61 protein-coding genes and 1 pseudogene (2 of these 62 cut by a window edge) are annotated in these 56,078 nt (G+C 65.2%); 28 read left to right on the forward strand and 34 right to left on the reverse strand.

Annotated features, from left to right (window positions below; translation table 11 throughout):
- The 3 genes from AWC08_RS16125 to AWC08_RS16135 form a co-directional block, all read right to left on the reverse strand.
- On the reverse strand, positions 1-441 hold the 5' portion of the coding sequence (locus AWC08_RS16125) for an LLM class F420-dependent oxidoreductase (RefSeq protein WP_069433513.1). The gene continues 543 nt to the left of window position 1, outside the view; the window shows 441 of its 984 coding nt (coding positions 1-441); the start codon lies at positions 439-441; its stop codon lies beyond the left edge, outside the window.
- Between the two features lie 89 nt (positions 442-530).
- Entirely contained in the window at positions 531-2,675 is a 2,145-nt protein-coding gene (locus AWC08_RS16130) for a 3-hydroxyacyl-CoA dehydrogenase NAD-binding domain-containing protein (protein ID WP_069433514.1), read from the reverse strand.
- A gap of 4 nt (positions 2,676-2,679) precedes the next feature.
- Positions 2,680-3,891, reverse strand: coding sequence for an acetyl-CoA C-acetyltransferase (locus AWC08_RS16135; protein ID WP_065134641.1), 1,212 nt, complete (start codon positions 3,889-3,891; stop codon positions 2,680-2,682).
- A 223-nt stretch (positions 3,892-4,114) separates the two neighbouring features.
- Here AWC08_RS16135 and AWC08_RS16140 point away from each other — a divergent pair, with 223 nt between their 5' ends.
- Positions 4,115-5,287 carry a pyridoxal phosphate-dependent aminotransferase gene (locus tag AWC08_RS16140; RefSeq protein ID WP_069433515.1) on the forward strand — a complete coding sequence of 391 codons (1,173 nt, stop codon included), beginning with the start codon at positions 4,115-4,117 and terminating at the stop codon, positions 5,285-5,287.
- Here the strand turns inward: AWC08_RS16140 and AWC08_RS16145 are convergent.
- Genes AWC08_RS16145 through AWC08_RS16160 form a run of 4 tightly spaced genes read right to left on the reverse strand, consistent with a single transcriptional unit; the run spans position 5,284 to position 7,907 of the window.
- Entirely contained in the window at positions 5,284-5,718 is a 435-nt protein-coding gene (locus AWC08_RS16145; RefSeq protein WP_065137348.1) for an SRPBCC family protein, read from the reverse strand. The two genes, AWC08_RS16140 and AWC08_RS16145, sit on opposite strands and share 4 nt — an antisense overlap.
- 38 nt (positions 5,719-5,756) lie before the next feature.
- A complete protein-coding gene (locus AWC08_RS16150; RefSeq protein ID WP_082986782.1) occupies positions 5,757-6,212 on the reverse strand; it encodes an SRPBCC family protein in 456 nt (151 codons plus the stop codon).
- A 57-nt stretch (positions 6,213-6,269) separates the two neighbouring features.
- A complete protein-coding gene (locus tag AWC08_RS16155) occupies positions 6,270-7,457 on the reverse strand; it encodes a CaiB/BaiF CoA transferase family protein (RefSeq protein ID WP_142283620.1) in 1,188 nt (395 codons plus the stop codon).
- A 6-nt stretch (positions 7,458-7,463) separates the two neighbouring features.
- Positions 7,464-7,907, reverse strand: a complete 444-nt coding sequence (locus AWC08_RS16160) for an SRPBCC family protein (RefSeq protein WP_065137346.1) — start codon at positions 7,905-7,907, stop codon at positions 7,464-7,466.
- A gap of 66 nt (positions 7,908-7,973) precedes the next feature.
- Here AWC08_RS16160 and AWC08_RS16165 point away from each other — a divergent pair, with 66 nt between their 5' ends.
- The gene (locus AWC08_RS16165; protein ID WP_065137345.1) at positions 7,974-9,641 is read left to right on the forward strand and encodes an alpha-keto acid decarboxylase family protein; all 1,668 of its coding nucleotides are present in this window, start codon (positions 7,974-7,976) and stop codon (positions 9,639-9,641) included.
- A gap of 75 nt (positions 9,642-9,716) precedes the next feature.
- Here the strand turns inward: AWC08_RS16165 and AWC08_RS16170 are convergent, their stop codons facing one another.
- The 7 genes from AWC08_RS16170 to AWC08_RS16200 form a co-directional block, all read right to left on the reverse strand.
- Positions 9,717-9,926 carry a (2Fe-2S)-binding protein gene (locus AWC08_RS16170; protein WP_065137344.1) on the reverse strand — a complete coding sequence of 70 codons (210 nt, stop codon included), beginning with the start codon at positions 9,924-9,926 and terminating at the stop codon, positions 9,717-9,719.
- A gap of 12 nt (positions 9,927-9,938) precedes the next feature.
- Entirely contained in the window at positions 9,939-10,568 is a 630-nt protein-coding gene (locus AWC08_RS16175; protein ID WP_065137343.1) for a fatty-acid--CoA ligase, read from the reverse strand.
- 8 nt (positions 10,569-10,576) lie between these two features.
- On the reverse strand, positions 10,577-11,107 hold the full coding sequence (locus tag AWC08_RS16180) for a twin-arginine translocation pathway signal (RefSeq protein ID WP_069433521.1): 531 nt from the start codon (positions 11,105-11,107) through the stop codon (positions 10,577-10,579).
- A gap of 89 nt (positions 11,108-11,196) precedes the next feature.
- The gene (locus tag AWC08_RS16185) at positions 11,197-12,057 is read right to left on the reverse strand and encodes a hypothetical protein (RefSeq protein WP_142283622.1); all 861 of its coding nucleotides are present in this window, start codon (positions 12,055-12,057) and stop codon (positions 11,197-11,199) included.
- Between the two features lie 293 nt (positions 12,058-12,350).
- Positions 12,351-13,808, reverse strand: coding sequence for a FadD3 family acyl-CoA ligase (locus tag AWC08_RS16190; RefSeq protein ID WP_269456600.1), 1,458 nt, complete (start codon positions 13,806-13,808; stop codon positions 12,351-12,353).
- Positions 13,805-14,995 carry an amidohydrolase family protein gene (locus AWC08_RS16195; protein WP_069433516.1) on the reverse strand — a complete coding sequence of 397 codons (1,191 nt, stop codon included), beginning with the start codon at positions 14,993-14,995 and terminating at the stop codon, positions 13,805-13,807. Before AWC08_RS16195 ends, AWC08_RS16190 begins: the two co-directional genes overlap by 4 nt.
- 175 nt (positions 14,996-15,170) lie before the next feature.
- Positions 15,171-15,593 carry a lipoprotein LpqH gene (locus AWC08_RS16200; RefSeq protein ID WP_065134905.1) on the reverse strand — a complete coding sequence of 141 codons (423 nt, stop codon included), beginning with the start codon at positions 15,591-15,593 and terminating at the stop codon, positions 15,171-15,173.
- A 104-nt stretch (positions 15,594-15,697) separates the two neighbouring features.
- Between AWC08_RS16200 and AWC08_RS16205 the strand changes: the two genes are divergently transcribed.
- Positions 15,698-16,462, forward strand: a complete 765-nt coding sequence (locus AWC08_RS16205) for an enoyl-CoA hydratase/isomerase family protein (protein WP_065134906.1) — start codon at positions 15,698-15,700, stop codon at positions 16,460-16,462.
- Positions 16,463-16,560: 98 nt separating this feature from the next.
- On the forward strand, positions 16,561-16,884 hold the full coding sequence (locus AWC08_RS16210) for a hypothetical protein (RefSeq protein WP_232007845.1): 324 nt from the start codon (positions 16,561-16,563) through the stop codon (positions 16,882-16,884).
- Here the strand turns inward: AWC08_RS16210 and AWC08_RS16215 are convergent.
- Complete coding sequence (locus AWC08_RS16215) at positions 16,800-17,495, reverse strand: TetR/AcrR family transcriptional regulator (RefSeq protein WP_069433517.1); 696 nt, start codon at positions 17,493-17,495, stop codon at positions 16,800-16,802. The two genes, AWC08_RS16210 and AWC08_RS16215, sit on opposite strands and share 85 nt — an antisense overlap.
- A 208-nt stretch (positions 17,496-17,703) precedes the next feature.
- Between AWC08_RS16215 and AWC08_RS16220 the strand changes: the two genes are divergently transcribed.
- The gene (locus tag AWC08_RS16220; protein ID WP_069433524.1) at positions 17,704-18,975 is read left to right on the forward strand and encodes a cytochrome P450; all 1,272 of its coding nucleotides are present in this window, start codon (positions 17,704-17,706) and stop codon (positions 18,973-18,975) included.
- Between the two features lie 4 nt (positions 18,976-18,979).
- Here AWC08_RS16220 and AWC08_RS16225 read toward each other — a convergent pair whose 3' ends face one another.
- From AWC08_RS16225 to AWC08_RS16240, 4 genes are read right to left on the reverse strand one after another with little or no spacing between them, the layout of a single operon-like run.
- Positions 18,980-19,261: a cytochrome C oxidase subunit IV family protein gene (locus tag AWC08_RS16225; RefSeq protein WP_065134910.1), complete on the reverse strand. Its 282-nt coding sequence runs from the start codon at positions 19,259-19,261 to the stop codon at positions 18,980-18,982.
- A gap of 3 nt (positions 19,262-19,264) precedes the next feature.
- On the reverse strand, positions 19,265-19,852 hold the full coding sequence (locus AWC08_RS16230) for a cytochrome c oxidase subunit 3 family protein (protein WP_085087975.1): 588 nt from the start codon (positions 19,850-19,852) through the stop codon (positions 19,265-19,267).
- On the reverse strand, positions 19,849-20,604 hold the full coding sequence (locus tag AWC08_RS16235; protein WP_069435634.1) for a hypothetical protein: 756 nt from the start codon (positions 20,602-20,604) through the stop codon (positions 19,849-19,851). Before AWC08_RS16235 ends, AWC08_RS16230 begins: the two co-directional genes overlap by 4 nt.
- Complete coding sequence (locus tag AWC08_RS16240) at positions 20,601-21,374, reverse strand: hypothetical protein (protein ID WP_069435635.1); 774 nt, start codon at positions 21,372-21,374, stop codon at positions 20,601-20,603. Before AWC08_RS16240 ends, AWC08_RS16235 begins: the two co-directional genes overlap by 4 nt.
- A gap of 165 nt (positions 21,375-21,539) precedes the next feature.
- Here AWC08_RS16240 and AWC08_RS16245 point away from each other — a divergent pair, with 165 nt between their 5' ends.
- Complete coding sequence (locus AWC08_RS16245; RefSeq protein WP_232008178.1) at positions 21,540-22,052, forward strand: TetR/AcrR family transcriptional regulator; 513 nt, start codon at positions 21,540-21,542, stop codon at positions 22,050-22,052.
- 59 nt (positions 22,053-22,111) lie between these two features.
- On the forward strand, positions 22,112-22,396 hold the full coding sequence (locus AWC08_RS16250; RefSeq protein ID WP_065134914.1) for an Mtp family mycobacterial-type pilin: 285 nt from the start codon (positions 22,112-22,114) through the stop codon (positions 22,394-22,396).
- A gap of 13 nt (positions 22,397-22,409) precedes the next feature.
- Here the strand turns inward: AWC08_RS16250 and AWC08_RS16255 are convergent, their stop codons facing one another.
- Positions 22,410-22,814 carry a hypothetical protein gene (locus AWC08_RS16255; protein ID WP_085087978.1) on the reverse strand — a complete coding sequence of 135 codons (405 nt, stop codon included), beginning with the start codon at positions 22,812-22,814 and terminating at the stop codon, positions 22,410-22,412.
- Positions 22,815-22,989: 175 nt separating this feature from the next.
- On the opposite strand from AWC08_RS16255, the gene AWC08_RS16260 reads away from it, so the two are divergent.
- The 3 genes from AWC08_RS16260 to AWC08_RS16270 all read left to right on the forward strand — a co-directional run bounded on the left by AWC08_RS16260 (position 22,990) and on the right by AWC08_RS16270 (position 24,861).
- Complete coding sequence (locus tag AWC08_RS16260; RefSeq protein ID WP_065134916.1) at positions 22,990-23,724, forward strand: hypothetical protein; 735 nt, start codon at positions 22,990-22,992, stop codon at positions 23,722-23,724.
- Between the two features lie 110 nt (positions 23,725-23,834).
- The gene (locus AWC08_RS16265; RefSeq protein ID WP_232007745.1) at positions 23,835-24,278 is read left to right on the forward strand and encodes a twin-arginine translocation pathway signal; all 444 of its coding nucleotides are present in this window, start codon (positions 23,835-23,837) and stop codon (positions 24,276-24,278) included.
- A 76-nt stretch (positions 24,279-24,354) separates the two neighbouring features.
- Positions 24,355-24,861: an Rv2253/PknI dimerization domain-containing protein gene (locus AWC08_RS16270; RefSeq protein WP_069432845.1), complete on the forward strand. Its 507-nt coding sequence runs from the start codon at positions 24,355-24,357 to the stop codon at positions 24,859-24,861.
- 46 nt (positions 24,862-24,907) lie between these two features.
- Here the strand turns inward: AWC08_RS16270 and AWC08_RS16275 are convergent, their stop codons facing one another.
- From AWC08_RS16275 to AWC08_RS16320, 10 genes are all read right to left on the reverse strand, one after another.
- Positions 24,908-26,557 (reverse strand): MCE family protein, encoded by a 1,650-nt coding sequence (locus tag AWC08_RS16275; RefSeq protein WP_069432844.1) that lies wholly within the window; start codon positions 26,555-26,557, stop codon positions 24,908-24,910.
- Positions 26,558-27,817, reverse strand: coding sequence for an MCE family protein (locus AWC08_RS16280; RefSeq protein WP_082986458.1), 1,260 nt, complete (start codon positions 27,815-27,817; stop codon positions 26,558-26,560).
- The gene (locus AWC08_RS16285) at positions 27,814-29,223 is read right to left on the reverse strand and encodes an MCE family protein (protein WP_083271018.1); all 1,410 of its coding nucleotides are present in this window, start codon (positions 29,221-29,223) and stop codon (positions 27,814-27,816) included. Before AWC08_RS16285 ends, AWC08_RS16280 begins: the two co-directional genes overlap by 4 nt.
- Positions 29,220-30,302 carry an MCE family protein gene (locus tag AWC08_RS16290; protein WP_065134920.1) on the reverse strand — a complete coding sequence of 361 codons (1,083 nt, stop codon included), beginning with the start codon at positions 30,300-30,302 and terminating at the stop codon, positions 29,220-29,222. The genes AWC08_RS16285 and AWC08_RS16290 overlap by 4 nt, the downstream gene beginning before the upstream one ends.
- Positions 30,295-31,326 carry an MCE family protein gene (locus tag AWC08_RS16295; protein ID WP_069432843.1) on the reverse strand — a complete coding sequence of 344 codons (1,032 nt, stop codon included), beginning with the start codon at positions 31,324-31,326 and terminating at the stop codon, positions 30,295-30,297. The genes AWC08_RS16290 and AWC08_RS16295 overlap by 8 nt, the downstream gene beginning before the upstream one ends.
- A complete protein-coding gene (locus AWC08_RS16300) occupies positions 31,323-32,582 on the reverse strand; it encodes an MCE family protein (RefSeq protein ID WP_065134922.1) in 1,260 nt (419 codons plus the stop codon). Before AWC08_RS16300 ends, AWC08_RS16295 begins: the two co-directional genes overlap by 4 nt.
- 19 nt (positions 32,583-32,601) lie before the next feature.
- The gene (locus AWC08_RS16305; RefSeq protein WP_065134923.1) at positions 32,602-33,447 is read right to left on the reverse strand and encodes an ABC transporter permease; all 846 of its coding nucleotides are present in this window, start codon (positions 33,445-33,447) and stop codon (positions 32,602-32,604) included.
- Between the two features lie 46 nt (positions 33,448-33,493).
- A complete protein-coding gene (locus tag AWC08_RS16310) occupies positions 33,494-34,300 on the reverse strand; it encodes an MlaE family ABC transporter permease (protein ID WP_065134924.1) in 807 nt (268 codons plus the stop codon).
- Positions 34,301-34,577: 277 nt separating this feature from the next.
- Positions 34,578-35,783 (reverse strand): CaiB/BaiF CoA transferase family protein, encoded by a 1,206-nt coding sequence (locus tag AWC08_RS16315; protein WP_065134925.1) that lies wholly within the window; start codon positions 35,781-35,783, stop codon positions 34,578-34,580.
- Positions 35,780-37,306, reverse strand: a complete 1,527-nt coding sequence (locus tag AWC08_RS16320) for an aldehyde dehydrogenase family protein (RefSeq protein ID WP_069432842.1) — start codon at positions 37,304-37,306, stop codon at positions 35,780-35,782. The genes AWC08_RS16315 and AWC08_RS16320 overlap by 4 nt, the downstream gene beginning before the upstream one ends.
- A gap of 287 nt (positions 37,307-37,593) precedes the next feature.
- On the opposite strand from AWC08_RS16320, the gene AWC08_RS16325 reads away from it, so the two are divergent.
- From AWC08_RS16325 to AWC08_RS16335, 3 genes are read left to right on the forward strand one after another with little or no spacing between them, the layout of a single operon-like run.
- Positions 37,594-38,295: an SDR family NAD(P)-dependent oxidoreductase gene (locus tag AWC08_RS16325; RefSeq protein ID WP_065134927.1), complete on the forward strand. Its 702-nt coding sequence runs from the start codon at positions 37,594-37,596 to the stop codon at positions 38,293-38,295.
- A gap of 15 nt (positions 38,296-38,310) precedes the next feature.
- A complete protein-coding gene (locus AWC08_RS16330; protein ID WP_065134928.1) occupies positions 38,311-38,505 on the forward strand; it encodes a ferredoxin in 195 nt (64 codons plus the stop codon).
- Between the two features lie 20 nt (positions 38,506-38,525).
- The gene (locus tag AWC08_RS16335) at positions 38,526-39,887 is read left to right on the forward strand and encodes a cytochrome P450 (protein WP_065134957.1); all 1,362 of its coding nucleotides are present in this window, start codon (positions 38,526-38,528) and stop codon (positions 39,885-39,887) included.
- A 69-nt stretch (positions 39,888-39,956) separates the two neighbouring features.
- Here the strand turns inward: AWC08_RS16335 and AWC08_RS16340 are convergent, their stop codons facing one another.
- Together AWC08_RS16340 and AWC08_RS16345 are read right to left on the reverse strand one after the other, a co-directional pair.
- A complete protein-coding gene (locus AWC08_RS16340; RefSeq protein ID WP_069432841.1) occupies positions 39,957-41,132 on the reverse strand; it encodes an acyl-CoA dehydrogenase family protein in 1,176 nt (391 codons plus the stop codon).
- The gene (locus AWC08_RS16345) at positions 41,116-42,114 is read right to left on the reverse strand and encodes an acyl-CoA dehydrogenase family protein (RefSeq protein ID WP_065134930.1); all 999 of its coding nucleotides are present in this window, start codon (positions 42,112-42,114) and stop codon (positions 41,116-41,118) included. Before AWC08_RS16345 ends, AWC08_RS16340 begins: the two co-directional genes overlap by 17 nt.
- A gap of 97 nt (positions 42,115-42,211) precedes the next feature.
- On the opposite strand from AWC08_RS16345, the gene AWC08_RS16350 reads away from it, so the two are divergent.
- The 3 genes from AWC08_RS16350 to AWC08_RS16360 are packed head-to-tail and all read left to right on the forward strand — an operon-like array spanning position 42,212 to position 44,789.
- A complete protein-coding gene (locus tag AWC08_RS16350; RefSeq protein ID WP_065134931.1) occupies positions 42,212-42,712 on the forward strand; it encodes a nuclear transport factor 2 family protein in 501 nt (166 codons plus the stop codon).
- Complete coding sequence (locus tag AWC08_RS16355; RefSeq protein WP_065134932.1) at positions 42,709-43,812, forward strand: NAD-dependent epimerase/dehydratase family protein; 1,104 nt, start codon at positions 42,709-42,711, stop codon at positions 43,810-43,812. Before AWC08_RS16350 ends, AWC08_RS16355 begins: the two co-directional genes overlap by 4 nt.
- Positions 43,809-44,789: an NAD-dependent epimerase/dehydratase family protein gene (locus tag AWC08_RS16360; RefSeq protein ID WP_065134933.1), complete on the forward strand. Its 981-nt coding sequence runs from the start codon at positions 43,809-43,811 to the stop codon at positions 44,787-44,789. Before AWC08_RS16355 ends, AWC08_RS16360 begins: the two co-directional genes overlap by 4 nt.
- Before the next feature lie 94 nt (positions 44,790-44,883).
- Here the strand turns inward: AWC08_RS16360 and AWC08_RS16365 are convergent, their stop codons facing one another.
- Entirely contained in the window at positions 44,884-45,519 is a 636-nt protein-coding gene (locus tag AWC08_RS16365; protein ID WP_065134934.1) for a nitroreductase family protein, read from the reverse strand.
- 106 nt (positions 45,520-45,625) lie between these two features.
- On the opposite strand from AWC08_RS16365, the gene AWC08_RS16370 reads away from it, so the two are divergent.
- The 8 genes and pseudogenes from AWC08_RS16370 (at position 45,626) to AWC08_RS16405 (ending at position 51,741) form a co-directional block, all read left to right on the forward strand.
- Complete coding sequence (locus AWC08_RS16370; protein ID WP_065134935.1) at positions 45,626-46,759, forward strand: phosphotransferase; 1,134 nt, start codon at positions 45,626-45,628, stop codon at positions 46,757-46,759.
- Between the two features lie 74 nt (positions 46,760-46,833).
- Positions 46,834-47,226, forward strand: coding sequence for a DUF4189 domain-containing protein (locus AWC08_RS16375; protein ID WP_065134958.1), 393 nt, complete (start codon positions 46,834-46,836; stop codon positions 47,224-47,226).
- Between the two features lie 85 nt (positions 47,227-47,311).
- The gene (locus AWC08_RS16380) at positions 47,312-47,692 is read left to right on the forward strand and encodes a carboxymuconolactone decarboxylase family protein (RefSeq protein ID WP_065134936.1); all 381 of its coding nucleotides are present in this window, start codon (positions 47,312-47,314) and stop codon (positions 47,690-47,692) included.
- A gap of 3 nt (positions 47,693-47,695) precedes the next feature.
- Positions 47,696-48,082: pseudogene (locus AWC08_RS16385) on the forward strand (NAD(P)-binding domain-containing protein); the annotation flags it as partial.
- Between the two features lie 98 nt (positions 48,083-48,180).
- Positions 48,181-49,278, forward strand: coding sequence for an amidohydrolase family protein (locus AWC08_RS16390; protein ID WP_065134938.1), 1,098 nt, complete (start codon positions 48,181-48,183; stop codon positions 49,276-49,278).
- A gap of 46 nt (positions 49,279-49,324) precedes the next feature.
- Positions 49,325-50,470 carry an amidohydrolase family protein gene (locus tag AWC08_RS16395; protein ID WP_065134939.1) on the forward strand — a complete coding sequence of 382 codons (1,146 nt, stop codon included), beginning with the start codon at positions 49,325-49,327 and terminating at the stop codon, positions 50,468-50,470.
- Positions 50,471-50,863 carry a Rieske (2Fe-2S) protein gene (locus AWC08_RS16400; protein ID WP_065134940.1) on the forward strand — a complete coding sequence of 131 codons (393 nt, stop codon included), beginning with the start codon at positions 50,471-50,473 and terminating at the stop codon, positions 50,861-50,863. It abuts the gene before it with no gap.
- A gap of 11 nt (positions 50,864-50,874) precedes the next feature.
- Positions 50,875-51,741 carry an alpha/beta fold hydrolase gene (locus tag AWC08_RS16405; RefSeq protein WP_065134941.1) on the forward strand — a complete coding sequence of 289 codons (867 nt, stop codon included), beginning with the start codon at positions 50,875-50,877 and terminating at the stop codon, positions 51,739-51,741.
- Between the two features lie 5 nt (positions 51,742-51,746).
- On the opposite strand, the gene AWC08_RS16410 is transcribed toward AWC08_RS16405, so the two are convergent.
- Entirely contained in the window at positions 51,747-52,220 is a 474-nt protein-coding gene (locus AWC08_RS16410; protein ID WP_065134942.1) for a hypothetical protein, read from the reverse strand.
- A gap of 27 nt (positions 52,221-52,247) precedes the next feature.
- Between AWC08_RS16410 and AWC08_RS16415 the strand changes: the two genes are divergently transcribed.
- From AWC08_RS16415 to AWC08_RS16430, 4 genes are all read left to right on the forward strand, one after another.
- Positions 52,248-53,522, forward strand: a complete 1,275-nt coding sequence (locus tag AWC08_RS16415; protein WP_069432840.1) for an NADH-ubiquinone oxidoreductase-F iron-sulfur binding region domain-containing protein — start codon at positions 52,248-52,250, stop codon at positions 53,520-53,522.
- Entirely contained in the window at positions 53,519-53,815 is a 297-nt protein-coding gene (locus AWC08_RS16420; RefSeq protein WP_065134944.1) for a ferredoxin, read from the forward strand. The genes AWC08_RS16415 and AWC08_RS16420 overlap by 4 nt, the downstream gene beginning before the upstream one ends.
- 5 nt (positions 53,816-53,820) lie before the next feature.
- The gene (locus AWC08_RS16425; RefSeq protein WP_065134959.1) at positions 53,821-55,476 is read left to right on the forward strand and encodes a thiolase C-terminal domain-containing protein; all 1,656 of its coding nucleotides are present in this window, start codon (positions 53,821-53,823) and stop codon (positions 55,474-55,476) included.
- Positions 55,477-55,630: 154 nt separating this feature from the next.
- Positions 55,631-56,078 carry the 5' portion of an alpha/beta fold hydrolase gene (locus tag AWC08_RS16430; protein ID WP_065134945.1) on the forward strand. 419 nt of this gene lie beyond the right edge of the window, so the window shows 448 of its 867 coding nt (coding positions 1-448); the start codon lies at positions 55,631-55,633; the stop codon falls past the right edge of the window.

Consider the following 56,078-nt stretch of genomic DNA (forward strand, 5'->3'; position numbering starts at 1 on the left):
GTCACGCATTATCCGCACGCCCTCGTCCAACCGTGCCAGCCGCACCCCGGCCGACGGGAATCCGTAACCGTAAGCACGCCATTCGTGTTCGTACCAGCCGCCGCCGATGCCCATCTGGACGCGGCCGCCGGAGATGATGTCGGCGGTAGCCGCCACCTTGGCCAGATATACCGGGTTGCGGTAACTCATCGCGGTGCACATCTGGCCCAACTTGATCCGCGACGTGACGGCGGCGTAAGCCGACATCAACGACCACGCCTCATGCGTGGCTTCGTCACTGGGCAACGGCACGGTGTGGAAGTGGTCGTAGACCCACAACGAATCCCAGGCGCCGCCGTCGGCGTAGGTCGCCAGATCGCGCATCACCGCCCAGTGCCGCTCGGGTTCGATGCCGACGAGATCCATCCGCCAGCCCTGCGGGATGAAGAGACCGAAGCGCATAGCGGTGACTCTAGTAACCCCGCGCGAAGAGACGCAAAAGCCCCCGAAAACACAAGTTTTCGGGGGCTTTTGCGACTGCTCGGCAGAACTTAGGTGAGCGAGTCCGGCGGCAGGAAGCGGTCGCCGTACTTCTCGGCCAGCTCACGGGCGCGGGCCACGAAGGCCTCCTTGCCCCGGCCGAGCGGGCCCTCGTAACCGACGATGTACTGCGCGCTGCCACCGGTCCACGGCGGGAACCCGATGCCCATGATCGAGCCGATATTCGCGTCGGCGGTGGTCATCAGCACGTTCTCGTCAAGACACTTCTGGGTTTCCAGCGCCTCGGCGAACAGCATCCGGTCAATCATGTCCTGCAGCGGCGGCTGCGAGGTACCCGACTGGAACGTGTCCCGCAGGCCCGGCCACAACCCGGAACGCTTGCCCTCGGGGTACTCGTAGAAGCCGGCACCCTTCAGACGCCCGGACCGGCCGAGCTCAATCATCTTCTCCACCACGGCTTCTGCCGGGTGCGGCTCATACTTGCCGCCGGCGTCCTCGACACCCTTGCGGGTGGCGAGAGCGATCTTGTGCATCAGCTCCAGGTTGAGCTCGTCGGACAACTGCAGCGGCGGCGCCGGGTAGCCGGCCTGCGAACCGGCCTGCTCGATGCTGGCCGGCTCGACACCCTCACCCAGCATGGCCAGCGCCTCGTTGACGAAGGTGCCGATGACCCGGGAGGTGAAGAAGCCGCGGCTGTCGTTGACCACGATCGGGGTCTTGCCGATGGCCAGCGTGTAGTCGAACACCCGGGCCAGCGCCTCGTCAGAAGTCTTCTCGCCCTTGATGATCTCCACCAGCGGCATCTTGTCGACCGGCGAGAAGAAGTGGATCCCGATGAAGTCCTCCTGCCGCTTGACGCCGGTCGCCAGACCGGTGATCGGCAGCGTCGAGGTGTTGGAACCCAGCAGTGCGTTGGGCTCGACGATGTCCTCGATCTCCTGGAACACCTTGTGCTTGAGGTCTTGGCTCTCGAACACCGCCTCGATCACGAAGTCGACGCCCTTGAAGTCCGCCGGGTCGGCGGTCGGCGTGATGCGCGCCAGCAGGGCGTCGCTCTTCTCCTGCGTGGTGCGGCCCCGCTCCAGCGCCTTGGCTTCCAGCTTCTGGGAGTAGCCCTTGCCCTTTTCCGCGGCTTCGATGCTGACGTCCTTGAGCACTACGTCATAACCGGCCTTGGCCGAGACGTAGGCGATGCCGGCGCCCATCATGCCGGCCCCGAGCACACCGATCTTGTTGATCTTGACCGGCTCGATGCCGTCCGGACGTGACTTGCCGGCATTGATGGCCTGCAGGTCGAAGAAGAACGCCTGGATCATGTTCTTCGAGACCTGGCCGGTGACCAACGTGGTGAAGTACCGGCTTTCGATGCGGCTCGCGGTGTCGAAGTCCACCTGTGCGCCCTCGACCGCGGCCGACAGGATCGCCTTCGGCGCGGGCATCGGCGCACCCTTGATCTGCTTGCGCAGCAACGCCGGGAACGACGGCAGGATCGACGCCAGCGACGGCGACGACGGAGTGCCGCCGGGCATCTTGTAACCCTTCTTGTCCCACGGCTGCTCATGGCTGTCCGGGTTGGCTTTGATCCATGCCTTAGCGGCCGGCACCAGTTCCTCGACCGTCGGCAACAACTCGTCGATCAGGCCGAGTTCCTTGGCCTTGGCCGGCTTGAACCGGGTGCCCTGCGACAGGATGTTCACGAAGGCGTTCTGGATACCGAACATCCGCACGGTGCGGGTCACACCGCCGGCACCCGGCAGCAGACCCAGCGTTGCCTCGGGGAATCCGAACTGAGATCCCTTGACATCGGCCGCGATTCGATGGTGGCACGCCAGTGCGATTTCCAGGCCACCGCCCAGCGCCGCACCGTTCAGCGCCGCCACCACTGGCTTACCCAGGGTCTCGAGCGTGCGCAGCTGCTTCTTGACGTTCTCGACCAGGTCAAATGCCTCACCGGCGTTCTCCGGCCCGATCTGGATCATGCCTTTGACGTCGCCGCCGGCGAAGAAGGTCTTCTTGCCACTGGTGATCACCACTCCGGTGATCGAATCCTTCTCGGCGACAAGACGATCCACGGCCTTGCCCATCGACTCGATGTAGGCCTCGTTCATCACGTTGGCCGACCCTGACGGGTCGTCCAGCGTCAGCGTGACGATTCCGTCGTCGTCCTTATCCCACTGAATGGTGTTGTCTGCCATGAACTCAAACCCTCTCGATGATTGTCGCGACACCCATGCCGCCGCCGATACACAGCGTCACCAACGCGCGCCGGGCGTTACGCCGCTCCAGCTCGTCGACCATGGTGCCAAGAATCATTGCGCCGGTGGCACCCAGCGGGTGGCCCATGGCGATGGCGCCGCCGTTGACGTTGAGCTTCTCGTCCGGGATGTTCAGGTCCTTCTGGAACTTCAGCACCACCGACGCGAAGGCCTCATTGAGCTCGAACAGGTCGATGTCGTCGACGGTCAGGCCGGCGCGGTCGAGCACCTTGAGGGTGGCCGGGGTCGGGCCGGTGAGCATGATGACCGGGTCGGCGCCGCTGGTCGCGGTGGCGACGATGCGGGCGCGCGGGGTCGCGTTGATGGCCGCCCCTGCCTTCTCGTTGCCGATCATGACGAGCGAGGCGCCGTCGACGATGCCGGAGCTGTTGCCACCGGTGTGGACGTGGTTGATCTTCTCGACGTAGTGGTACTTCTGCAGCGCCACGTCGTCGAAGCCACCCATGGCCGCGAGGGCCTCGAAGGCCGGCTTCAGCTTGCCCAGGCCTTCCTTGGTGGTGTCGGGCCGCATGTGCTCGTCGTGATCGAGGATCAGCAGGCCGTTCTGGTCGCGGACCGGCACCACGGACTTGGCGAAGTAGCCGCCCGACCATGCCTCGGCGGCCTTCTCCTGGCTGCGCAGCGCGTAGTTGTCGACGTCGTCGCGGGAGAAGCCCTCGATGGTGGCGATCAGGTCGGCGCCGATGCCCTGCGGAACGAACATCACGTCGTAGTTGGTGGCCGGGTCCAGGCCCATGGCGCCGCCGTCGGATCCCATCGGCACGCGGCTCATCGACTCCACACCGCCGGCCAGCACCAGGTCGTCCCAACCCGAGCGCACCTTCTGAGCGGCGGTGTTGACGGCCTCGAGGCCCGATGCGCAGAACCGGTTGAGCTGAACGCCGCCCGAGGTGACGGGCATGCCCGAGGCCAGGACCGCGGCGCGGGCGATGTCACCGCCCTGGTCGCCCACGGGTGAGACGCACCCCAGGATGACGTCGCTGATCAGGTTCTCGTCGAGGTCGGGGTTGCGCCTGCGCAGCTCCTCGATGAGGCCCACGACCAGGCTCAGTGGCTTGACTTCGTTCAGCGCGCCGTTGCGTTGCTTGCCGCGCGGCGTGCGGATGGCCTCATAGATGAAGGCTTCTTCGGACATGTCGGTTTCCTGTTCCAAAAAGGGAGGGTTTGGATCCGTCTTAAAGAGTAGGTCCAGTAGAGGAACACTAACAGGGGCCTCGGCCAACCTGTTGGTTGGGAGGGAGTTCGCTGGTCAGGCGTCCTCCTACCACTCGCGAGTGTGAAGCTGGTCGCACGCTCGGCGTCGGACGTGAAGCTGGTCGCACGCTCGGCGACCGAGAAGCGTCCTAAGCTCGACCACCATGACGGTCACGCGGCTGCAGCCCTACGCGACCACGGTGTTCGCCGAGATGTCGGCACTGGCCGCGCGGATCGGCGCGGTGAACCTGGGCCAGGGCTTTCCCGACGAGGACGGGCCCCCGGAAATGCTCAAGGCCGCACAGGACGCCATCGCCGCGGGCGTCAACCAGTACCCGCCCGGGCTGGGCACTGAACCGCTGCGACAGGCCATCGCCGCTCAGCGCCGCAGACATTTCGGCATCGACTACGACCCTGACACCGAGGTGCTGGTCACGGTCGGCGCCACCGAGGCCATCGCGGGCGCGGTGCTGGGCCTGGTAGAGCCCGGCTCGGAGGTGCTGCTGGTCGAGCCGTTCTACGACTCCTACTCACCCGTGGTGGCGATGGCCGGCGCACACCGGGTCGCCGTGCCCCTGGTTGCCCAGGGTCGCGGTTTCGCCCTCGACACCGACGCGCTGCGACGCGCGGTCACCCCCCGGACCAGAGCCCTGATCGTCAACTCACCCCACAACCCCACCGGCGCGGTCCTGAACCACCGGGAGCTGCAGGCCATCGCCGAGCTCGCGGTGACCGCCGACCTGCTGGTCATCACCGACGAGGTCTACGAGCACCTGGCGTATGACGATCGCACCCACATCCCGCTCGCCGGGTTCGACGGCATGGCGCAACGCACCGTCACCATCTCCAGCGCGGCGAAGATGTTCAACTGCACCGGCTGGAAGATCGGCTGGGCATGCGGCCCCGCGCACCTGATCGCGGGTGTGCGCGCGGCCAAGCAATACCTCAGCTACGTAGGCGGGGCGCCGTTTCAGCCGGCGGTGGCTCTGGCGCTCGAGACCCAGGACCACTGGGTGGCGACCCTGCGCCGTTCGCTGCAGGCCCGGCGAGACCGGCTGGCCGCGGGGCTGGCCGATATCGGCTTCGGCGTCCACGACAGCTACGGCACCTACTTCCTGTGCGCCGACCCGCGTCCGCTGGGCTACGACGACAGCGCGGCGTTCTGCGCGGCGCTACCGGAGAAGGTCGGCGTGGCCGCCATCCCGATGTCGGCCTTCTGCGACCCGGCCGCCAGGCATGCCGAGGTGTGGAATCACTTGGTGCGCTTCACGTTCTGCAAACGAGAGGACACCCTCGACGAGGCGATCAGCCGGCTCGCGGCGTTGCGTGCAGGCTAGCTGCCCATCACCCGGCGTCGCAGTCCCTCGGTCGCCGCGTCGAGAATCTTCTTGCGGGCCCGGTTGACCAGGAATTCAGGCAACGGCGCCGAGGGTTCGACGGTGATGGTGAATCGCACCCTCGTCTTGTCGTCGCCCTCGCGGCTCAAGTTGTATTCACCGTGCTGACCATGTTGCTGTTTGGTCTTCTTGGCGTCCCACACCACCCAGTCAGGGCCCCAGTGGTATTCGAGCAATTCGCGGTCCTGGATGCCGACCACCTTGATGGCGACCTTCACATAGCGCGGGCGGCCGTCGGGCCAGGTTTCAACCACCTCGGCCCGCTTGTGCACGGACGACCATGACGGCACCGCCTGCATGTCGGCAAGCGCGTCGATGATGACGTCCGGTGGGGCGTCGATAACGACTTCACTCGATGCTTGGATGGCCATTGTCGTTCAAACTAGCAATCATTGACCGGCTGCAAACGTCACTTCTCGTCCGGATCAGAATTGTCGCCCATGACGCGCTGCTGCAAGCCTTTGGCCGCGGCGTCGAGAATCTGCTCACTCGCCCGCCGGACGATGAACCCCGGGATCGGGCCCGACGGTTCGACGGTGACGTCGAACCGCACCCGTGTCTTGTCCAGACCCTCAGGCGTGAGGTTGTATTCGACGTGTTGACCGTGCTGCTGGAACGTCTTGTCCGCATCCCAACACACCCAGTCCGGACCCCAGTGGTATTCGAGAATCTCTTTGTCCACCAGGCCCAGAATCTTGACAGTCGCCCGCACGTGGTGTGGTCGGCCGTCGGGGTAATAGTCGATCACTTCAACGCTTTTATGCAGGGGTGACCAAGACGTCAGAATGCTGACGTCTGCCAGCGCCTCCATGACCACATCCTGGGGCGCATCAATGATGAATTCTCGCGATGCTTTTACGGCCACCGAGTTCAAGCTAGCAACGCTGTCGACAGCCCGGATGCGGTTCACGCAAATACCTTGTTACCAGCCTATTTCCGCGAGCGCCGTGGTCCGCGCCGGAGGCGGACCCACCGGTGGCGCCGGTGTGCGGGAGAACCGCGGCGCCGGCGCGGCCTGCTCGGCGCCGTGCGCGGTGATGATGGTCGACCTTCCGGTCAGGTGGGCGTCGCGGGCGGCGTCGGCCCAGGTGAGCACCGGCGTGACGCAGGCGTCGGTACCGGCGAACACCTCGGTCCACTCGTCGCGGGTGCGGCTGGCGAACTTCTGCGTGAACAACTCACGCATCCGTGGGAAGGAGGCGGCATCGAGCTGGGCGGGTACCTCGTCGGCCGACAGACCGAGCCCGGCCAGCAGCGCCGCGAAGAACTGCGGCTCGATGGCGCCGACGGCCATGTACTTGCCGTCGGAGGTCTCATAACAACCGTAGAACGGCGCGCCGCCGTCGAGCAGGAACGATTCGCGCTCGTCGCGCAGCGCGCCGGTCGACTTCATCGTCCACATCATCTGGGCGAGCACGCTGACCCCGTCGACCATCGCCGCATCGATCACCTGACCCAGGCCCGAGCGCTCGCGCTCGTACAGCGCCGCCACGATGCCCAGCAGCACCAGCATCGAACCGCCACCGAAGTCGGCGACCAGGTTCAGCGGCGGCATCGGCGGCCGGTCGCGGTAACCCAGCGCCGACATCGCCCCGGTCTGGGACAGGTAATTGATGTCGTGACCCGCCGTCGACGCCAGCGGCCCGTCCTGGCCCCACCCGGTAATCCGGGCGTAGATCATGCGCGGGTTGACGGCCGCGCACGCCTCGGGACCAATACCGAGGCGCTCGCAGGTACCCGGCCGGAAGCAGTCCAGCAGCACGTCGGCCCGGGCCGCCAAGTCGAGCAGCACGCCGGGCTGTGTCTTGACGTCGAGGTCGACGATGCGCTTGCCCCGGTGCAGCAGGTCTCGGTCTTCGGCGGGCATCTGCAGACCCACCCTTCTGTGGTGACCCGCTTCACCCGGCTTCTGGCTGTTGCGGCGCCCCGCTTCGCCCGGCTGCGCCGGGCTCGCGACCGCCGCGGCCGCACTTGGGATCGCTACGCCGGGCCGGCGCACCCTGACGACGTCGGCGCCCAGATCGGCGAGCACCATGCCGGCGTGCGGCCCGGGGCCGATGCCGCCGAGTTCGATGACCTTGACCCCGGCCAATGGCCCCCCGCCATCCACTGCCGGCTACTTCCCCTTCTTCACCTTCAGCACGCGCTCGCGCAGATCCTTCGTCGCGGAGTCGATCGTTCCCTTGACGGCCCGCTTGAGCACGAAGCCCGGCAGCGGCACATTCGGGTCGGCGAGGAGGTCGAACTTGACCAGGGTGGAGTCGCCCTTGGGAACGAGCACATATTTGCCGTCCTGGGCCTTCTGCTGGGCTGAGCTCACCAGCTCCCAGCTCACCTGGTTGTCGCCCCAGGTGTAAGCCACCACTTGTTCGTCGGTGATCCCGGCGACTTTGACTTTCATCTTGACCTTGCTGGGCCGCCCGTCGGCGCCCGTCTCGAGTACTTCAGCGCTCTGGTGCGGCTCCGACCACTCGGGCATCGCCTCAAAATCGGCGATGACATCCAGGATCTCCTCGGGACTGGCTTCGATGACGATCTCGCGGGATTCTTTGATTGCCATGGCCCGCACGATATCGCGGGCAGCGCCCCGCGGGAATAGGGTTTTTCTAGGCGTACCGTCGTCTCCGTGACTGATCCCGCTTACACCGTCGGTGATTATCTTCTCGACCGCCTTGCCGAACTGGGCATTTCGGAGGTCTTCGGCGTTCCGGGCGACTACAACTTGGCCTTCCTCGATCACATCGTGGCCCACCCCAAGCTGCGCTGGGTGGGCAACGCCAACGAGCTCAACGCCGGCTACGCCGCTGACGGCTATGGGCGGCTTCGCGGAATGTCGGCTGTGGTAACGACTTTCGGTGTGGGGGAGCTATCGCTCGCCAATGCCATCGCGGGTAGCTACGCCGAACACGTGCCCGTCGTGCACATCGTCGGCGGGCCGTCGAAAGACGCGCAGGCCACGCGCCGCGCCCTGCACCACTCGCTGGGCGACGGTGACTTCGAGCATTTTTTTCGGATCAGCCGCGAAATCACGTGCGCGCAAACCAATCTGATGCCGGCGACGGCCTGCCGGGAGATCGACCGGGTGTTGTGCGAGGTCCGAGAACAAAAGCGTCCCGGCTACATCCTGATGTCCACCGATGTGGCGCGCTTCCCCACCGAACCCCCGGCCAACCCGCTGCCGAGCAACTGCGCGGGCACCAGCCCCCGCGCGCTGGCCATGTTCACCGAAGCCGCCGCCAAGCTGATCGCAGACCACCAGCTGACCGTGCTCGCTGACCTGTTGGTGCACCGCCTGCGAGCGGTCGACGAGCTCCAATCTCTGCTCGACGCAGACGTGGTGCCGCATGCCACGCTGATGTGGGGTAAGAGCCTGCTCGACGAGAGCTCCCCCAACTTCATGGGCATCTACGCGGGAACGGCCAGCACCGAGCGCGTCCGCACGGCCATCGAGCAGGCGCCCGTGCTGGTGACCGCGGGTGTGGTGTTCACCGACATGGTCAGCGGCTTCTTCAGCCAGCGGATCGACCCGTCGCGCACCATCGACATCGGCCAATACCAGAGCAACGTGGCCGACGAGGTGTTCGCGCCACTGGAGATGAGTGCCGCGCTCAGCGCGTTGACGGCGATCCTCACCGAACGCGGAGTCAAGTCGCCGCCCGTCCCGGCACCGGCTGCCCCGCCACCGGTGCCTACGCCCCCGCGCGACGAGCCGCTCACCCAATCGATGGTGTGGGACCGGCTGTGCGCGGCATTGACTCCCGGGAACGTAGTGCTGGCAGATCAAGGTACGTCGTTCTATGGAATGGCCGACCACGTACTCCCGCAGGGAGTCACCTTTATCGGCCAACCGCTCTGGGGCTCAATCGGTTACACGTTGCCCGCGGCCTTCGGCGCGGCGGTGGCACATCCCGAGCGCAGGACGGTGCTGCTGATCGGCGACGGGGCGGCGCAGTTGACCGTTCAGGAACTGGGCTCCTTCTCCCGCGAAGGACTCTCGCCCGTCATCGTGGTGGTCAACAACGACGGTTACACCGTCGAACGCGCGATCCACGGGGAGACCGCCCCCTACAACGACATTGTCGGCTGGAATTGGACGCAGGTCCCCGGCACACTCGGGGTGGCCAACCACCTCGTCTTTCGTGCGCAAAGCTACGGCGAACTCGACGACGCACTCACCGCGGCCGCCGAGCACAAGGACCGCATGGTGTTCGTCGAGGTGGTGTTGCCGCGGCTCGAAATCCCGCCGCTGCTAGCGCAATTGGTGGGAAACATGCACCCGCCGGGACGCCGCTGAACCGCGGCGCAGCTCACACATCGGCGGTGCGCCTTCGATCTGCTCGAAGATCTTCGAGACCCGCGGGGCGAGGATTCAGGAGTTCCGCCCCCGGCGATACGGCGGTGCCACGGGTTCGGAGCCCACGCTGCCGGACGTGAGGATGGCCCGGACGGTGCGCCGGCAGCGCCCGCAATCGGCACCCGCTCCGCAGGCGGCGGCCACCTGATTTGTCGTGCCCGCCCCGGCCGCAACGGCGTCCGCGACCATCTGGCTGGTGATGCCGTTACACAGGCAGACGAACATCGAGTGGTCCGCTCACTTCGCCTCGATGCGCATCATGTCGAAATAGCGGCCGACGAACAGTGGCGGGTAGGCACCCACACCCCTGCCGCCGTCCATCCATTGGGCGGTGGCATCGGGGTGATCGATCCACTGACGCGCACTTTCCTCGTCGGGAAACTCCTGCAGAATCAACACCTCGTGGCAATCGTCAAAAGCCTGGAAAACCCACGTCTTTCGGACACCCGCGGCCTTGAATCGGTCCATCGCCCGTCCCACCCGCGCGGTCAGGGTCGACACATCATCGACCGATGCGAACGCCGCCAGGACCACGCCTGGAGCCTTCGGCACGGCGGGCGCGGTGGTGATGAATCGTTCGACAATCTCGCCGGCGAACACCGCCGGTATGTCGTCGACGCCGGCCTCGTCGAACCAGTCGAAGAACACCCGGGAGCGCAGCAGTTCCACGATCGGCTCGCGACTGTGCACTCCGATCATTACCAGCACACGGCCGTAGTCGTGCGTCGACACATACACCAGGACATGGTGGGCGCCGATGTCCGCGAGAGCCGCCCTATTGCGTTCGAGCAGCGGCCACACCCGCGTCGGATCCGGGATCCGGTAGTCCGACGCGATCACCATCGAGTGAATGTCGCCGTCGCTCATCGCACCCCCTACGCCGGATTAAATTGCGAAATGAGCCACTTTCCATCGGCTTTCGTCAACGTGACCAGCACGCTGCTGGATGTCGTCGCGGGCTCCGGTCGGTCGCGGCTCTGCGTGCTCTGGTTGATGAACAGCAGAACCGTGGCCGAGTCGGGGTGGAAGTCCGTGAGCGCGCCGCGCAGCACCACGGCAGTCGTCTTCACCGCCTTCTGCTTGGCGGCCGGGGCCACAATCTGCTGGGTGAATTGGTCGTAATACGACAAGAAGTCACCGGTCAGGTGCGAGCGTGCGCTGGAGAAGTCCCGGTCCAGGGTGTCCGGTGAATACGAGAGGATCGCAATCGTTCCGTCGCTGGCAGCCGTGATCGCGGCCTTCGCGGCGTCGGCGTCGACGGCGCGGTCCGGCCGGTAGGAGAACCAGTACAGACCCCCCAGAACGGAAAGCGAGCCAAGCACTATCAGCGCCAACACGGCCGCACCGATCTTGCCCGACCACTTTCCCGGCTTCTTCGAGAACCGTTTCTTCACCCGTTCGGTCAAGCCGCTGAAGCGCCCGGTCCGCGACTCCTGGGATTCGCCAGCGATGTCCGACTCTTCGACCTCCTCGACGGTCGTCGCTTTCTTGGGACTCACGGGACGAACTCGACTTTCGACATCTTGAGCTGCCCGCCATCTCTGGTCATTGTCACGATCAGCCGATACTTGCGTGGATCCTGTTTGGCACCAGCGGCATTGGTGACTTCCGAGGTGCTGGCCACCAGCACCACCGCTGAGTTGTCGGTCATCGAATCCAGGTCGACCGCGGCAGCCTGAACGGAGCCCTGCGAAACGACCTTCGACTGCTCGACGACATTGGTGAAATCGTCGGCCATCTTCAGGAAGTCGTCCTTGAATGTCCCGGTGGAAACCTCGACGATGCGCTGCACTCCTTCCTTGGCGTGCTCGAAGTCCAATGAGGTCAAGGTCACCACGCCCTGACGTGCCGCTGCGGCGTACTCAGCTACCTGTTGCCGCTCGCTGACCGCGTGCTTGTGCAGCACGGCCATCTCCACGCTGGCGCCCACGGCGACGAGCGATATGACGACGGCGAGCACGGCGGCAACCGATGACAGCTTCGGCCGGCGCGGCCAGCGTCGGCCTGACTCGGAGACCGCGGTTTCTCGCGAATCAACCTCGGCCACCTCCGCAATTGCCTGGGTCCCGGCACTTTCGGAGTCGGCCGCAGCTTCGGCGTCCTCCGGTTCCTCGGCACCCTCGGCGTCTCCCGCGTCTGCCTCGAGGGTGTCTTCGCCGTCCGCGGGTTCGTCGCTGATGTCTTTTTCGACAGGCTTTTTGGCCTCGGCGAGTTGAGCCTCGCGGCGCAGTTTGATCGCGCGGGCGCGAGCGCGGGCAGCGGCGGCAAGGGCTTCAGCTTCGGCGGCCTCGGCCTCGGCCTCATCAGCCAGAGACCGAATCTCCGCGGCAGTGTGGGATGTGTCGCCCTTTTTCACCAGACCTGCTCGTCGCTCAATTGAACTCCCTCTACAGCCTGCCCCTCGGTGACGAATCAGCTTTTTGCCGCCGAAACCCGACGGGTGCCGCCGTTGGCCAAACCCTACTCGGCGCCGGTGATGGCGGCGAGCAATCGGGCGGCCTTCCACCACCTTGCGTCGGTAGCCCGCGGAGAGGCAGATTACCACCTTTCACCGGACAGGCTACCGGTCACGGCGCGATCCCAGCCGGCAAATAACCAACAAGCTGTGGAAATAGCGTTCTCAATTTCAGCATACGAGTGCGCTGGTTCTCATCGCAATAGGTCCTTGACCACCTTGCCGGTCGCATTGAGCGGCAGCGCCTCGAGAAATTCCACTGCCCGCGGCACCTTGAACCCCGCCATGCGGTCTCGGCACCAGTCGATCAATTCCGTTGCGCCGACCGGACTTTTCCTGACGACGAACGCCTTGCCGACCTGCCCGAGCCGCTCGTCGGGCACACCGATGACCGCGGCCTGGGCGACGGCTGGATGGCTGATCAGGAACCCCTCAATCTCGGCCGGGTAGGCGTTAAAGCCACCGACGATGAACATGTCCTTCTTGCGGCCAACGATGCGTAATCGCCCCGCGTCGTCGAAGCTGCCCAGGTCTCCGGTGTGCAGCCAGCCGTCGATGTCGATGGCCTGCGCGGTCGCGACGGGATCGTCCAGGTAACCCTGCATGACGCCATAACCGCGGACCAGCACCTCACCGTCAGCTCCGATGCGCACCTGAACACCGGCACAGGGCAGTCCTGCCGTCGTGGCCACATCCTCGAACGAATCACCGGGTCTCGACAGCGTGACATTGCCGGCCTCCGTCAGGCCGTAGCCGGTCATCAGCGTCTGGAACGGCAGTTCGCAGTGAATGCGACGCACCAATTCCACGGGTATGTCCGCGGCCCCGGTCACCGCGGCGCGCAACGTCGAGAGCCGGCTCTTGTCGACGACCGTCAGCAAGGAGTGGTAGAGCGTCGGCGGGCCAGGCAGCATCGTGACACGCTCGCGCTCAACGAGATCCACCACCGAGTCGACATCGAATACTGCCACCGGCAGCATCGTCGCGCCCCGCAGAAACGATGCGACCAGTCCCGCCTTCAAACCGAAGGTGTGGAAGTACGGGTTGATCTGCAGATAGCGATCGCCTTCGCGCAAGTCAGCCAGGGTCGCCCATTCGTCGTACATCCGCAGTGTCTGGCGATGATTCATCATCGCGCCCTTCGGACGGCCGGTCGTACCCGAGGTGAAGATGATGTCGGAGATATCGCTGCCGCTGACCGGACGTTCGAAAGGCTCAGCGGCGGAAAGGAAGTCAGATTTGAGGTCGATGACGGGGATGCCAGCCAGCGCGCGGTATTCCTGCCCCAGAAACCCTTGCTGAACCAGCACGGCCCTGACCCCACTGCGTGCGATGATGTCACCCGCCTCGTCGGCCTTGAACCGGGTATTGACCGGCACCAGCACGCCGCCGGCGGTCAACAACCCGAAGGCGGCGACGATCCACTCCACCGAGTTGGGCGCCCAGATCGCCACCCGGTCACCCTTGTTGAGACCGAGCGCCGCGAAAGCGCCCGCAGCGCAACGAATCCGTTCGACGATCTCAGTGAAGGTGTAGCGCAACGGGCCGTCCACGACCGCTTCGGCGTCGCCGAACCGGTCGGCCGCGCTCAGGACCATCTCGGGGATAGTCTGCCAGGCCGGTTCGGCCGGTTCGGCCGGTTCGCCCGTCACACCGAGACGAGGCGCCCGAGGTTCCCGCCCATGATCTTCGCCTGTGACTCAACGGGCAAGTGCGACAACGCGTTGATGTAATAGGTCGGCTCGGCCAGCCCCTCCGGATGCGGCCAGTCCGAGCCGTACAGCACCTGGTCCACACCGACGAGCTTGATCAGGTCGTCGATGCCCTCCTCGAAGAAGGGGCTGACGTAGATCCGGTTTTTCACCATCTCGACGGGATCGCTGGGGAAGGCTTCCGGGGCCTTGCGGAAGACTTCGGCCAGGCCGTCGAGCAGTGGGTTCATCCACTTCGAACCGGCCTCGACGATGGCGACCTTCAGCTTCGGGTGACGGTAGAGCGCACCGTGAATCACCCAAGAACCGACCGCGTCCTGGATCGGCCGCCACTCGTTGAGGATCCCCATCGCGTTGGTCTGGAAGGGCAGCATCTCCTGGTCGGCGCCGTCCCACTCGGAGGTGTACCGGGAGTAGCCGCTGTCGCTCGAGTGCATGCCGACCAGCACGTCGTGCTCGACGACCCGCTCCCAGAAGGGATCGAACTCGGGCAGCGCGAACGACCGCGGGCCGCGGAATCCGGGGACCGGAGCCGGGCGGATGAGGATGCAGCGCGCACCGCGCTTGACCACCCACTCCAGCTCTTCGATCGCCTTCTCCACGATCGGCAGGGTGATGACCGGTGTGGTGAAGATGCGGTTCTGATAGTTAAAGCCCCAAACCTCGTCGAGCCACTGATTCAGCGCGTGAATCAGGACGTGGATGGCGACCGGGTCGTCGCGCAGCCGCTCCTCGATCAGGCTGGCCAGCGTGGGGAACATCAGGGTGCGGTCCAGGCCCAGCTCGTTCATCTTCTCCAAGCGCGGGCCAGGCTCGAAGAATGCCGGGATGGCGCGCATGGGTTCGCCGAACAGCTCGCGCTTGCTCTTGCCTTCGGGGTTGCCGTACTTGAAGTACTCCTCCCAGGCACCCGGCCGGGCCACGACCTCGAAGGTCGGGTTGGGAATGTAGTTGCTGATCACGCCGCGCAGCGCGATCTTGGTGCGCCCGTTGATCTGCACGTACTGGACGTAGTCCTTGTACTCCTTGGGCAGGAACTTGGTCAGCGCCTCCGGCGGCTCGTAGAGGTGGTTGTCCGCGTCAAAGAGCGGAAACGGGACGTCCTCCCGATGCGACAGCTGCCCCATGAAATCCTCCTTCGCGTTTTGTGAGAATACTATTCTCTCATCCGGGCGCGCGCAATGACGGGGCCCGCACGCAACGCGCGGCAGTGCGGCCAATGCGCGAGCAGACGCATAAACCCCTGTTTCGGGCCGAAATCAGGGGCTTATGCGTCTGCTCGCCCCAGCCGGCGACGCACGCTCAGCAGGTGGCTTTGATCTTGAAGTCCACCGTCGCCGCTTCCGTCGGCTTGGCGGTGGTGGCCCCGTTGGCGGTACCGCTGATGATGAAATTGCCGCCGTCGAAGCGGGTCTCTGCCGCGCCGCCACCGCCGGGTGCGGCTGTGGTGGTGCCGGTGAACCCGCCGAGGTTGTGAAACCGCACGGAGATCGTGGTCACCGGATGCTGACGCTGGTCGAGGACCGCCGTCGCTCCGGACTCGTCGTTTCCGAGCGCGATCGTCCGGTACCACTCCTGCTGATAGCACCTGACCAGATCGGGCCGCACTTCGGTGCCGTTGATGTTCACCGTCGCGGTACTGGCGAGCTGGCCCTGCGACGGCGCACTACAGGCGCCGAGGATGGCCACCGCGCATACCGCTGGTATCACCGTGCGGTTCTGCATCGGGCACCCCCTTCGGGCAACTTCTAGACCTGCGGTGATGATGCTATTCTCCGGACACGAGAATGCCAATATCGCCGTTCTCGCGCCCCGAGGAGTGATCACCCATGGTCGAGCTGGAGTTCGACGAATTCGCCACCGGGGTGGCCGTACTCACCATCGATCGCCCCCATGCCCGCAACGCCATCGCGCTGGAGACCATGGGGCAACTCGAGCGGGCGTTGCAGGCGGCCGCCGGCGCCCGCGCTCTGGTCATCAAGGGTGCCGGCGATCGGGCCTTCGTGTCCGGCGGTGACCTCAAAGAGCTCAGCGCGCTGCGCACCGAACAGGACGCCGCGGCGATGGCGAAGCGGATGCGCGACGTCTGCGATCAGATCGCCGGGTTCCCCGCCCCGGTGATCGCCGCGCTGAACGGTCATGCCTTCGGCGGTGGCGCCGAAGTCGCTGTGGCCGCGGACATCCGGGTTGCCGCCGACGACATCAGGATCGCGTTCAATCAGGTGCAGCTGGAGATCATGCCGGCGTGGGGCGGCGCCGAGCGCCTGGCCGCGCTGGTCGGCAAGAGCCGGGCATTGTTGTTGGCGGGCAGCGGAATTGCGCTGGACGCGACCGACGCCGAACGCATCGGGCTGGTGGACGTGGTGGTGCCGCGCGCATCCTTTGACACGGCCGACAAGGGATGGCGCTCGGTGGCCAACTCGCTGGCTCGCCGTCCTGCCGCCGAGATAAAGCGGGTAATCAGCGGAGTTTCCGCAGATGAGGCGATAGCATCGTTTGCACGCCTGTGGGTAGCAGACGCGCACTGGCAGGCCGCAGAACGGGTCATGAGCCGCACAGCCAATCCGCGCCCAGCAGCCGGAGGAGCGATATGACAATCACCGCAACGAGACTTTGGCGGGTCGGCATCGCAGTGCTGTTCGGCGGCCTCCTGATAGCTCCCGGCCAGGCGACGGCGGACGACGACCAGCCTATGCATCAGGTGGTCTACACCATCTCCGCCAAGAACCCGATTTACGCCGACATCTACTACCAGGATCAAGACCCGACCAAGTTCTCCGACTACAGCCATAACCCCTACACGTTCACTCCGAACATTCAGGCCGACATCGCCCCGGGTAGGCCGTGGACCCAGCAGGTGATGCTCGTCAACCCAGACGCCTGGGCGATGGTCAGCGTCAGCACCGGGCGGCAACCGGGCACGCCCGGATTTCACTGCACGGTGTCAGTTGACGGCAACGTCGTCGTGTCCAAGGACGGGGACCGGGGCGTGCTTTGTTCACTGCGGACCTGGTGATCCACGCCGTCTCCCGACATATCCGCCAGCGGTTCGCCTTCCAGACGGCGCAGGTGACGTTCGACGAAGTCCGTCGTTTCGGCGTGACCGTCCGACATGCCCAGCGCCTGCTCGAGCACCAGCATGCGCGACAGACTGGTCATGAACACGGTCCACACCATCGGCGGCACGTCATCGGTATTGACCGCGTACCGCCGCAAGGCCGCCGACACGGCCTGACGCTGTTCGTCGCGGAAACGTTCAGCATAGTAAGCGATTTCGGCACGCATTTCTTTGCGATGATTCGCCAGCGCCATGAATTCCATCGAGATCCGCGCGAAGCCCGGATCGGAGCCGAACTTCCACAGCGCCCACAACGGCTGCGGCGATTGCAGCAGCCGCGCCTGTGTCTGCAAACCCTCCTCGGCACGGCGGCGAAAGACGGCGAGGAAGAGGTCTTCCATGGTGCGGAAATAGTAGTGCACGAGCTGCGGTTTGAGTCCCGCCTCATTGGCCAGTCGCCGGGAAGTCACTGCGGCGTAGCCCTCTTCGAGCATCAGTCGTTCGGCCGCGTCGAGCAGCAACCCGCGATTCTTCGCGTCGGGCGCCCCGATCCTGCGGGCCGATGTCATGTCACTGCCCCTACTCTCTGCTCTCGGCTGCCGGTTACGCCGATCGTAGCCACCGGCCGCGGCCGGCTCTGGCCGCGCAACCTTGACCCTGACATTACCGCCATGCTAAGCAAGTGCTCAGCAGAGCATCTCATTCGGGCGGCGCCAGCTCTCGTCGCCGACTCAGCATTGGCCCCACATGGCGCCGGCTTCAGGAGGCACGTACCACATGAGCAACTACGACACCATCGACTTTTTCACCGATCCGTCACTGGTCCCCGATCCGCACCCATACTTTGACTACCTGCGCAGCCGCAACCCGGTGCTGCGGCTGCCCCACTACGGGGTGGTCGCCGTAACCGGATACGAAGAGGCCACCGCCGTGTATAAGGACACCGATTCCTTCTCGAATTGCGTTGCGCTGGGCGGGCCGTTCCCCCCACTGCCGTTCACGCCCGAGGGCGACGACATCAACGCCCAGATCGACGCGCACCGGGAGAGCTTCCCGATGTACGAACACATGGTGACCATGGACCCCCCGGACCACAGCCGGGCACGGTCGATTCTGAGCCGGCTACTGACCCCGAGCCGGCTCAAGCAGAACGAGGAGTTCATGTGGCGGCTCGCTGACCGCCAACTCGACGAGTTCCTCGTCAACGGCGAATGCGAGTTCATCGGAGAGTACTCGAAGCCGTTCGCCACGTTGGTGATTGCCGATCTGCTCGGTGTTCCCGAGGAGGACCACAAGGAGTTCCGGGTCGTCCTCGGCGCGGACCGACCCGGCCGGGTGGGTGCCCTCGACCACGAGTCGGTAGGCATCAACCCGCTGGAGTTCCTGGACGACAAATTCTCGGCCTACATCGAGGACCGGCGCGCCCATCCGCGCGAAGATGTCTTGACCGCGCTGGCCACCGCGAAGTATCCGGACGGGTCGACACCCGAGGTCATCGACGTAGTCCGTTCCGCCACTTTCCTTTTCGCCGCCGGGCAGGAAACCACGGCCAAGCTGCTCAGCGCCGCCTTGCAGGTCATCGGTGACAGGCCGGACATCCAGCAGCAGCTTCGCGACGACCGCACCCTGATCCCCGGATTCATCGAGGAATCACTGCGCATGGAAAGCCCGGTCAAGAGTGACTCGCGGCTGGCGCGCCGAGCCACCCAGGTGGGCGGGGTGGACATTCCTGCCGGCACCGTGGTCATGGTGTTGCCCGGTGCCGCCAACCGAGACCCGCGCCGGTTCGACAACCCGCACGAGTTCCAGATCGACCGCAAAAACGTCCGGGAGCATATGGCTTTCGCGCGTGGGGTGCACTCCTGCCCGGGCGGGCCGCTGGCTCGGGTGGAGGGCCGCGTGTCGATCGAGCGCATCCTGGACCGGATGGCCGACATCGGCATCAACGAAGTTCACCACGGCCCGGCCGATGCTCGGCGTTATACCTACGAGCCGACGTACATCCTGCGCGGACTCAACCAGCTGCACCTCACGTTCACCCCGCAGTAGGCCCTCAGCGGACGGCTAATCCCACGAAGTAGCTGCCGAACAATCCCGCGCCGATCAGTAGGATCCAGGCGTCGGTCAACCGGCAGAGCAGGACCGGGGCCTGCCTGACCTCCATGAACTCACGAAAGATGATGCGCACCTTGATCAGTGCGATGACGATGACGCTCGATGTGACCATGACGTTCGATCGCAGCGAACCATCGGCCGCGTGATCGATCCCTAAGTAACTCGCGGTGAGGCCGGCCAGTATCAGCCAGACGACCAGCAGCCTCTTGTTGAATTTCACCGCTCACCTCACCACGTACACCAGCGCGAAGATCAGCACCCACAGGAAGTCGACTGTGTGCCAGTAGGTTGCGCAGGTTTCGACGAGCTCTTGGGACTCCGGCGATCCGCGCCTGGCGCCCCGGAGCCGGTACCCAATGATGCCAAGGGCGACGAACCCGATCAGCAAGTGCACGAAATGGATTCCGGTGAGGAAGAAGTAGTACGTGAAGAAGTCGCTGCTTTCCAAGCCGTGTCCCGTCCGCACCAATCGGGCCCACTCGAACACCTTGAGCCCCAGAAAGACTGCGGCGAACACTGCGGTGGCGACCACGTCCCGAACAGCCGCCCGATAGGCACCGGCGCGGGCGGATTGCACGCATCGCGCCACCGACCAGGAACTGAGCAGCAGCACCAGGGTGTTGAGCACCCCGATCCGCAGATCCAGGTGCGTCTGAGCGTGCAAGAACAGCTCGGAACTTCGCGCGCGATAGAACAGGTAGAAGCCGAAATACGCGGTGAACACCAGTGTCTCGAACAAGACAAAGGCCCACATGTCCGGCTGTCCCGGCACGAACGGGGCACGCTTGCCCTTATCGGCGAGCTCACTCATGACGCGATGGCCCCGCTGCGCGGCAGGTTCGGCAGCGGGCCGGTGCCGAAGTCTTCCCGCCGGATCAGCTGGTACAACATGACGATGAAAGTGACTTGGTAGACACCGAATACGACCATGTCGAGCCACCAGGCGATCTGACCGTTCCACGCGAGCACGCCGCGCCCGAATATCCAGCAGGGCGCCACCACCACCTCGGTCAGCGCATTGCAGAGGTTGAGATAACCGAACCACTTGGGGAACACTCGGTTCTTGTCGATCAGGATGGCGACCATCCAGATCAGCGAGCCGATCAGGAACACTCCCATGGTTCCGTCGAAGGACAGGAAGGCGAAGTCGTACAACCAGCCGAGCACCTTCGGGTCGCGGTCAGGCCGCAGCGTCCCGACGATCAGCGCGATGCACAGCAGCAGCATGCCGGGAACCGCTGCGAGGGAGTAGATGATCAGATACGAGTATCCGAAGATCCGGCTCACCGACATGCGTCGCATGGAATATGCGATCAGGGCGTTGTTCACCGCGGTCATCCCGGCGACCGCGAAGATGATCCCAAAACCGAGGGGTATCCCCACGCGACGTTCGTCGAACCAGTGAATCTGGGTCGCGAGGTCCCACGAGGGCTGCGGCGGAGGCTGCACCTGGGCCACGATGAAGAACACCGGGAAAAAGATGTTGTAGAAGAGCAGGAGCGTCCACCAGGCCAGCCACAGCTCACGCTTGGGGTTGTGCCACAGGTTCGTTACGACGCTCACCGGCTGCCCGGTTCCGCTGAGGCCGTCTGGGCACGCTCTCGATACACCGCCCGCCCCAGGGCAACGCCCATCACGACGATCCAGACACCGATGGCGACGTTCTTCACCCAGAACGACAACACGCCGTCCCACGCCAGCGGGCCGGACAACGACACGCCGACGAAGGCCGCCGGCAGCAGCGCCACAGCGACGAGCAGGTTGAAATGTGCCACCCACCGGCGGAATACCGGGTGCGGCTGATCGTCCAAAAATATTGCTAACGCCAGGATTACGCTCTGCCCGATCAGAAACGGAACCAGGATGGTGAAGGTGATCCACGCGAAGTCGTTCAGCAACTGCGTCAGTTCCGGACTTCGCTCGGGGCGGAACGCGGCCAGCAGCCAGCAGACGTTGGCGATGAGAAACAACGTCGGGCCACCGGCGATACAACCCAACATCGCGTAGGAGAAGATCGGCGTGCGATGCGCCATCCGCCGGATCTGCATCACGATCAGCGTCAGAATCGGCACGAGACACACGCCGAACCAATTGAAAATGATCATGCTGTAACGGATTTCGGGAAGGTGCGCGGGATCGCGGTAGAACGCGGCTACCTGCTCGGCCGACATGGTGGGTGATATCGGCGGGTGGAAGCCCGGGAACAGGAGAAAGGCGGCGATCCAGATGACGACCGTGACGGGCAGTGTCCACAGCAGGATCAACTCACCATCGGTGCGCCGCAACCCCACTCGTGGAGGATCCGCGTCGACGCCGGTGCCGGTCTCGGTCATGGGCGACTCCTTGCGCACTGCTTGGCGCGGCTGGGCTCCTCAGCGAAACTAGCCGATCGGCTATTCCCGGTCAATAGCCGGTCAGCTACGCTGCCTGGTGTGGTCGAGGCGACGCCCCAGAGCCGGTTTCGGTTCATCACGCGCAGCGCCGCACAGACGCGCGTCTTGGACGCGGCGCTCCAGCTGATCGGCGAGCACGGCGTCGGCGGAACATCCCTGCAGATGATCGCCGATGCCATCGGGGTGACGAAAGCGGCTGTCTACCACCAATACCGGACCAAGGAACAGATAGTCATCGCACTCACCGAACGGGAATTGGGCGGACTCGAGGAAGCCTTGGAGGCGGCGGAGGCACACGGCCACCGGACCGAGGCCCGCGACGTCCTGCTCAACCGGGTGATCGATGTCGCCGTGCAACGACGCGGCGCGGCAAGCACTCTGCAGTTCGACCCCGTGGTGGTGCGCCTGCTGGCCGACCACGAACCGTTCCAGCGCTTCATCCAGCGCCTCTACGGAGTGCTGGTCGACGACACCGCCGAAGACGCGCGGGTATCGGCGGCAATGTTGTCGGGTGCCATCGCGGTCGGCGTGCTCCACCCGCTCGTGGCCGATATCGATGACGACACCCTGCGCGCCCAGTTGCTGCGGATCACCCGTCGGCTATTCGATGCGCATTAATCAGAACCGATTCGCGCAGTTCCATTTTCACCAGCGTGTCACTCGGATACCGTTCTGGTATGGACAGTGTCAGACGTCTCGCCGCAGTCGCGATGATGGTCACGACCGGGTTCGGCCTGACCGGCGCGGCCATCGCCGGCGCCGACGATGACGTGCCCTGGCCGTGGGTCGGATACCACTGGTGCCCGGGTCAGCCCTTCAGCGCCAACTGGGGGCCGCAGTTCGACCCGACGACCTGTCACGACGCGCACCATCGCGACATGGACGGCACCATCCACAACCGAGATTACTTTGGCCCCAGCCCGTTCCAGGACTGGCCCGAGATTCCCAACAACCGGCCCTGATCTCCCCGCGGCGCTAAGTGTCGCCGCGCTCCCACACCTTCTTTCCGTCATGGGGATTGCACACCAGGAACAGGCCGTCCGGGGCCTGCGCGACGTAGTACTCCGGGTACTCGACGCAGGATGAATTCTCGTTCTTGACGCCGACCATCGGCGGCGACCGGAACCAGCGCGGCTCATACCGCCTCGGTGATCCGCAGAACATCAGCCGGCCCGGCTCGGTGGCGAAGGACACGTAGTAATCGGCGGTGCCGAACACGTAGTAGGTGGTGTTGTCGCAGGGCGCTCCGAGCACCTGGTGTCCGGCGATCCCAGGCGTGCAGTCGGGATAATCGCAGGTAACCGGATCCGCGGCCGCCTGCGGTGCCGCCACTACACCGAAGCCGAGCAATGCGGCGACCGCTGCCACAAAGAATCGCACCAGCTTAATTTGCCACAGCTGGCCAGAAAATTCATTATGTTGGCGACAGATGGTAAGAAAATTCTCCCCTGCGGAGAAGGCGTGAGGCGGCCCGCGCTTCAGCCACCACCGGAACCGGCGAAGCGGTCCGCCAGTGATAATGTGACTCTCTCGTAGTGCGGGCAGGAGGTGGTTTATGCCGCGGCGCGAGCCTTCGGCTGAGGCGCTGGATGCCGGTACTGAGACGGTTTCGGATCCCGCGGCGACTTTGGCACCCGACTCCGCTGATCTGGCCGCAATCGAAGCCCGCGCCGAAGCCGCCCGGGCCCGTGCGTCGGAGCTGCGCAGACAAGCGGAGCAGGCCGCTGGCAGGGACGTCGAATCGTCAGCCGAGGACGAGGCCGCGCAGCCTCGCCGATGGTTACCGCGCCGGTGGCGACCGCGCCGGCCCAGGCGCAAAGCCGTCGTCGTCGGCGCCGCGATCCTGGTCAGCTGCGCCGCTTGGGGCGGCAGCGGCTATCTCCTCTGGCATCACCATCGGGTCGTCCAGCAGCAGCAGCGCTCAGCGGAATTCGCCGCCGCGGCGCGCAACGCCGTCCTGACGATGATGTCGATCGACCCGACCAGGGCCCGAGACGACTTGCAACGGTTCGCCGACGAAACAACGGGGCAGTTCAAGGCCGGCGTACTGATGGGCGCCGAGGACATGGTCAAGGCACTCGAGCAGTCGAAAGTCGCGGCGAAAGCCGCCGTGCAAGCCGTCGCCGTGCAGTCCATGAGCAACGACTCCGCGGTCGTCTTGGTGGCGGCGAAATCCGAACTCATCAAGCCCGATCAGCCGACACCGCAAATGCGGTGGTTTCGCCTCGTCATCAATGTCGAGAGGGACGCCGGGCAGTTGAAGATCTCGAAAATCGAGTTCGTCCCGTGACGGAGGACGAACCGGCTCGCGAGCCGAGCGCCAGTCAGCAGACAAGGGCGCGTCGTTTGCCGGCTCGGCGGCGGGCACGGTGGCGTCAGGTTCTGATAAGCATTCTGGTCGTGGCTTCGACGGCTTTCTGCGTCGGCTACTTCTTCGCTGTCTATCGGTCGGACAAGGACACCGACCGGGCCGTGACACGTGAGGTGGTGAAGGCGGCCAGCGAGGGAGCGGTGGCGTTGCTGTCCTACTCCCCCGATACCCTCAGCCGCGACTTCGCCAATGCCAGATCGCGGGTCACCGAGGACTATCTGCCGTACTTTCAGCAGTTTGCTGATCAAATCGTCGGGCCCTCCGCGCAGCGGGCGCAGGTCACCACCACGGCTACCGTTGTGCGGGCCGCAGTTTCGGAACTGAATCCGAATTCAGCCGTCGTGCTTGTTTTCGTAAAGCAAAAAACCGCGAGCAAGGAAAAGCCCGAACCAGTAGTGACATCGAGCAGCCTTCGAGTTACGTTGAAAAAGGTCAACAGTTCGTGGCTTATTCAGAAATTCGAGGGCTTATGAGCGCGCATCGTCTTTCTTTCTCAGCCTACTTTGACCGACGGGCATTTGCCGTTCGCAACGCGTCGAGGAGTGTCAGGTGAGGCGTTCGTTAAGCGCGGCGGTCGCGGCCGCCGCTGTGCTCGGTGGAGTAGGCACGGCCCCGCCCGCATGGGCTTACAACCCGGCCATCAACGGAACGTTCACCGCGACCCAGATCGGCGACTGGGCCCGGACACGCACGGTGTATCACGACGAGGAAGTGGTACGGAGCACGTGGAGAATCACTACTTCGTGTTCCACCGCTCAGGACTGCACCGGCACGGTGGTGAGCGACCAGGGCTGGACTGCACCGCTGTACATGCATGACGGACTCACCTGGTACCTCAAACGCGACATCCCGAACTGGGAAACCTGTGAGGACGGCACTTCCTACACCGGCCACGACAGCTTCTACTTCTACCCCGCTAACCCGGAAACCGGTGAGAACACGCTTGGATCGTCGGTGCTGGCGGGACGGGAGCACACCAGCGCCGCGAGCGGCGCCTGCGGACGCAATGACCCGATGTACATCGAACAGCCGTTCCGGCTGGACCGGATCGGCTGATCCGGCCCCTGCCGGTAAACAACTGGCGGCGTGCGTATTTCGGCCCTCAGATGGCGAACATGTCTTTCCACGTCTTGGGTGCCTTCGAGGCGACCAGGTCCGTCTGCCGGTACACCTGGCCGTCCGGGGCGACGTAGCTTCCGTTCTCCGGGTTGTATTGCGCGAACGCCACCGACGGACCCGGTGATGCGTTGTGCCCGAACGCACTCGGCGCGGCGGAGGGCGCGGCGGCTGCCGGGGCGGCTGCCGGGGTCGGTCCCGCGCCCGCCGGCACATCAAGCGGAGCGATGGACGTCACCTGGCCCATCGGCGCCTGTGGGGTGATGCCGGGTGCTGCCGGCGTTCCGGCCGGCGGTGGCGGCGCCCCGGGAGGCACCGCCCCAGCGGGCATCGGCGTTCCGTCGACCGGACCGAAGATCCGTTCCCGGTTCCAGTTGACCCGGTCGTCGGGCGGAATGCCCTGGGAGAGCAGGTTCGGGTCCAGCGGGTAGGTGCCGAACGCGTGCTGGCGCATCGCCAGCGGCATGAACGGCTTGTCACTGTCGCAGATTTCGACGGTCGGCGCCCGCTTTCCCGGGTGTCCCATGCAGGGGTAGTTCCGCGCGCCACGCACCCCGATCGGCGAATCCTGCGGCAGCTTGCAGTACAGGCCGTCGGGGGTGTCGATGGTGGTGGTATCGGCGGGCGAACGCCATTGACTGGGCGGCAGAAAGCCGACGGTGCAGGCGGGCGGGTCGCTGAGGATGAGGTTGAAAGCGCCCGTGGCCAGTCCGGTCGGGCTCTTGGTGCCCAGGAACGACTGGATCGCGGCGGTGAACGGCGGCAGGATCACCAACACTTGCTCGAGGGACGCGTGGTAGGTGACGCCGATCTGGCCGATCGTGGTGAGATTGGCCAGCAACACCGGCAGCGTCGGCTTGATCTGATCCAGCAACCGTGACGCCTCGTTCAGGGCTTCCGGCCCGTTTTCCAGCAGCGTGCGCACCTGCGGATCGTTGGTCGCCAATTGCCCGGTGAATCCGGCCAGGCTGTGCGCCCAGCGGCGAATCGAGCCTGCCGTCTGCGCCTGGCTGTCCAGCAACGGGCCGGTGTCCTCGGTCAGGCTTCGCGCCTGGCCTGCAACACCGTTGAGGTCCCCGGAAATCTGCGCCGACGAGTCGAACAGCGAACCGAAATCGTAACTGGCGCCGTTGAATGCCTTGAACGACTCGTCGAGCAACTGGGTCAGCTTGCCCTGCGGAATGCTGTTGAGCAACGCACTGGTCTGGTCCAGCACCGGACCGATCGGCTGTGGTGTCTTCGTGTCCTTCGCGGAGATCACGGAGCCGTCGTGCAGGTAGGGTCCCGAGTCGGTTCGCGGGCGCAGATCCACGTACTGCTCGCCCACCGCGGAGATACTGCGCACCTCCGCATCCAGGTCGGCCGGAATTTTCGGCGAAGTATCAAGTCGCATCGTGGCTTTCGCGCCACGAGCGGTCAGCTCCACCCCGGTTACCTTGCCGATCTGCACGCCGCGGTAGGTGACGTTGCTGAAGCGGTAAAGGTTTCCGGTCTCGCGCAGTTCCAGCGTGACGGTCATCTTGCCGATCCCGAGCAGGGTCGGCGCCTGGACGTAGTAAATGACCATCACGAACAGACCGATGACCCCGACGATCGCGAAGATCGCCAACTGGATACGGATGAAGCGGGTCAGCATCTAGCCACTCCCCTCCACCGGTGCGACCGCGGACGGCAACCCATTGGGCGCCGTCGCCGCGGAGTCTGGGCCCGGTGCCGTGGATGGCGGCGGGCCGGGTAGTGCCTGCTGGGAGACGGGCGCACCCGCCGGGGGCGGTCCGGGCAGATACGACCCGGGCGCACCCGGCGCGCCGTACCGGAACTGCAGGTACTCCGGGTCACCGGGCGCCGGCACACCTTCCGCGCCGAGTCGCTCCCAGTGGGTGCCGCGCAGGATGCTCTTGCGCAGACCGGAATTGGTCATGTCGATGATGAAGTAACCGTTGACGTAATCGCCTCGGACGTAGCGGTCGATGAAGCCCTGGGTGAACGGGAACGTCGGCGCATAGGCAAGGGCCGCATCGAGATCGGGCCCCACGTCGGCGAGCGCCTTGATGGTCGGCTCGAGATTTTTCAGGTTGTTGACCAGGTCGTCGCCCGCATCGTTGACCAGCCGGGTTGCGGTGTTGCTGAACGTCCCGAGTTTGTTCAGTGCTGTGGTCAAACGGGGCCGCTCTCTGTTGAGCACGTCGAGTGCCGGCGGAATCTTGTTGAGCGCCTGCGTGATCACGTCGCGCTGGCCGGCCAGCGTTCCGGACAGTCGGTTCAGCGCCTGCACCGACGCGACGATGTTGTCACGCTGCGCATCGAAGGTGCCCACGAACCTGTCGAGCCGGTTGAGCAGATCGCGGACTTCACCCGCGCGGCCGGACAGCGCGGCATTGAAGTTGTTGATGATGTCGCCGATCTGTCCCAGCCCTCCGGCATTGAGAACTACCGACAGCGACGACAGCGTCTGCTCGGTCGACGGGTAGGTCGACGAGCGGTTGAGCGGGATCGTGGCACCGGGTTGCAGCCGACCAGACGGCGCCTGACCCAGCGGTGTGTTCAGTTGCAGATGCATAGAACCCAGCAAGCTGGTCTGGCCGACACTGGCCACCGCATTCGCCGGAATCACCACACCGGGCCGTACCGAGACCTCGACATCGGCGTGCCAGCCCCGCACCGACAGTTTGCGGATGCTACCGACGATGACATCGTTGATCATCACCGGCGAATTAGCTTCCAGTGTGCCGACATTCGCGATCTCGACATGATAGGTACTGGCACCCGGCCCACGTCCCACCGCGCCCGGCAGCGGGAGTGAGTTCAAGCCACTGAAAGCGCACCCGGTCGAGGTGAGCATGACGCAAAGACCGATGCCCAGCAGCATGCGAATGCGCCGCACAATCGGGCTCATGATTGCGGCCTTTCGGCGGGCAGCAGCAGCTCCGGCACAGTCTGCGGAGCTGGCGGCGGCTCGGCCGGCACACTCGGCGGCGGCGGCTCGGGCATGGCCGCGCCCGGTATCCGCGCGGGCGGCCCGGGCGGTGGCGGCGCCTCGGGAACGTCACCCGGTAGCCCGGTATACGCCGATACCGCCGGGGGCAACTCGGGCGCGCTCGGCTTGGGGCCTTCCCCTCCGGGTGCAAGCCGTTGCTCGGTATAGACGACATTCTTCGGGTCGAACGCCGGGGCCAGGATCGGGTTCACCGGGATCGGGAAATAGTTGAAGTTGAAGTAGGTCAACGGGTTGAACACCTTCAAAGCGGGGCTGAGGTACAGCCCGCACAACTTGCCGGTCTCGACCGAGGTGACGTTCTCCAGCGCACCGATCTGCGAGCAGAATGCCCACGTGGGGTTGCTCAGGTTCTGCAAACCGACCCCGCCCCGGACGTTCCCGACATCCGGGTCGTAGTCGTTGTAGGCGTTTGCGAGCGCGTTCGGCGCCACGTGCAGCACGTTCTGCAGCGCCATCTTGTTGTCGACGAGAATCTGGGTGAGGTCAGCCAACCGGGTGATCTGCTCCGCGGTCTGGTCGCGGGTTCCGGCGATGAACCGCTGGACCTCCCCGACGGCGCTCGACAGGTCGGTCAGCGCAGCATCCAGGCTCGACTTATTGTCGTCGAGCACGCTGGTGAGGGTGGCCAGCCGGTCGTTGAATTGCACGAGCTGGACATTGCTGTCCCGCAGCGCGCCGACGAAGGTCTGCAGATTCTTGATGATGTCGACGAGGTTGCCGCTGCCGTTGGCGAAAATCCGCCCCACCGCTGACAATTGGGCGAGTGTCTGGCGCAGCTTGTCGCCGTTGCCGCCCAGCGCATTGGCGGCGGCATCGATGAACCGCGCCACCGAGGGTGTCGACACCTTGCTGTTGGGTCCGAAATCGGTTGCCAATCGCATCAATTGATCTTTGATCTCGTCCCATTCGACCGGCGTCGCCGTCCGGTTCACCGGGATCACAGCACCGTCGGCCATGGTGGCGCCGACGGAACGGTAGGCGGGTGTGAGCTGCACATACCGCGCCGCGACCAAGTTCTGGGCCACGATTACGGCTTTCGCGTCAGCCGGGATGGAGATTCCGTGATCGACGTGCATCACCATCCTGGCCTGCGTTCCGGCCGGTTGGATCGACTCGATGGTGCCGACTTTCAGACCCGAGACACGAACATCGTCGCCGGGATAGATGGCGGTAGCGGTGTGGAAATAGGCGGTGATCGTGGTGGGCCGGAAGAAGGTGTTGCGAACGGCAACCCCCGCACCGACCACCACCAGCAGGACGAGCACGATGGCCAGCCCGAGCTTGACGCCCCTGCGCCGCATCATCGCGACCCTCCCGGGTTCTGGTTGAACGGGAAGGGCAGCAGCGCGCGCGGCCCGGCGTTGTCCGGCGGCTGCCCGGGCGCACCGTAAGCACGGAAGCCGAAGGCGTAGTCGAACAACCACTGGAAGAACTGCAGCGTGAAGATGTTGGGGATCAACGGGTTGTAGTAGAAGCCGCTGGAGACCGTCTCACCTTGGGTGAGCTCGAATTTGGCCAGGCCGGGGATCGCCTTGCCCAGGTTTTCGCGGTTGTCCTCCAACATCGCGGTGACGGAATTCAGCTTGGTCAGCGTCGGCGCCAGCTTGGCTTCGTTGTCGTGCACCAGGCCGGAAAGCTGTTTGGCCACCGCGGAGGTGCTGGCCAGTAGCCGCACGATCGCCTGCCGCCGTTCGACCAGCATGGACAGCAGATCGTCGGCGTTGAGGATCAGGGTGTTCAGCTGGTTGCTGCGCTCCGAGAGGATGTGCGTGACATCGGCTGCGCCTTTGAGTAACTGACTCAGTGTCTGGTTGCGGTTGTTCAGGGTCGTCGAGAGGCGGGTTACCCCGTCGAACGTCGGGCCCAGTTGCGGCGCAATCTGATTCAGCGTGTTGGACAGGGTGTCCAGCGACTGGTTGAGCGTGTCGGTATTCGTCCCGGCGATGTCGGTGGCCAGGTCTCCGACCGCCTCGGACAGAGAGTACGGCGAGGAGGTGCGTGACAGCGGAATGACCGCCATCGGGCGCATATTGCCGCTGCCGGTGGATTCGACGGTCAGCACCCGCTGGCCCAGCAGCGAGCCGGTGCGGATGTGCGCGGTGCTGGCCGACCCGAGTTGCACCGCCCCTTTGACGGTAAACGTCACCAGGACGTCTCCGCCCTGCAGTGACATGCCGGACACGCTGCCGACCTTGATGCCCGACACCGTCACGTCGTTGCCGGTTACCAGGCCCCCGGCGTCGGCGAACACCGCCTGATAGCGGACGGTAGTGGCCCGCTGCAGCAACTGGTCGGGCGACAGCCCGACGGCGATGACAAGCACTATCAGCACCACGCCGATGAAACCGGCGCGAATGAGGCGCGCTCCGCGGTACTTAAGCATCGGGTTCCGCGCACCTCCCCGTGACCTGGTGGGTCACACCGACTTCGACGGTTCGGTACTGCAGATCGGAGACGCGAAGCGCGAGTCCGCACAGATAGTAGGGGAACCATGCACCGTAGGAACCCAGCCTGGTCAGCTTGCGGTAGTTGTTCGGCAACTTCTTCAACGAAATGTCGATGAGGTTCTTGTCCTTGTCCAGCAACGGGGCCAGCCGGTTGAGCTGGTCGATGGTGCCGGACAACGGCGGGCGGGCGCGGGTGAGCAGATCGGCGATCGACGCGGTCCCGTTGTCCAGTGCGGTGATTGCGGTGCCGATGGTGTCGCGGTCCGAGGACAGTCCGCTGATCAGGCGCTCCAACCGGTCGATCGCCCCGGAGAATTTGGTGCCCTCGGCATTGACGGTGCCGACCACGGTGTTGAGATTGTCGATCAGAGCCTGCACGGTGTCGCTGTTGTCGGCCAACGTGTTCGAGAACGACGACGTCTTGGACAGCAGCGACTGCAGGGTGCCGCCCTCGCCCTGGAAAACCTCGATGAGTGAGGCACTGAGTGCATTGACGTCTTCGGCCTTGAGTCCCTTGGTCACCGGCTTCAGCCCGCCCAGGAGCAGATCGAGGTCGAGGGCCGGCGCGGTGCGGTCAATCGGGATCTCCGAACCGCCCGGCAGCGGCTTGGTGTTGCCCGGACCGTCGATCAGCTCGAGGTACCGGTCACCGACCAGGTTCAGGTAGCGGATCACAGCCCGGGTGCCACCGGTGAGCACGACGTCGCGGTTGGCGTCGAATTTCACCAGCACCTTTTTGTCCGCCCGCAATTCGACGCTATTCACCGTGCCCACCCGGACGCCGGCGACCCGTACCGTCTGCCCCTCCTTGAGGCGCGAGACGTCGGTGAACAGCGCGGAATACTCTGTCGTCGAACCGGTCTGGTACTGCCCGAAGATGAAGAAGAGGGAGATGGTGAGCAGCACCATCACCAGCGCGAAGGCGCCGAACTTGATGATCATCCCGCGTGAGCTGCTCATCCGGGTTGTCCAATTTGCATCGTGTTGCGCGGCGGCCCGTCGATCGGCCCGTACAGGAGTTGCTTGAGACCGTCTGAGTTGAGCAGCAACTGCGGGTTCCCGTACTCCATCGGGTTGGCGCCCACGTCGGCCACCACGAACGGCGGTGCCACGTCGAACGGCACCACGGGAAGGGTCTGACACTGCGGACCACCGGTTGCGGCCACCTTCGGCAGGTTGCTCGGATAGCGGTAGCGTTCGGCACCGAAACCGATGTACACCAACACTTTGATCATCGGCTCGGGCAGGTTCGGCGAGTGCAAATTCACCAGCGAGCCGGAAAGTCCGCACCACAGCGCCTGGTGGTACTCGTTCGTCAGGTCGGTGGTCGGCAACAGCAGGTGTAGCACGTCTGTCAATGCTTGCCGGTTCCCGCCGATCACCTCGTTGCCGATGTCGGCCAATCCGATTGAGCTGATCAGGAACGCGTCGAGGTTCTGTTGCTCTTCGACGATCGACTTGCTGATCCTGATCGCGTTCTCGGCCGACCCGATCAGATCCGGCGCCGCGTCGGCGTATGCGTTGCTCACCACGGGCAGGACCGAGAGGTCATGATTAAGGGCGGGCAACGCCGGATCCTGTTTGGCCAGAAAGGCGTCGAGGTCGGACAGGGCCTGCCCGATCTTGTGGCCACGGCCGTTCATCGCCGAAGCGATCGCGCCGAGGGTTTCGTTGAGCTTGGCGGGATCGATGTTCGACAGCAGGGTGGTGAGCTGTTGGAAGACCGTGTTGACCTCGACGGTGACGCTCTTGCCTTTGAGCACCTGATGCGGTTGCAGGCTCTGCTGCGAAGGCTGGTCCGACGGGATGAGTTCGACGAACTTGGCACCGAATACCGTGGTCGAGGCGATGTCGACGAGCACGTTGTGCGGGATGAGATGCATCTGCGAAGGCTGCATCGCCAGGTGCAGCACGGCCTGACCGTCGGGACGTTCCTCGATGGATTCGACCTTGCCCACCACCACGCCGCGCATCTTCACTTTGGCTTCGGGATTCATCACCAGGCCGGCGCGCGGCGACACCACGGTCACCGGCACGCTCTCGGTAAAGCTGCTGTTGAACAACCCGATTGAGACCGCGACGATCGCCGAAATGACGACAACGGTGGCCAGGCCCATCAACGGGCGCACGTAAGGGCGCGGCTTGGGCCGACCGTGGTGGTGCGATCGTCCTCTGGTGCTGGGGCTATGCCGGCCCGCCGGCACGTATGTCGTCACTGACCGCGTTCACCTCCCTCTAGCCCGACAGGTTGAAGTTGCCGTTGGAACCGTAGATGGACAGCGAGATCAGCAGTGTCACCGAGACGACCACGATCAGCGAGGTCCGCACCGCGTTGCCGGTTGCCACTCCAACCCCGGCCGGTCCGCCCGACGCGAAAAAGCCGTAATACGTATGGATCAGCAGAATCGTGATCGCCATCAACACGGCCTGCAGAAAGGACCACAACAGGTCAATCGGATTGAGGAAGGTCGTGAAGTAGTGCTGATACAGACCGCCCGACTGGCCGAAGAGGATCACCGTGGTGAACTGACTGGCCAGAAACGACAGGCTGACGGCGATGCTGTACAGCGGCGTGATGGCCAGCATTCCCGCGACGATCCTGGTGCTGACCAGATACGAAACCGGCCGGATCGCCATGGATTCCAGCGCGTCGATCTCTTCGTTGATGCGCATGGCGCCCAATTGCGCGGTCACCCCGGCGCCGAAGGTGGCAGCCAAGCCGATACCGGCGACGATCGGCGCCGCAATTCGAACATTGATGAATGCCGCCAGGAACCCGGTCAGGGCCTCGATACCGATATTGCCCAGCGAGCTGTACCCCTGTACCGCCAGGGTGCCGCCCGCGGCCAGGGTCAGGAAGCCGACGATCACCAGCGTCCCGCCGATCATCGCCAAAGTGCCCGCACCCATGCTGATTTCGGCAATGAGGCGGATGATCTCGCGGCCGTAGCGGCTCACCGCGAAGGGGATGCCACCGATCGCTTTGCCGTAAAACAAGGTGTGATCACCGATTCGGCCCAGACTGCCGACCGGTCTCTGGATTTGCCGCGTCAGACGCGGGTAGACGGCTCTCAGCGCCACAGTCTGTGTTTACACCTCCCTCGCCATATCAATCCCCCCCGGATGCTTATTTCGCCGACATTCGGATACCGATCGCGGTGACAACCACATTGACTACGAACAGCGACATGAACGCGTAGACCACCGTCTCGTTGACGGCGTTGCCGACCGCCTTGGCCCCGCCGCCGGTGATCGTCAGGCCCCGGTAGCACGCCACCAGGCCGGCGATCAGGCCGAAAAGCGCTGCCTTGACACAGGAAATGATCACCTCGGGTACGCCGGTCAACAGGGTGATGCCCGCGGCGAAGGCACCGGGGTTCACGTCTTGGACGAACACCGAGAAGATGTAGCCGCCCAGGATGCCGATAATGACGACCAGGCTGTTCAGCAGCAGTGCCACCAGGCCGGAAGCCAGCATGCGGGGGGTGACCAACCGCTGAATCGGGTTGATACCCAAGACTTCCATCGCGTCGATCTCTTCACGGATGGTTCGCGATCCCAGGTCCGCGCACATAGCCGTGGCTCCGGCGCCGGCTACGATCAACACCGTCACCAACGGCCCGACCTGCGTCACGGCGCCGAACGCAGCACCCGCCCCGGAGAGGTCGGCGGCGCCGAGCTCACGCAGCAGGATGTTGAGCGTGAAGCTGACCAGAACGGTGAACGGGATGGCCACCAACAAGGTTGGTGCGAGGGCAACGCGGGCGACGAACCACGACTGCTCCAAAAACTCGCGCCATTGGACGGGCCGGCGGAACGCGAACTTGATGGCATCGGCCGACATCGCGAACAGCGCGCCGACGGCTTCCATGGGTTTGGAACCACGACCCAACACGATGCCCGGGGTCCAGCGCTCCGCTCCCTTATTCGCCATAGGTCTGAGATCCTCTCCGGATCATATTGTGCGCGAACATGATCCGGGCGGCGAGCGTCATCATCGGCCGTGACTGCGACGTCCCCAGGCCCTCAACACGCGCTACCAACCTCACGCCGGGTCTCTCCATTCGATTGCGTGAGCTGCCGTCTCCAGGCCTGGTCAACTGCCCACGCGCCAACCCTGGAAGCGTTCGGCGATTATGACTCATGCCGCGTCCCGTGGGAACCGAAATCGCACAACCGTTATCTGCCCGGACACCGTCGCCACCCCATGCCTACGTGACCGCGCCCGCGGTCTTGAGTTCGATGATGCGATCCCAGTCCAGGCCGAGTTCCAGCAGGATCTCGTCGGTTTGTTCGGCGAAGCCGGGAGCCGGGCCGGTCTGCGGCGCGGCGACGTCGAACTGGACCGGGTTGGCGACCAGTTCGAGTTCGCCTGCGCGCACCACGTATTCGTTCGCCCGGATCTGCGCGTCGTCGGCCGCTTGCAGGGTGTCCTGCACCGGCGCCCATGGTCCTGCGAGCGTCGCAAAGCGTTCGCTCCACTCGGAAAGACTGCGGGTTGCGAAGACTTTGGTCAAGATCTCCACCGCATCCGCCGTATTCGCGGCGATGGTCTCGCCGTTGGCGAATCGGGGGTCGTCGATCAGGTCGGCGCGGTCGATGTGCCGGCACACGTCGGCCCAGAACTTGCCGGGCTGCATCATCACCAGGGAGATGTAGCGGCCGTCGGAGGTGGGATACACGCCCACCAGCGGGTTGACGGGTGAACCGTGGATGCCGGGCGGCGGCGCCTGCATCAGCTGACCCAGGTGCTTGGTCAACGCCACCGTGTGCCCCAGTGCCCAGAGCCCGCTGCCGAGCAACGACACGTCGACGACCGACGGTTCCCCGGTGCGTTCGCGTTTGAGCAGGGCCGCGGCGATGCCGCCGGCGAGGTTGGTGCCGGAAATGGTGTCGCCGTACGCCGGCCCGGGCGGGTTGATCATGCCCTCGTAGCCCATCGGGGTGATGGTGGCCGCGGTTCCGGCTCGGCACCAGAAGGCCGTCATGTCGTAGCCACCCTTGGTCGCTTCATTGCCGCGGGGCCCGAGCGCGCTGCCGCGCGCATACACGATGGTCGGATTCACCGCCCTGATGTGCTCGACGTCGATGCCGAACTTCTGCCGATGGTCGGGCAGGAAGCTGGTCAGGAAAACGTCGGCACGGCGGGCGAGTTCGTAGAGCACCTCCTTGCCCTGTGGAACGGACATGTCCAGGCCGATGCTGCGCTTGCCACGGTTGGCGTGCTCGATATTCGGGTTGGGGTCGCCTTCGACGCGCAACATGCCGGTCTGGCGCAGACCACGCTGCGGGTCGCCGGTCACCGCATGCTCGACCTTGATGACGTCGGCGCCCCATTCGCGCAGCACCGCACCCGCCGACGGGACGAACCCGTACATGGCGACTTCCAGCACCCGGATTCCTTCGAGCGGTTTCACGCCTTGCCTCCCATGACCGGCACTGCGAACGTCTTGCCCTCCAAGAACTCCTCCAGCCCGGCCACGCCCATCTCCCGGCCGACGCCGGATTGCTTGAAGCCGCCGAACGGACTGTCCGCGCCGAAGTAGTTGCCGCCGTTGACGGAAAAGGAGCCGGCACGGATGCGGCGCGCCACCGACAGGGCACGGTCCTGGTCGCGACTGAAGACCGCGCCGGCCAAACCGTAGATCGAGTTGTTGGCGATACGCACCGCGTCGTCGTCATCGTCGAACCCGATCACCACCAGCACCGGTCCGAAAACCTCGTCCTGCGCGATCTCGCTGTCCGGGTCAACGTTGGTGAGCAAGGTCGGTGCGTAGAAGAAGCCGGGATCCAGCCGCTTGCCTCCGGAAACCAGCGTGGCGCCCGCGGTGAGGGCCCGCTGGACCATGCCGTCGACCTTGTCGCGCTGACGCTCGTTGATCAGCGGTCCCATATAGGTTTTCGGATCGGCCGGGTCGCCGTGGCGGACCTTGGCGAAGTTCTGCGCGATGAGCTCGACGATCTCGTCGTGGTGCTTCTTCGGCACCAACAGGCGGGAGGTGAGTGCGCACCCCTGGCCGGCGTGGGTGACCATGCTGAATGCGGCGAACATGGCCGCGCCGGTGAAGTCGGCGTCGTCGAGCATGATCACCGCGGACTTGCCACCCAACTCCAGGAAGACGCGCTTGACGGTGCCGCTGGCGGCGGCCATGATCTTGCGTCCGACCGCCGTGGATCCGGTGAAGGTCACCACGTCGATGTCGGGACTGGTGGTTAGCGCCTCGCCCACAGCGGGATCGGAGGAGCTGAGCACGTTGACGACGCCGGGCGGGATGTCGGTGTGGTTGGCGATCAGCTCGCCCAGCGCCAGGGTGATCAGCGGGGTGTCCGGTGCGCCCTTGAGTACGACGGTGCAGCCGGCGGCGAGCGCGGGGGGCAGCTTAGCCAGCGCGAGCTGATTCGGATAGTTGTAGGCGATGATCGCGGCGACCACTCCCGCGGCTTCCTTCTCCACCCAGCGGTGGTGGCGCATGCCGCGCGACTCTTTTTCGCCGAGGTCTTCGGAGAACTCATAGGTGCGCAACAGATCGGCATAGAACCGGACGATGCCGATCGGCTCGTCGAGCTGGGCGCCGTGGGTCAGCGCGCGAGTGGCGCCGACCTCGGCGATGGTCAGCTCACGCAATTCCTCGGCATGGTCGAGCAGCGCCTGGTGCAGCTGATCGAGGCAGCGGATCCGGAACTCGACGTCGGTGGACCAGGTGGTGGTGTCGAAGGCGCGCCGCGCCGCGGCGATGGCCTGTTCGGCCTCCTCGACGCCGGCGTCGGGCGCATATCCCAGCACGTCGCCGGTGGCGGGATTGACGGTGGGAAACGTGTTCCCGGTGGCCACAAGCCGACCGTCGATCAGAAGCCGGCGGTCGGCCTCGATGCCGGACTCAGCGCCGCCCACGGCCGGTTGTTCACCGACGTCGGCCTCCGCCGTGTCCTGCACTGACATGGAACTCCCCGCGCTCGATGTGGTGGTCGTCACGATAATTTCATTCTCATCTCTGGCGAATCTTACATTCGAGAGGTGAGAAGACAAGGAAGTTCTCGCCCCTGATAGCCCAGGTCAGGGGCTGAGCGACCGCTCAGCGACTCCTGGTTCTCGCGGCTCGCCGCAGGCTGGAGGCATTTTCTGGGCTCGCTTGCGAGGCCATTCGGGCTGAGAGTACGATTCTCATAATTGTAAGGGAGATTCTTTGTGGGTGAGATCGACGGCGCTGTCCAGCGGAGCTGGCGGCGATGAGAACTGCGGTGGTTACCGGTGGCGGTTCCGGCATCGGACTGGCCGTCGCTAAACGACTCCGGGCGGATGGCCGCAACGTCGCCACCATCGATCTCAAGCCGTCCGATGACGACCTCTGCTACACCGCCGACGTCACCGACCGCTCGCAGGTCGACGCCGCGCTATCGGCGATTCGCGAGCGCTTGGGACCGGTGACGATTCTGGTCAACGCGGCCGGACTGGACGGTTTCAAGCGCTTCACCAACATCACCTTCGAGGATTGGCAGCGGGTGATCGACGTCAACCTGCACGGGGTGTTCCACATGATCCAAGCGGTGCTGCCCGACATGCTGGACGCGGGCTGGGGGCGGATCGTGAACATTTCCTCGTCGAGCACGCACTCCGGGGTTGCTTACATGTCGCACTACGTGGCTGCCAAGTCCGCGGTGAACGGACTGACCAAGTCGTTGGCACTCGAGTACGGGCCCGACGGCATCACCGTCAACGCCGTACCTCCCGGCTTCATCGACACCCCGATGCTGCGCAACGCCGAGAGTCAGGGGTTCTTGGGAGACGTCGAACAGAACATCGCCCGCACCCCGGTGCGTCGCATCGGCAAGCCTGAGGACATCGCCGCGGCATGTGCCTTCCTGTCTTCCGATGAAGCCGGTTACATCACCGGTCAGATATTGGGGGTCAACGGCGGTCGGAACACCTGAGCGAGGGAGGTCCCAGTGAAGGTCTGGGTTGATCCGGAGCGCTGCCAGGGGCACACCTTGTGCGCGATGATCGCTCCGGATTCCTTCCGGCTGAGTGACATTGACGGCAGTTCGTCGGCGGTCAGCGAGGTGGTGCCGGACGATCAGGTCGATCTGGTCCGCGAGGCCGCGCAATCCTGCCCCGAGCAAGCCATCATCCTGCGCGATTGAACACCAAGGGAGACAACGCTTTGAGCGTCGACGATGTCGTGGCTGACGACCGGAAGAAGAACCGCTACCACTTCGATCGCCACTCTGCCGAATACCGCTCGCAGTTCAAGGCCATCACCGAGGAAATGCATGCCAGCTGCCCGATGGCCTGGACCGACACCTACGGTGGGCACTGGGTCGCGGCGGGCAGCCACGAGGTGTTCGAGCTGGCCCGGTGCCCCGCCGTCTCCAACGACCACGACATTCGTGGCGAACGCCGCGGCTACAAGGGCATTTCGATTCCGACCGCCCGCCGGGTCAGCATGGTTCGGGGCGGCATCCTGGAAATGGATGACCCCGAGCACCGCATCTATCGCTCGGTCCTCAATCCGTACCTGTCGCCGGCCGCGGTGAAGCGCTGGGAACCTTTCATCGACGACGTGACCCGCGCTTGTCTCGACGAGAAAATCGAAAGCGGTCAGATCGACTTCGTCGACGACCTGGCCAATGTCGTTCCGGCCGTGCTGACTCTGGCGATGCTGGGCATTCCGCTGACGAAGTGGAATCTCTATAGCGAACCCGTCCACGCCGCGGTGTACACGCCGGAACATTCTCCGGACATCGAGCGCGTCACCGAGATGCACCGGCAGATGGGCCTGGACATGGTCAACAACATGATCGAAATCCGGGAGAATCCCCGACCCGGTCTGGTGAACGCCCTGCTGCAGATGAGGATCGACGGTGAGCCGGCGCCCGATCTCGAGATCCTCGGCAATCTCGGCCTGGTCATCGGCGGCGGCTTCGACACCACCACGGCACTGACGGCGCATTCATTGGAGTGGCTTTCGGACAATCCCGATCAGCGCGAGCGGCTGCGGCGTGAGCGCGACAGCCTGCTGGACCCGGCGACCGAGGAATTCTTGCGCTATTTCACGCCGGCACCCGGTGACGGCCGCACCTTCTCCGACGACACCGAACTCGACGGCACGCAGTTCAAAGAGGGTGAGCGACTCTGGATCTCGTGGGCCATGGCCAACCGCGACCCGGCGGTGTTCCAAGACCCCGACGAGGTGGTCCTGGACCGTAAGGGCAACCGGCACTTCAGCTTCGGCATTGGCGTACACCGCTGCATCGGCTCGAACGTGGCGCGCACGGTGTTCAAGTCGATGCTGAACGCGGTACTCGACCGGATGCCGGATTACCGCTGCGACCCCGACGGCACGGTGCACTACGAGACGATCGGCGTCATCCAGGGCATGCGCAAGCTGCCCGCTACTTTCACGCCCGGTCCTCGCGTCGGAGCCGGTCTGGGTGAAACGCTGGAGAAGCTGCAACGCATTTGCGACGAGCAGGAGCTCGCCCGTCCCATCACCGAACGCAAGGAAGCGGCGGAGATCCAGTAGCGCGAGCAGACGCAAACGCCCCCATTTCGTGCCGAAATGAGGGGCGTTTGCGTCTGCTCGCGGGGAAACTCAGCCCCGCGGGAGGCCGAGGACGCGCTGGGCGATGATGTTGCGCTGAATTTCAGACGTGCCCCCGGCGATGGTGCCGGAGAAGCTTCGCGCATAACGCTCGAACCAGCTCGCGAAGTAGTGGTCGAGGTTCATCGGCGCATACGGCCCGGTCAGCCCCGGGTGTACCAGCCCGTCACCGCCCGCGGACTCGAGCGCGTGTTCACTGATCCGTAATTCCGCTTCGGAGCCGAGCAGTTTCAGCACGGAGATCGCCGAGGTGTCGTCCTCGCCGCGGGACGCGCTCGCCAGCGCCACCGAACCCAGCAGGCGCAAGGCCTGCTTGTCCATGATGGTGGTGGCATACCGGTCACGATCGAGTTCACCGGCGGGGTGGAAGTCGGCGAGCATGTTGTCCATGCGGTCGGCGAAGCCGAGCCACATCATGGTGCGTTCGTGGCCCAGCGAACCGTTGGCCACCCGCCAGCCCTGGTTGAGCTCACCGACCAAGTTCTCCGCCGGCACCTTGGCGTCGGTGAAGAACACCTCGTTGAAGTCCAGGTCGTCATCGGCACAGATCGACGCGAACGGCCGGCGCACCACACCCTCGGTGTCGGTGGGGATCAGCAATGCGCTGATGCCCTTGTGTTTTGGCGCGTCGGGATCGGTCCGGACGAAGGTCAGCAGCACATCAGCGTCGTGGGCGCCGGAGGTCCACACCTTCTGTCCGCTGACGACGAAGTGATCGCCGTCCCGCACCGCCCGGGTACGCAGTGACGCCAGATCGGATCCGGCGCTCGGCTCGCTCATGCCCAGCGACGCCGTGATCTCCGCACGCAGAATGGGTACCGCCCACCGATGCTTCTGTTCCTCGCTGCCGAACGAGATCAACGATGCCGCAACGATATTCACGCCCTGCGGATTGAGGCTGTGGTAAATCCGGCGGCGGCACAGCTCCTCGAGGTAGACGTACTGCTGCAACACGGTGGCATTGCGCCCACCGAATTCAGGAGGTTGTGTGGGCAGCAGCCAGCCGTTGTCGAACAACAGCCGCTGCCACCGGCGCGCCCAGCTCGGCATGTGTGACACCGAACGGGGCCGCTCGACCGTTTCGCTTGCGGCGGGCAGGTTTTCGTCCAGGAAAGCCGCGAATTCCGCACGGAATTCCTCTACGTCACTGTCAAAAGTCAGCTGCACGATATTCCTCGGCGATTCGCGCCCGGTGTTCGGCGGCACCACCCAGCATCAGCTCACCCGCCTTCGCCCGCTTGAGCGCGAACTGCAGATCGTTCTCCCAGGTAAATCCCATGGCCCCGTGCAGCTGCAACCCGTGGCGGAACACCAGCGACTGACACTCCCCCGCCGATGCCTTGGCCATCGCCGCCGCAAGCCGGCGGCGCGGATCGTCGGCGGAGATGGTCAGCGCCGCGAAATAGGCCAGCGCCCTGGCTCGTTGCACCGCGACGTGCATGTCGGCGGCCTTGTGCTGCACGGCCTGGAACGAACCGATGGGCACACCGAACTGGTGCCTGCTGCGGACGTGCTCGAGCACCAGATCCAGGATGCGCTGGCAGGCGCCGACCATGGTGAGGGCCATGCCGGTCAGGGCAATGTGGTGCGCGCGTTCGCGGTCCACGTTCACCCGGTCGCTGTCGGGCACCCTTACGTCATGGAACGACAGGTCGGCCACGTGCAGCACCGGGTCGAACACCGATTCGCGACGAGCCGTCACCTGACCGGCGTCGGTGAGGAACGCCCCCGCTTCGGTAACCACCGCGAGGCGCTCCGCCCGGTCACCGTCGAGAACATGACGGGCGGTGCCGTCCAGCACCCAGCCGTCGGCGCTGCGGCGCGCCGAGACCCCGCCGTAAACGGCGGTGCCGGACTGGTTGGGGTCGAACCGCTCGCCTGCCAGCGGAGCGAACTGGCTCATGGTCGCCAGAAAAGGAGTGGGGTCCGTGGCATGACCGAGTTCTTCGAGCACGATCGCCAATTCCACCGCGCTGGCTGGATCGTTCAGTTCGGTCCAGCCCAGTTTGCGATAGAGCTTCCACAGCGGTTCGGTGTCGGCACCGTTCTCGGCCACGCCCCGTACCAGCGACGGAGGACATTGTTTGGTGACGACGTCGCGCACCGTGTCCTGCCACAGCCGCTGATCGGCATCAAACTCCAAGAGCATCCGGGCCGCCTCCCGTCACGATTACCTAGCGAGAATAACATTCTCTTTGATGGAAGTAGTAATCTCGAAATCTGCCTACGAACTACGGAGGGCCGTCATGCCGGACACCGCAGCCGCGCTCTGGGAGATCGAGGCGATCAAGCAGCTCAAGGCCCGCTACTGCCGCTACCTGGACACCAAACGATGGGAGGACTGGCGGCAACTGTTCACCGACGACTTCATCAGCGACACGTCATCGTCGGGCGGCAAGCTGATCAACGGGGCCGACGAATTCGTCGCCTTCGTCCGCGGCACGCTGGGCAAGCCGTCTCAACCCACCGCGCATCAGGTGCACGCACCGGAGATCGAGCTGACATCGGACACGGCAGCGACGGGGGTATGGGCACTCGAGGATGTGGTTCGGCTGGGCCCGGGCCTCAATCTCATCGGGCGTGGGCACTACCACGAAACCTACGAGAAGATTGACGGGCGCTGGTTGATCAAGTCCTCGACGCTCACCCGGTTACGCGAGGACGTGTTCAACCCCGTTATCTCCGTGCGCATTTCACCTCGGCTGCGCAACGCCGGGGCCGCACTGGCGCGCAGGCTGGGCAAATGAGCCCCACCACGCTGATCACCGGCGCCTTCGGGCAGGTCGGCAAGCGGTGCGCCGAGATTCTGTTGAGCCGGGGCCACACCGTCGTCGCCGTGGATCTGGACAACGACACATCAACTGCGGCAGCGAGGGTGCTGGGCGCCGCCGCGCAGCCGGGAACCCTCATCCCGGAATTCGTCGACCTGACCGATTCCCAAGCGGTCGACGCGGTGGTGACTCGGCACCGGCCCACCGCGATCGTGCATTTGGCCGCGATCGTCTCACCGGCGTCCTACCGAAACCCAGGGCTAGCCCGCACCGTCAACGTAGCCGCCACCCGCCATCTGGTCACCGCCGCACAGACCCTCGTCGATCCACCTCTGTTCGTGTTCGCCTCCAGCGCAGCGGTTTACGGGTCTCGCAACCCTCATCGGCAGCCGGAGCTCATCACCGGCGAGACGCCGGTGAATCCGATCGACCAGTACGGCGAAGACAAGGTGCTGGCCGAGCGGGTGATCGCCAGTAGCGGACTGCCCTACACGCTGCTCCGACTTGCCGCGGTCATCTCGCCCGACGGCGCGGCCACATTTGACGGTGACTCCCTGGTGCTCGTGCGGGCCACGCCGACGGACAACCGCATGCATGCGACAGATGCCCGGGATGTGGCCCTGGCCTTCGCCAATGCGGTGGATCGTCGGGACGCGGTCGCCGGCAAGGTGCTCGTGATCGCCGGCAACGACACCAACCTCTCCACGATGAGTGCTATGCAGGACGACGTGATGGCGGCCCTCGGTATCGGCCGTCTCGGTCCGGCGGCCGGCCTGCCCGGTGATCCCGACGATGACCGCGGCTGGGCCTTCACTGGCTGGTTCGACACCAGGAAATCCCAAGCGCTGCTTGACTATCAGCAACACGACTGGTCGGACACCGTCAAGTGGGTGGGCGAGTCGATGGGTCATCGGCGCCTGCTGCTGCAGGTGGTTAGTCCGGTGATCCGTCCGGTGATGCTCGGCTTGCTCGCATTGCAGCGACGCCTGGAACGCCGCGGTCGTTACGCCGACCCGTGGACGTTTATGAGCGGCAAGTACGGATCCGACATGCTGGCCACGTCGGAGGTGGTGTGAAGAAACTTGTCATCGGGGCCAGCGGTTTCCTGGGCTCCCACGTCACCCGTCAACTCGTGCATGCGAACGAGGACGTGCGGGTCATGGTGCGGAAAACCAGCTCTACCAAGGGTTTCGATGACCTCGAGGTCGAACGCTGCTACGGCGACGTCTTTGACGACGCCGCGCTGCGGGGTGCGATGGCGGGCTGCGACGTGGTCTACTACTGCGTGGTCGATGCCCGGATGTGGCTGCGCGACCCCGCTCCCCTGTTCCGCACCAACGTCGAGGGATTGCGACACGTCCTGGACGCGGCGGTGCAGGCCGATCTGCGCAAGTTCGTCTTCACCAGCAGCACTGGCACATTGGCGATCAGCGACCGTCGGCCGGTCACCGAAGAGGATCCCCACAACTGGGACGACGGCGGCCCCTACATCGCGTCCCGGGTTGCCGCTGAGGATCTGGTGCTGCGGTATATACGCGAGCAGGGCTTGCCGGCCGTGGCGCTGTGCATCTCGACCACCTACGGGCCGCGCGACTGGGCCCCGACTCCGCACGGCGCGCTCATCGCTCAGGTCGCCGCCGGCCGGTTCCCGTTCTACATGGGCTTCTCATCCGAGGTTGTCGGTATCGAAGATGCGGCGCGGGCAATGCTTCTCGCCGCCGACAAAGGCCTTGTCGGGCAACGCTACATCATCTCCGACCGGTACATGAGCACCAGAGATGTGCACGCGACAGCGGCTCGCGCCGTCGGCCGGCGGCCACCACGCGTCCCGATTCCGATGGGCGTCATGTATGCGGCTTCCCGCGTCAACGACCTCGCCGCGCGAGTGTTGCACCGCGACCTGCCCATGGCGTACGTCGGTGCGCGCATGGCGGACCTGATGTCGCCGCTGGACCACGGCAAGGCCGAGCGCGAACTCGGCTGGAAGCCCGAGCCTGTCGAGGAGTCGATTGCCAAGGCCGCGCGATGGTTTGCCGCGCAGTCAATCGGTTAAGGCACATCAGGCTCGTCGCCGAGCGTGCGCTTGATGTCATCAGCACCGGCGTGTCGCTGTGCCGCAGCGCACGCTCGCGCCGCGGGCCTGCATTTCAGACCGGGAAGGGTTCGTCCCAGTGGTCGAGGTTGACCGCGTGAGCGAGCGGGCGCCGGCGCACCGGTCCATGCCGGCCCTTGGGCCAGCCGACGACAATGTGGCCGGCCAGCATCCAGTTGTCCGGCACCCCAACGGCTTCCCGTAACAGTTTTTCGCCGCCATAGGATGCCCAACTGGTCATGCACGCCCCGAGACCCTGAGCCCGTGCGGCCAGCAGGAAGTTCTGCATGGCAGGAAAGATCGACCCGCCCAACAACAGTTCGGACGCCGTCGGGTAGTGAATCTGCGCGAACAGGACGGACGTGAATTCCCCTGCTCGATCGTGCAATTCGTAGGTGGCCCGGTTATTGCGAGCCTGGCGGCTGTCGTCGTCAGGAGCTGGGCGGCTCATGCCGTAGACGGGCTCGATCACTGACAACGCCTGCACCGCGGCCTTGGCCACCACCGCCCGCAACTCGGGCGAGCGCAGCACGACGAATCGCCAGCCCTGGGCGTTGGCGCCGGAGGGCGCCCATCTGGCCGCGTCCAGGCAGCGGGTCAAGGTGGCGTCATCCACCGACTGATCGGTGAACCGCCGGATGGTGCGCGCGGTCGACATCACCTCCCAGACGTCATCGCTTACGGCCGTCATCGGACTCCCTCCTCCGAAACGGAGCGTGACATTCTTGGCCCAATCTGTAAAGTGTGCGCAGTGTACCGCAGCGTCGCGCGGGCGACGACGAGAGAACGGTATCGATATGAAAATCGCACTCCGACAGGCCCGCTCCGCTGTCGGCCTGGCCACGCACCTGGGCCGTGGGGTCGGCCGGGTCGCCGCCGACGCACTCGTCGGAAGGCGTGCCGGCCTGCCGCGAAGTGTCGCCGGACTCAGCGAAACCGTTCTGTCCGCCGTCATGGGTATCGACGTCAACTCCGTGAGCGTGCTGGACGCCGACGCAGGTACATCCTCGAGGGCACGGCTGGCGCTCACCGGGGTTGGAGTGCCGCAGACGGTATTCGTCAAGCTGACGGCCCAAACCGCCGCCACCCGGCTCATGGGCGAACTCGGCCGGCTCGGTCACACGGAGGTTCGTTTCTACCGTCAGCTCGCGCCGGAACTCACCGGGCTGCCGAAGGCCTACGGCGCCGCTTTCGACGGCTGGACCGGCCGGTACCTGCTGGTGCTGGAAGACCTTCCGGCCGCCGATTGCCAGTTCCCCGACACCCTGCACCCGCTGTCTGTCGACCAGGCCGGCCTGATCGTCGGGCTACTGGCCAGGTTGCACGCCACATTCTGGGGCCTTCCCGCTGACGGGGCGGCGCCGTTGGGCTGGCTCTACACCCCTTCGGGCGACACGACGTCGATGTTGACCGGCGCGCTGATGAAAACGTCGATCAAGCGACTCGCCGGGCGCACCGACATCCCGGTCGAGCAGGGCCGCTTCATCACCGAGAACTACCGCGCGGTCGCGGCACTGATCGACACGCCTCCGCACACCGTCATGCACGGTGACGCCCATCCGGGCAACGTCTACTTCCGCGACGGCAAACCGGGGCTGCTGGACTGGCAGGCGGTGCGCCGCGGACACCCCTCCCGCGAGCTCGCGTACACACTCGTCACCAGCCTGACACCACAGGACCGCCGCTCGGCCCAACGCGAACTGCTCGACGACTATTGCCGCGCCCTGGCCGCGGCGGGCGGCCCACAACTTGACGGCGACGAACTCTGGCTGCGCTACCGGCAGGCGGCGATGTATGCGTACGTGGCGGCGCTGATCACCGCCGGCATGGGCGGGATGCAGGCCGAAAACATCGCCCTCGCGGGACTGCAGCGCGCGGTCGCGGCGCTCGAAGACCTCGAAACCATTGCCTTGCTTAAGAATTCACTTTGACTCGTGTCGGCGCACGGCCGGACGCCGGTATCATGGAGGGGTCGTTGCCGGACGTGAAGGAAAGGGTCAACGCAATGACGACACGACAACGGCGTCGCGTCGCACTTGTGCTCGCCAGTCTGCTGGCGGCCGTCGCGATGGTTGTGCCTATTCATGCTGCCGACGCCCGCACCCACCCCGGAAACTTGCCGCCGTACCACACCTTCTACGGCGCCATTGCCTACGGCAGTGACGGCTCATCGGGTAAAGCAGCGCGCCAGAAGAACAAGTCGATGGCGGAGCGACTGGCGTTGCAGCGCTGCGGTGTTGACACGTGCGCCGTGGTGGCCAGCTTCACCAAGTGCGGCGCGGTCGCCCACGACGGCGATACCTACCACGGCGGCGTCGGCCTTTCCCGACAGGCGGCCGAACAGCGCGCCATCGCCAATCTCGGCGGCGGCTGGGTCGTCAACTGGGCGTGTCACTGAGCCTTCCGCTCAATCTCGTTCTACCGCAACTTGATCCGTCAGACGCTTAGACTCCTGGCTACCCGCGTAGCAAAGGAGCACGTCATTGGACAGCGAAACATACCAGCGGGGGCGGCAGATCCGCTCCGAAGTCCTGGGCAAGGAATACGTCGACAAGGCGATCGCGCAAGCCGACGACTTCACCGGGCCGTTGCAGGACCTGGTCACCGAGTACTGCTGGGGCGCGGTGTGGGGTCGCGACGGCCTGACGCGCAAGACCCGCAGCATGCTCAATCTGGCGATGACATCGGTACTGAACAGGCCGCACGAGCTGCGCACCCACCTCAGGGCCGCACTGACCAACGGTGTCACGCGCGAAGAGATCCGCGAGGTCTTTCTGCAGGTCGCCGTCTACGCCGGCGTGCCGGCCGCGGTCGACAGCTTCCGCACCGCCGGTGAGATTTTCGCCGAACTGGACGAGAGTTAGCGCGTGACAATCGCCTTCATCGGCCTGGGCAACATGGGGCTGGCGATGGCGCGTCGCCTCGCCGAGGCGGGCCATGACGTCGTCGCTTTCGACACCCGCGGCGAGGCACTCGCACAACTGGGGGCGCCGGCCGCGGCATCACCGCGGGACGTGGCGGATCGCGCCGAAACCGTGCTGGCGAGCCTGCCCACCCCTGCCGTCTGCCTCGAGGTGGCGACCGAGGTCGGCGAAGGCTCCCGGGTCAAGCGCTACGTCGATCTGTCCACCGTCGGCAGCCTGACGGCAACCCAGATCCACGACCTGCTCGCACCACGCGACATCGTCGCCCTGGACAGCCCGGTCAGCGGCGGTGTCGGCGCTGGTAACGCCCTGAGTTACATTTTAAGTGGAGAATGTTATTATCCGGATTCAAGAACAATGCTCGCACTTAGGGCAGTAAACGCGCCGCTACCAGGAAAGATGCAACCGCGGCGGGAGGATGGTCTGCAATGATCGAAAACGCTGACGGGACGCGTACGCCGGTCATCGACGCCAGCGTGCACATCTTCTTCCCGACCAATCAGGACCTGCGCAGCTTCCTGCGTGAGCCGTTCAAGAGCCGCGGCTTCCCCGACTACGAGATGGATTGGTACGGCGCGCCCGGCAGTGAATACGCACCCAACACCGAGGGACCCGAGCGTGGCCGCCGCTATCCCGGGTCGGACCCGGATTTCGTTGCCAACGAGTTGTTTTCGAATCGCGGGGTGGACGTGGCGATCCTGCACCCGATGGGGCGCGGCATCATGCCGGACCGTCACCTGGGCACCGCGCTGCATGCCGCCCACAACGAGATGATGGTGTCGCGCTGGCTCGAGCACGCCGAATTCGGCGAACGGTTCCGCGGCACCATCCGGGTCAACCCCGACGACATCACCGGCGCGGTGCGCGAACTCGAGAAGTGGCGCGGCCATCCGCGCGTCGTGCAGATCGGCGTTCCGCTGCAGTCGCGCGAGGTCTACGGCAAGCCGCAGTTCTGGCCGTTGTGGGAAGCCGCTGCGGACGCGAATCTCCCGGTAGCGGTGCATATCGAGTCCGGCGAGGGCATCGGATTCCCGCCGACTCCATCCGGGCACACCCGCACCTACGAGCAGTACGTCAGCTTCATGGCGCTGAACTATCTGTATCACCTGATGAACATGATCGCCGAGGGAGTGTTCGAGCGCTTTCCGGGGCTGAAATTCGTCTGGGCGGACGGCGCCGGAGATTTCGTGACGCCGTTCATCTGGCGAATGGACACCTTCGGCCGCCCGCACCTGGAGCAGACGCCGTGGGCTCCGCGGATACCGAGCGACTATCTACCCGGCCATGTGTACTTCGTGCAGGGTGCGATGGACGGTCCCGGGGACGCCGATTTCGCCGGTGAGTGGCTGCGTTTCACCGGCAAGGACGACATGGTGATGTTCGGGTCCAGTTATCCGCACTGGCAGTGCGGCGACGTCACCAAGCTGCCCCAGGCACTTTCGTCGGAGCAGCGCGAGAAGTTGTGCTGGAGAAATGCGGCCGGCCTTTACGGCATAGACATCGCCGTCGGCTCGGGCGCACAGTAGAAGTGAGTACGTCTTCGAGAAGGCCAGGGATGGCAAGGAGTATGCAATGTCGCTGACTCACATGCACGAGAGGGTTCCCGCCGCCGAGCGCATCGCCGTTCGGTGCGTCGACTCGGACGTCCACCCCGTGCCTAAACGCGGTGAGATCACCCAGTACATCCCCGAGCCGTGGCGCAGCAAGTTCTTCCTCGACCACAAGGTCGGCGAGCTGATCTACTACGACGCACCGGACTACGCGCACTCCTTCGCCATGCGGGTCGACACGTTCCCGCCTGACGGCGAGTTTCCGGGCAGCGACCCTGACATGGCGTTTCGTCAGCTGATCATGGAGGCGGGCTCGGACATCGCGATCCTGGAACCGGGCGGGCGTACGCCACGGCTGCCCGAAGCCCATCAGGCCTACTCGACGGCGCTGAACCACTGGCAGGCCAACCACTGGCTGGACAGCCACAACAACTGGCATCAGCGCTGGCGCGGATCGATCTGCGCGGCCGTCGAAGACCCGGCCGGCGCCGCCCGCGAGATCGAGGAGTGGGCGGGCCACCCGTACATGGCGCAGATCCTGATCAAGGCCGAACCGCGCCCGTCCTGGGGCCACCCGATGTACACCCCGATCTGGGAAGCGGCCACCAAGCACGACATTACGGTGAGCTGTCACCTGTCCCGCAGCAACTACGAGATGCTGCCGACACCGCCGGTCGGATTCCCCAGCTACAACCACGATTTCATGGTCACTTACTCGCTGCTGGCCGCCAACCAGGTAATGAGTCTGATCTTCGACGGCGTGTTCGACCGGTTCCCGACGCTACGCATCGTGTTCGTCGAGCACGCATTCACCTGGATCCTCCCGCTGATGTGGCGAATGGACTCGATTTACGAGGCCCGCAAGTCGCGCGTCGACATCAAGCGCAAGCCGTCGGACTACGTCAAGGACCACATCAAGTTCACCACCCAGCCACTGGACTATCCGGAGGACAAGACCGAGCTGACCCGGATGCTGGAGTGGATGGAGTGCGAGAAGATCCTGCTGTTCTCCTCGGACTACCCGCACTGGACCTTCGACGATCCGCGCTGGCTGGTCAAGCATCTGCCCAAGGGCGCCCGCGACGCGGTGATGTACAAGAACGGCATTGCGACCTATCACCTTCCGGAGACCGTTCCGGTCCTCGAGGGTCAGGTCCGGGTGCTCTGAATGCTCGAGGAAAAGCCGCGACCCCGCTTGGCTCAGGGTCGCGAACACATCGTCGCGACGGTGGACGAAATTCCGCCGGGCACACATAAATTGGTACCGATCGGACGCCATGGGGTGGGCGTGTACAACGTCCACGGCACCTTCTACGCGATCGCCAATTACTGCCCGCACCAAGGCGGTCCGCTGTGTTCGGGCCGGGCGCGGGGACGCACCGTCGTCGACGAGACGGCCGCGGGTGACGCCGTGATGGTGCGCGACCTGGAATACATCTACTGCCCTTGGCATCAATGGGGTTTCGAGCTGGCGACGGGTACCACCGCGGTCAAGCCGGAGTGGAGCATCCGCACCTACCCGGTCCGGGTGATAGGCAACGACGTGTTGGTGCAGGCGTGACGAGGCCGGGCGTGTCGTCGCTCGAGATCAACCGCGGCAACGTCGTCTACGAGATCTTAGGGGAGTCAGGGGATCTCATCGCCCTGACGCCGGGCGGCCGGTTCAGCAAGGACATCGAGGGGCTGCGACCGCTGGCCGAGGCACTGGTCGACGGCGGCTACCGCGTGCTGCTGTGGGACCGGCCTAACTGCGGGGCTTCCGATGTGCAGTTCTATGGCCAGAGCGAATCGCACATGCGCGCCGAGACCCTGCACAAGCTGGTGACGGGTCTGGGTTTCCAGCAGTGCATCCTGGCCGGAGGTTCCGGCGGCGCAAGGGATTCCATGCTCACCGCCATGCTCTATCCGGAGCTGGTCACCAAGCTGGTGGTGTGGAACATCGTCGGCGGCATCTACGGCACGTTCGTGCTGGGCTCCTTCTACATCGTCCCCAGCATTCTCGCGGTGCGGGGCACGGGGATGGACGGCGTGATCAAGGTGGCGGAGTGGCGCGACCGGATCGCGGAGAACGCGGCCAACAAGCAGCGGTTCCTCGACTTCGACCCGGCCGATTTCCTCAAGGTGATGCTGCGTTGGCTCAACGCGTTCGTTTCCAAGCCGGGCCAGACGATTCCGGGCGTCGAGGACGAAATGTTCGACCGCATCACGGTTCCCACGTTGATAATCCGCGGCGGCGAGAACGACATGGATCACCCGAAGCGCACCTCGCTGGAAGTGAGCTGCCTGATCAAAGGATCGACGCTGATCGACCCACCGTGGCCGGAAGACGCCTGGGAACGCGCATCCGAAGACCGGGCGGCGGGCCGGGTAACCCACTTCAACATGTTCGACACCTGGGTGCAGGCCGCCCCGGCAATCCTGAAGTTCCTGGGGTCATGATGCTTTCACCGCGTGCGGATGTGGACCTCGCAGTTCAGCGAGGCCTCGAGCGCGGTATGAATCCGGCTTTCCGGCACCCGATCGAGGTCGTCCTCGCGCAACGTGACATAGACGACGTCATAGCCGTCGTCACCGGACTCTCGCACGATGTCACCGGACAGGCCGAACGCGGACAGCACCCCGTGGGCGTCGTCGTCAGTCCCGCGGCTGATGAAGGTGACCACGCCGGCCACCGGCTGGGTGCCGAAAGCCCTGCTGCACAAATCTATTGCTGCGGATTTCGTCGCCTCGACGTCCGCACCGGCGATCAGCAATTCGACCTCCCGCCGACTGGGCGGCCTGCTGGCAAGGTCGTTTTCGACGAGGTCAGCACCGATTTCACGAGTGAGACCGAGGAGCGTAGCCATGCCCTCACCTAACTGCGCCGGCGTGAGCACACCGGTCTGGTCGACGTTGACGCGTACCACCGCAGTCCGCATGCGGCCAAGCCTATCCGGAGCCGGGCGATGACCACCGCCGACGTCGCGATCAGCACCGTCGCCTGGCCTGGCTTCCCGCCCCGGTTGCTGACGGAAGAGCGCGAAAATCTTGCGGCGTACCGCGAGCGGGGTGGCTACCGACTGCTCGGCGACGCCGAGGAACTGCTGGCCGAAGTCGACGCGAGCGGTTTGCTGGGCCGGGGTGGTGCGGCCTTCCCGCTTGCGGTGAAGTTGCATACGGTGCGCACCAACGGGCGTTCCGGTGGATCGGTCGTGATTGCGAACGGCGAAGAGGGAGAGCCGGCTTCGGCGAAAGATCGCTGGTTGCTGCGAAACCGGCCCCACCTGATCCTCGACGGACTGCGGCTGGCGGCGACGCTGGTCGGCGCCGATCGCGCCTATGTGCTGGTCTCCGAGGCTGATTCGGCCCGCAGTGTCGAGTCGGCGTTGAGCGAACTGGGGCCCCGCGACGTCAGCATCGAGGTGTTCTCGGTGCCTCCGGGTTATGTGACCGGTGAGGAGACCGCGGCCGCGCAAGCAATCAACGGCGGACCGGCCAAACCAACCGACAAGCCGCCGCGCCCTTTCGAATCCGGGGTAGGCGGACTGCCGACGCTCGTGAGCAATGTCGAGACGCTGGCCAACCTGGCCTACATCCACGGCCACGGCTCGGAGGTTTTCCGCTCGCAGGGCACGACGCGGTCACCGGGAACCTTCCTGGCAACCATCACCGGCGGGGGCAAGCCACCCGTTCTCTACGAGCTGCCACACGGGCTTCCCTTCACCGAACTGCTTGCCCAGCATAATGTTTCACCAAACACGTTGCGTGGCGTCCTGATGGGTGGTTACTTTGCCGGCCTGGTCAATCGCAGGGTGCTGGACACCACGCTGGATCACGAGACGATTCGCGGCATCGGCAGCGGATTGGGCTGTGGCGCAATCTCGTTGATCACCGAGGAGTGCCCGGTCGCCGTCGCAGCCTCGGTGTCGGCGTACTTCGACCGCGAAAACGCCGACCAGTGCGGATCGTGTTTCAACGGCACCGCGGCCATGGCCGCTGCCGCAGGGGCCCTGCGCGACGGCGCCGCCACCGCAGAAGATGTCGACCGGCTGCGGCGCTGGTCGGTGGTGTTGCGGGGGCGCGGCGCCTGCGCAACGCTGGACGCTGCGTGCAACGTCGCGGCTACCCTGCTCGACCAGTTTCCTGACGAGGTGGCGACCCATCTCGACGGGACGTGCGCGGACTGCAGCCGCGGCGCCTACCGCGCCGAGCGCCCCTTCGAGGTAATGGGGGAATCGTGAAGATTCGTTTGGACCGCACCATCTGCGACGGTTTCGGTTTATGCGGCAAGCGTGCACCCGGCTACTTCACGCTGGACGACTGGGGTTACGCGAACGTGGCCGGCGACGGCAGTGTGCCGGACCAGGACACCGACAAGGTCATGCGGGCGATACTGGACTGCCCGGTCCACGCCATCACCGAGATCGGCGAACCCAAACCGAGCATTCCGCACCCCGAACTGCACGACGAAGACGATCCCGCCTCCCATGTGAAGACCGAAGACAACGAAGCGGAGTGGGGCTTCGTCCGTTGACCGGCCTGTCAGCAGCACCGGGACGCCCGCTGCCCCAGCTCACTGACGAGAACGAGTTCTTCTGGAAGGCTGGCGCGGACGGCGTCTTGCGGTTCCAGGAGTGCCAGGGATGCCAGTCGCTGATCCATCCGCCCGCACCGGTGTGCCGCTACTGTCGTGGCCGCGACATCGGCGTGCGCGACGTCTCGGGCCGGGCGACACTGGCCGGGTTCACGGTGAACCACCGGTTCAGCGTGCCCGGCATGCCGGCGCCGTATGTCGTCGCGCAGGTCGCCATCGTCGAAGATCCACGAATTCGGTTGACCACCAACATTATCGACTCAAATCCCGCCGACCTGCAGCTCGGGCAAACCGTCGAAGTGGTTTTCGAACAGATCGAGGACGTGTGGCTGCCGCTGTTTCGTCCCGTCCCGGATGCCGAGCCGGGCCCACTGCCCGAAGACGAGATCGCACCCGAACGCTTCGGCGAACACGTCCGCCCGATGCTGACCACCGAGAAGTTCGAAGACAAGGTCGCGTTGACCGGAATCGGCATGTCACCGATCGGCCGCCGGCAGATGGTGCCCGCCCTGTCGCTGACCGTGCAGGCCTGCGAGGCGGCGGTCGCCGACGCCGGTCTCGACTTCGACGACATCGACGGGCTCTCGACCTACCCCGGAGGCGGCAATTTCGGCGGCTTCGGCGAAGGCGGGGTCACCGCGCTGGAAGCGACCCTGGGCATCCGGCCGACCTGGCACAACGGCGGCATGGAAACCTTCGGCCCAGGTGGGTCGGTGATTGCGGCCATGCTCGCCGTCTCCGCCGGGCTGGCCCGGCACGTGCTGTGTTTCCGGACGCTGTGGGAAACCACCTTCAACGAATTGATGAAGCAGGGCAAGATCGTCCCGTCCGGCGGGCGGACCACCAGTTGGCAATGGCCGTTCGGTGCGACCTCGGCCGCGCACACACTGGCGCTCAACGCGCAGCGCCACTTTCATCGCTACGGCACCACCAAAGAGACCCTGGGCTGGATCGCGCTGAACCAGCGCGCCAACGCCGCACTCAACCCCACCGCCGTCTATCGCGACCCGATGACGATGGACGATTACCTCAACGCCCGCCCCATCACCACCCCGTTCGGCCTCTACGACTGCGACGTGCCCTGCGACGGCGCCATTGCCGTCGTCGTCTCGGCCGTCGACGCCGCCCGTGACCAGGCCAAGCCACCCGTCCTGGTCGAGGCGGTGGGCACGCAGATCATCGAGCGCATCGACTGGGACCAGAGCACGCTCACCCACGAACCGCAGGTACTCGGCCAGTCGGCGCATCTGTGGACGCGAACCTCGCTAACGCCCAAGGACGTCGACGTCGCCGAGCTCTACGACGGGTTCACCATGAACTGTCTTTCCTGGATCGAGGCCCTCGGCTTCTGCGGCATCGGTGAGGCCCGGGATTTCCTGGACGGCGGCAAGAACATCGCCCGCGACGGCGTCATACCGCTCAACACCCACGGTGGGCAGCTCTCGCACGGCCGCACCCATGGCATGGGTCTGATCCACGAGGCCGTCACGCAGCTCCGCGGCGAGGCCGGGGCCCGCCAGGTCGCCGGCGCCCGGGTCGGGGTGGTCAGCAGCGGCGGCTTGACGCCCAGCGGTGTGATCTTGTTGAGAACAGAAGCATGAGCACCCGCGCCGGCGACGATGCAGAGCGAAGCGATGAGGAGGAGCGGCGCATGAGTCCGCGCCAGCGACGATGCAAAGCGAAGCGATGAGGAGGAGCGGCGCATGAGTCCGCGCCAGCGACGATGCAAAGCGAAGCGATGAGGAGGAGCGGCGCATGATTCCCCGTCCGCGCGTGGTCATCGTCGACGGCGTGCCCATATCGGGCGTGATCGCCGAGGCCGACGAGCCCAAGGCCGTGATCGTGGCGATCCACGGCGGCGGCACCACCGCGGTCTACTTCGACTGCCCGGGGCATCCTGAGTTGTCGTTGCTGCGGCTGGGTTCGGCGCTGGGTTACACGGTGATCGCGCTCGACCGGCCGGGGCACGGCAGTTCAGCACCGTATCCGGAGGCGGTGCAGACCCCCGAGCAGCGCGTCGATCTCGCCTACGGTGCCGTCGAACGCATTCTCGGTGAGCGATCGCGTGGGGCGGGATTGTTCGTGCTGGGCCATTCCGGTGGGTGTGAGCTGGCGACCCGGATGGCGGCCGACAACCGGGGCGCTGGACTACTGGGCCTGGAATTGGGCGGCACCGGCAGGCGCTACCACGACGCCGCCAAGG

It is taken from the genome of Mycobacterium gordonae (genome assembly GCF_002101675.1).
GTDB classification, from domain to species: domain Bacteria; phylum Actinomycetota; class Actinomycetes; order Mycobacteriales; family Mycobacteriaceae; genus Mycobacterium; species Mycobacterium gordonae.

Excerpts from the sequence above, each read along its gene's own strand:
- AWC08_RS16175 (WP_065137343.1), bottom strand. The coding sequence starts at position 10,568 with ATGAGCGACGGCGACATTCACTCGATGGTGATCGCGTCGGACTACCGG.
- AWC08_RS16320 (WP_069432842.1), bottom strand. The coding sequence starts at position 37,306 with ATGTCAGTGCAGGACACGGCGGAGGCCGACGTCGGTGAACAACCGGCC.
- AWC08_RS16350 (WP_065134931.1), top strand. The coding sequence starts at position 42,212 with ATGCCGGACACCGCAGCCGCGCTCTGGGAGATCGAGGCGATCAAGCAG.
- AWC08_RS16345 (WP_065134930.1), bottom strand. The coding sequence starts at position 42,114 with ATGCTCTTGGAGTTTGATGCCGATCAGCGGCTGTGGCAGGACACGGTG.
- AWC08_RS16290 (WP_065134920.1), bottom strand. The coding sequence starts at position 30,302 with ATGCTTAAGTACCGCGGAGCGCGCCTCATTCGCGCCGGTTTCATCGGC.
- AWC08_RS16215 (WP_069433517.1), bottom strand. The coding sequence starts at position 17,495 with ATGACATCGGCCCGCAGGATCGGGGCGCCCGACGCGAAGAATCGCGGG.
- AWC08_RS16220 (WP_069433524.1), top strand. The coding sequence starts at position 17,704 with ATGAGCAACTACGACACCATCGACTTTTTCACCGATCCGTCACTGGTC.
- AWC08_RS16285 (WP_083271018.1), bottom strand. The coding sequence starts at position 29,223 with ATGATGCGGCGCAGGGGCGTCAAGCTCGGGCTGGCCATCGTGCTCGTC.
- AWC08_RS16415 (WP_069432840.1), top strand. The coding sequence starts at position 52,248 with ATGACCACCGCCGACGTCGCGATCAGCACCGTCGCCTGGCCTGGCTTC.
- AWC08_RS16400 (WP_065134940.1), top strand. The coding sequence starts at position 50,471 with ATGCTCGAGGAAAAGCCGCGACCCCGCTTGGCTCAGGGTCGCGAACAC.
- AWC08_RS16355 (WP_065134932.1), top strand. The coding sequence starts at position 42,709 with ATGAGCCCCACCACGCTGATCACCGGCGCCTTCGGGCAGGTCGGCAAG.
- AWC08_RS16390 (WP_065134938.1), top strand. The coding sequence starts at position 48,181 with ATGATCGAAAACGCTGACGGGACGCGTACGCCGGTCATCGACGCCAGC.
- AWC08_RS16260 (WP_065134916.1), top strand. The coding sequence starts at position 22,990 with ATGCCGCGGCGCGAGCCTTCGGCTGAGGCGCTGGATGCCGGTACTGAG.
- AWC08_RS16210 (WP_232007845.1), top strand. The coding sequence starts at position 16,561 with ATGCATCAGGTGGTCTACACCATCTCCGCCAAGAACCCGATTTACGCC.
- AWC08_RS16145 (WP_065137348.1), bottom strand. The coding sequence starts at position 5,718 with ATGGCCATCCAAGCATCGAGTGAAGTCGTTATCGACGCCCCACCGGAC.
- AWC08_RS16365 (WP_065134934.1), bottom strand. The coding sequence starts at position 45,519 with ATGACGGCCGTAAGCGATGACGTCTGGGAGGTGATGTCGACCGCGCGC.
- AWC08_RS16410 (WP_065134942.1), bottom strand. The coding sequence starts at position 52,220 with ATGCGGACTGCGGTGGTACGCGTCAACGTCGACCAGACCGGTGTGCTC.
- AWC08_RS16135 (WP_065134641.1), bottom strand. The coding sequence starts at position 3,891 with ATGTCCGAAGAAGCCTTCATCTATGAGGCCATCCGCACGCCGCGCGGC.
- AWC08_RS16250 (WP_065134914.1), top strand. The coding sequence starts at position 22,112 with ATGGACAGTGTCAGACGTCTCGCCGCAGTCGCGATGATGGTCACGACC.
- AWC08_RS16295 (WP_069432843.1), bottom strand. The coding sequence starts at position 31,326 with ATGAGCAGCTCACGCGGGATGATCATCAAGTTCGGCGCCTTCGCGCTG.
- AWC08_RS16325 (WP_065134927.1), top strand. The coding sequence starts at position 37,594 with ATGAGAACTGCGGTGGTTACCGGTGGCGGTTCCGGCATCGGACTGGCC.
- AWC08_RS16375 (WP_065134958.1), top strand. The coding sequence starts at position 46,834 with ATGACGACACGACAACGGCGTCGCGTCGCACTTGTGCTCGCCAGTCTG.
- AWC08_RS16130 (WP_069433514.1), bottom strand. The coding sequence starts at position 2,675 with ATGGCAGACAACACCATTCAGTGGGATAAGGACGACGACGGAATCGTC.
- AWC08_RS16280 (WP_082986458.1), bottom strand. The coding sequence starts at position 27,817 with ATGAGCCCGATTGTGCGGCGCATTCGCATGCTGCTGGGCATCGGTCTT.
- AWC08_RS16140 (WP_069433515.1), top strand. The coding sequence starts at position 4,115 with ATGACGGTCACGCGGCTGCAGCCCTACGCGACCACGGTGTTCGCCGAG.
- AWC08_RS16160 (WP_065137346.1), bottom strand. The coding sequence starts at position 7,907 with ATGGCAATCAAAGAATCCCGCGAGATCGTCATCGAAGCCAGTCCCGAG.
- AWC08_RS16230 (WP_085087975.1), bottom strand. The coding sequence starts at position 19,852 with ATGAGTGAGCTCGCCGATAAGGGCAAGCGTGCCCCGTTCGTGCCGGGA.
- AWC08_RS16200 (WP_065134905.1), bottom strand. The coding sequence starts at position 15,593 with ATGCAGAACCGCACGGTGATACCAGCGGTATGCGCGGTGGCCATCCTC.
- AWC08_RS16310 (WP_065134924.1), bottom strand. The coding sequence starts at position 34,300 with ATGGCGAATAAGGGAGCGGAGCGCTGGACCCCGGGCATCGTGTTGGGT.
- AWC08_RS16370 (WP_065134935.1), top strand. The coding sequence starts at position 45,626 with ATGAAAATCGCACTCCGACAGGCCCGCTCCGCTGTCGGCCTGGCCACG.
- AWC08_RS16275 (WP_069432844.1), bottom strand. The coding sequence starts at position 26,557 with ATGCTGACCCGCTTCATCCGTATCCAGTTGGCGATCTTCGCGATCGTC.
- AWC08_RS16170 (WP_065137344.1), bottom strand. The coding sequence starts at position 9,926 with ATGTTCGTCTGCCTGTGTAACGGCATCACCAGCCAGATGGTCGCGGAC.
- AWC08_RS16240 (WP_069435635.1), bottom strand. The coding sequence starts at position 21,374 with ATGACCGAGACCGGCACCGGCGTCGACGCGGATCCTCCACGAGTGGGG.
- AWC08_RS16195 (WP_069433516.1), bottom strand. The coding sequence starts at position 14,995 with ATGGGGCAGCTGTCGCATCGGGAGGACGTCCCGTTTCCGCTCTTTGAC.
- AWC08_RS16395 (WP_065134939.1), top strand. The coding sequence starts at position 49,325 with ATGTCGCTGACTCACATGCACGAGAGGGTTCCCGCCGCCGAGCGCATC.
- AWC08_RS16205 (WP_065134906.1), top strand. The coding sequence starts at position 15,698 with ATGGTCGAGCTGGAGTTCGACGAATTCGCCACCGGGGTGGCCGTACTC.